Raw genomic sequence first — 56,687 nt, 5'->3', positions numbered from 1 at the left:
GGTGGCGACGAGAGTGTCGATCTGGTCGAGATTCTGGAAACCCTGCGCCGCAGCGGCACCGCTGGCGAGGATCAGGCCATGACCGACAAGGGCGAGCGCCCAAGTGACGAAAAATCTGTGCATGATGGTTTTCCTGCTCATGATCCTCCTAATAAAGCAAAGATCATGCCAGCGGTGGAACGGTGCCATCGGCATGGCTGGAAAAGCCGAAATGCCGGCTGGGTCGGCCGTACGCCGGATGCATTGCTGTTTTTCCGGTGTCTAGGGCGGCAAAAATCCAATGGCGGGCCGGAACACCCGCGATCGGCAAGGCAACGGCAAACCAGGCCGGCAAGATAAAATCACCTGATTCCAGATATTTGATCGCCCTCTCGGCAACGTGTTGCCGCAGACCGGCAAAAAATTGCCGCCCTTGTTGCCGCCTCCCGGTGTTGAAGGGGTGAGCCATGCCAAAACACCCGGATTTCGGGCTTCGAACGAAATTGGCACGCCTTTTGCTGTTCATGTCCCGTGCCCCGTCGGGCCGATCCGCTCACCGGGTTAGAACGGCAGGGCGAGCAAGAACTTTAACGGGGTTTGGACAATGTCGATCGAGAACGAACTGTTCGGCATCCATGGCAAGGCGCTGGCTCTGCGTTCGCAGAGGATGTCGCTGCTTGCCTCCAACATCGCGAATGCCTCCACGCCCGGCTACAAGGCGCAGGATATCGACTTCGACAAGGCGTTGAAGGACGCGACCAGGGATCAGGGCAGCGTCGCGGGCGCGCTCGAAAAGGCCATGGGCTATCGTGTTCCGGTGCAGCCGTCGGAGAATGGCAACACGGTCGAGATGTCGACCGAGCAGACGCTCTTCTCCGAAAATGCGGTGAAATATCGCACGACGCTCTCTTTCCTTGAAGGGCGCCTCAACACCATCACCCGTGCGCTGAAGGGAGAATGAGCATGGCCGACAAGCCCATGAACATCTTCGACATCTCCGGTCGCGCCATGACGGCGCAGCTCGTTCGCTTGAACGCCACCGCCTCCAATATGGCCAATGCGGGAACCGTCTCCGGCACCAAGGAAGGCGCCTATCGCGCTATCCGTCCGGTGTTCCAGCCGGTGACGGAAAAGCCCGGTGTCTCCACGGTCAATGTGCAGAGCATCGTGCAGTCCGACACGCCCGCCGTGAAGCGCCACGACCCCGGCCATCCCCTTGCCGACGCCAATGGCGACGTGTGGGAAGCGGGCGTCGATAGCAGCGCCGAACTGGTCGACATGGTCGAGGCCAGCCGCATGTACCAGAATAATGTGCAGGTGTTGAACACCGCCAAATCCCTGCTCCTCGAAACCATAAGGATGGGCAAATGACGACGGCCTTGCAGAATCTGTCGAGCAGCTGGAAGGTCGATAGCGCGACCTCTCTCAGCAACAGTCTCGCCTCCAACACCGTCGGCAAGTCCGGCACGGGCGACAAATCGCTCGGCCAGAGCGACTATCTCAAGCTGATGACCGCGCAGCTCCAGTTCCAGGATCCGTTCGCGCCGATGGACAACAGCCAGATGGTCGCCCAGATGGCGCAATTCTCACAGATCGCGGCATCGACCGAGTCCAACACCACGCTCAAGACCATCGCGGATTCGCTGAGCGGATCGCGCCTGTCGGACGCGGCGAGCTGGATCGGCAAGTCGATGCTGGTCAAGAGCGAGAAGGTCGCTCCCGACACGCTGGGTCAATATGCGGGCCAGATCACGCTGTCGGGTGACAGCGACGCCCTGAAGGTCGAGCTGGTCGACAGCGCCGGATCGGTCGTCAAGTCGATTGACATGGGCAAGCAGAAGGCGGGCGACGTCAACTTCTACTGGAATGGCGAGGACGATGCCGGCGAGCGTGCCGCATCCGGCCCCCTGACCATCCGCGTCACCGGCGGCACCACCAGCAAGATTGCATCCTGGGCGACCGTTGCGGCCGTCCAGTCCCCGGCCAGCGGCGGCGATGCCAAGCTCATCACCCCCCTCGGAAACTTCACACCCGCCGATGCCCTGAGCCTCGGCTGACCCTCACTTCCTCTCTTCCAATCTTCTTCTTCCAAGGAGCCAGTTGCATGTCCTTCTATATCTCCCTCTCCGGTCTCAAGGGCGCTCAGGCGGATCTCACCACGATTTCCAACAACGTCGCCAACGTTGGTGCGACCGCGTTCAAGAAAAGCCGGGCCGAATTCGGCGATATCTATATCGGTCAGTCGAACGGTCTGGGCCAGGGTACGCGCTATCTGGGTGCGGAGCAGCAGTTCACGCAGGGCACGCTGGAGACGACCGACAAGACGCTGGACCTCGCGGTGACGGGTGAAGGCTTCTTCACGGTGAAAAGCCCGAACAGCAACGGCCAGATCAGCTATACCCGCAACGGCGCCTTCGGTGCGGACAAGGACAATTTCATCGTCGATACACTGGGCAACCGCGTGCAGGTTCTGCCCGTCAACAACGATGGCAAGGTGACGTCGACCGCCGCCACCGCGCTGACCGACCTGAAACTGCCCGCCGATGACGGTGGTGCGATCGCCCCGTCTCCCTACAAGGCAGGCAGCGCCGCGATCAACGCGACCACGGGCGTGGTCACGGTCACGTTCGACAATGGCACGACGAAGAAGGTAGAACCTGCGATCACCATTCCCAAGACCAACACCGACATTCCCGCGACCGACGTTGTAACCAGCAACAAGGCGACCATCGACATGAACACGGGCGTCGTGACGGTCAGCTACCAGAATGGCCAGACCGTGGACCTGCCGTCCGTCTCGCTGGTGAAATATGCGGCCTACACCGATGGTAACGGCGTGACGACCCAGTGCCCGCTGCAAAGCGCGGTGGTCAAGGACAACGGCGACATCGAACTGACCTATGCCTCGCCCTACGCCAATGGCGTGCAGACGATGGCGGGCGCCGTCACCATCCCGGCAACGCACAAGTTCGAACCCACCTTCACCAGCGCGCAGGTGCGTGACGACGGCGTGGTCATCGCGAAGTTCGCCGACAACAGCGAGAAGATCATCGGCACGGCGACCATCCCGGCGGATGACGGCGGTTCGACCCCTTCGCCGCTCAGCAGCATCGGCATCGACCAGGCCGGTCTGGTCGTCGCCACCTTCGCCAACGGCACGACCCGCAAGCTGGGTTCCATCGCCATGGCCGACTTCACCAACCAGCAGGGCCTGCTCCAGAGCGGCGACGCGCACTGGACGGTCAGCAACGAGAGCGGCGAGCCTGCCTATGGCGGGGCGGCGGACGGTCCGTTCGGTCAGGTCCGTTCGGGCATGCTGGAACGCTCCAACGTGGACATCACGGAGGAACTGGTCGCCCTGATCGCGGCGCAGCGGAACTTCCAGGCCAATTCCAAGGCGCTGGAAGCCTCGAACACGCTGAGCACCACCATCAATAACATCCGCGCCTGATAGCGGCGGACGGACTCAGGGATAACTGATCCATGGACAAGATGATCGACATTGCGCGCACGGGTCTCCGCGGTGCGATGGCGCGTCAGACGGCGATTGCGAACAATCTCGCAAACGCCAACACGACGGGCTTTCGCGCGGAAATCATGAACGCCTCCGCCCGCTGGACGGACGGGGCGGCGCTCAAGAGCCGTGCCGCGCAGGTCGATCAGGTCATCGCCGCCGACATGAAGACCGGATCGGTCACGCAGACCGGCAATCCGCTGGACATTTCCATCGGCGGCGACGGCATGCTGGCGGTGCAGGCCAATGACGGCAGCGAGGGCTATACCCGCCGTGGCGATCTGGTCCTGTCCGACAGCGGCCTGCTGACCACCAGCGACGGGCATCCGGTGCTGGGCGAGGGCGGCCCGATCACGCTGCCGCCCGCCGATAGCGTGAACATCGCCAAGGACGGTTCCATCTGGATCGTGCCGCAGGGTGGACTGGCCAGCCAGCCGCAGCAGATCGATGTGCTCAAGATCGTCAGCCCCAAGGGGTCGGCCATCGCCAAGGGCACCGACGGTCTGTTCCGGGAGGCCAATGGCGGCGCATTGCCGCAGGATCCCATCGCGCAGGTCACGTCGGGATCGCTCGAAGGATCGAACGTCAACGCCACAGCGGCGCTGGTCGACATGATTGAGGCAAGCCGTGCCTGGCAGGGTCAGGTCAAGCTGATCGAGACTGCCAAGGACATCGACAACAGCGGTGCCAGCCTGATGCGGCTGGACGGCTAACCGAATTTGCAAGGGAAGGATTAGACCATGAGCACCAGTGCCCTACAGGTCGCCCGCACCGGGCTGGACGCGCAGGATATGAAGATGCGCGTCATCGCCAACAATCTGGCGAACGTGAACACCACCGGTTTCAAGCGGGACCGGGCGAATTTCGAGACACTGGCCTATCAGCAGATGGTCGCCGCAGGCGCATCGTCGGGCGGCGACAACAAGTTCGCGACCGGGCTGAACCTCGGCTCCGGCGTTCGCGTCGCCGGCACGACCCGCGTGGACGTGCAGGGCACGCTGAACACCACCGACAACTCGCTGGACATCGGCATTGAGGGCAAGGGCTATCTTCAGGTGCAACAGCCTGACGGTTCCACCGCCTATACCCGTGCGGGCAACCTCAGCATGTCGGCGGAAGGCACGCTGGTGACGCAGGAGGGCATGCCCCTGATCCCGCAGATCACCGTGCCACAAGGTTCGACCAACATCACCATCGGCACCGACGGCACGGTCAGCGCCACGGTGGCGGGGCAGAGTGGCGCGGTCCAGCTCGGCCAGATCGAAACGGCCAGCTTCGTCAATCCGGCGGGTCTGAACGCCATCGGCGGCAACCTGTTGACCGAAACCGCCGCATCGGGCGCGCCGCAGGTCGGCGCACCGGGCGCGGAAGGCCGGGGCGCCCTGCGCCAGGGTATGCTCGAAGGGTCGAACGTCAACACGGTCGAGGAACTGGTCGAGATGATCGAGACGCAACGCGGTTACGAGATCGCCAGCAAGATGATCAAGGCGACCGACGAGATGATGCAATACGCTAACCAGAACATGTGATCGGATACGTCGTGATGCAATCGTCCCAGTCCCTTCTGACCGCCAGCCTAGCCGCTGCCTTCGTCCTGCTGGCCTCCAATCCGGCCGACGCGGCGAAGAAAGAAAAGGTGGTCTATCGCCCGACCTATGCCGAGCCGGTCGTCGCGCCAGTGCAGGCCAATGGCTCCATCTTTCAGGCTGCCGGTGGCTATGCGCCGCTGACCAGCGGATCGCTCGCGTCGCGGGTCGGGGACATATTGACCATCGCGCTGGTCGAGCGGACGCAGGCGACCAAGAGCAACAGCGCCAAGACGGGTCGCGATGGCAGCATCGGCCTGACCCCGCCGACCACCGGACCGCTCAGCGGTATCATCAGCCCCACCGACATCGGGGCCAGCGGCACGCAGAATTTCAAGGGTGCGGGCGACGCGGCGCAGTCCAACGCGCTGTCGGGCGAAGTCACCGTCACCATCGAGAAGGTGCTGCCCAACGGCGCCATGCTTGTGCGCGGCGAAAAGCAGCTGACGCTCAATCGTGGCGACGAATATGTCCAGATTTCCGGCATCGTCCGCCCGGCTGACATCGGCCCGGACAATCGTGTGTCCTCCACCCGCGTCGCGGATGCGCGCATCACCTACACCGGCAAGGGCGAAATTGCGCGGGCGAGCCGTCAGGGCTGGCTGCAACGCTTCTTCTCCATGGTCAGCCCGTTCTGAGGATATTTTCCATGACCGACCGTCTCTTCTCCTCCATGATCCGCATGTCTGGCTGGACCATCGCCTTCCTGATCGTCGCCGCGCTTCAGATCGTCGCGCCCAGCACGGTTCATGCCGAGCGTATCAAGGATCTGGGCGCGTTTCAGGGCCTGCGCGTCAACCAGCTCACCGGCTATGGTGTGGTGGTCGGCCTGGCGGGCACGGGCGACGACAGCCTCGACTATGCGACGCAGGGTGTGAAGGGCGTCGTCTCGCGCTTCGGCCTGACCCTGCCGCCCGGCGTGAACCCAAGCCTCAAGAATGCGGCGGCGGTGCTGGTCACGGCCGACCTGCCAGCCTTCGCCAAGCCCGGCCAGCGCCTCGACATCACCGTGTCGGCACTGGGGAAGGCCAAGTCGCTGCGCGGCGGTACGCTGGTCATGATGCCGCTGCGTGGTGCGGACGGACAGATTTACGCGATGGCGCAGGGCAATCTTGCGGTCGGCGGTCTGGGCGTTTCCGGCGCTGACGGGTCGCAGGTTTCGGTCAACATCCCGTCGGCCGGTCGTATTCCCGGCGGCGCGACGGTGGAGCAGACGGTTGCTACCGGTTTCGACACCTCGCCCACCATCACCTTCAATCTTGCGGAAGCGGACATCACCACCGCGCTGCGCATCGCGGATGCCGTGAACATGGCGTTCAACGACAAGCGCGCGCGGGCCATGGACGCCGTATCGATCACCATCGAAGCACCCCAGGGCGCCGAAAGCCGCACCATGATGATGGGCCTGATCGAGAATATCCAGGTCAAGCCCGCTGAGGCCCCCGCCCGCGTCATCGTCAATGCGCGCACCGGCACCGTCGTCATCAACGGCGCGGTACGCATCGCCCCCGCTGCCGTCTCGCATGGCAAGCTGACCGTCGCGGTGCAGGAAAGCCCGCGCATTTCGCAGCCCGCGCCCTTCTCCAATGGCCAGACCGCCGTCGAGCAGTCGAGCAAGATCAACGTCACCGAAGAGAAGAAGCCGATGTTCGAATTTAAAACCGGCGCCTCGCTGGCCGATATAGTCAAAGCGGTGAACGCGATCGGTGCCGGGCCGTCCGATCTTGTCGAAATTCTTCAGGCGCTCAAGCAGGCGGGCGCGATGAAGGCTGAGCTGGAGGTGTTGTGATGATGACGTCCGCAATCTCCAACCCCCTGTCGATGGCGACCAAAATCGGCACGGCGGCCATCGGCGCCGTGACCGGGGCGGTCAGCGACGCCGCCGCCGAGGAAAAGGCCAAGCTGGAAAAGACGGCCAAGGCGTTCGAGGCGGTCTTCGTCCGGCAGTTGATCGGGTCGATGCGTTCGGCCGGCTTTGGCGACGACCTCACCGGGTCCAGCGCCGTCGATCAGTTTCAGGAAATGTCCGACGCGCGCACCGCCGACAATATGGCGGAGCAGGGCGGGCTGGGCATTGCCGAGATGCTGCTGAGCCGTCTGGCGCCCAAGGCGAAGTCTGCCGCGGCGTCCGTCACGGCGCTGGCGAACAAGGGACAGGGTGAATGAGCAGCGATCTCCTGAGCATCGGTGCATCCGGCACGCGCGCCTATCGGGCTGCCATGGGCGCGGTGTCGGAGAATATCACCAACGCGACGACCGAAGGTTATAACCGCCGCACCGTACAGTTGGGGGAGTCCCCGGCTTCCGCCACCACGTCTCGTTTCTACAAACCCGGCGTTGCCTTTGGCGGTGTCGATGTGGTCAGCGTCGTCCGCAAGACAGACGATTATCTCGACCTCGCCGCGCGCCTCGCCAGCAGCAATTATGAAAAGGCGGACGCCCGCGCGACCTGGCTGGGCAATATCCAGACGGCGCTGGACGACGGTTCGCTGGGCGTGGGGCAGCGGATGACCAGCATGTTCTCCGCCGTCGAGATGCTGGCCGCCAACCCGACCGACGTGACGCGGCGGACCAATGTGCTGTTCGCCGTCGAACAGGTGAACACGGCGTTCAAGCAGACCATCGAAGACCTTCACAACGTCAAGTCGGGCATCATTACCGAGGCCGGGAACGAGGTGCATGCGCTCAACAGCGCGGCGGAACGTCTGGCGTCCACCAACGAGGCGCTGCGCCGCGCCATCCCCGGATCGTCCAACCAGGCCCAGCTTTTCGATCAGCGCGACGAAGCCCTGGTGGATATCGCCAAGCGGCTGAACGTCACCGTGAGCTATGGCGAGAATGGAGCCGCCAGCGTGTCCTTCGAGGGCAAGAAGCTGGTCGATAATATCGACGTGACGGCGATGGAGGTGAATGCGGCCAGTGACGGCACCTTGTCGTTCGCGGTCGGGGGAGCCGCCGTGGGGCAGCCGGGCACTGGCAGTCTTGCAGGCCTCGTCGGCAGCGCGGAGGTCAACGCTGATCGGGTCACTGCGGTCAACGACCTTGCCACGAAATATAAGGACGACATGAACGGCTGGCACAAGGCAGGCCTGATCGGCGCGCCGCCCAGTCAGAATGGCGACAACATATTGTCCATGTCGGGCGATGCCAGCACATTGACGCTGCTCATCACCGACACCGCAAAACTGGCGACCTATTCGGCGGATGGCCGTACCAACGGCAATCTGGTCAATATCACCAGCATTCGCGACGAGGATGGCGTGGAGAATGGCTGGACGGCGATCATCTCCACCCACGCCAACATGCTGGCCGCGACCAATGCGGAACTCAGCGCGGCCAGTTCGCGCGACCAGCAGGCGCAGGCGGCGCGGGCCGACGTCAGCGGCGTCGACCTCGACCGCGAAGCCGCTGACCTGATGCGCCTCCAGCAGGCCTATCAGGGCAGCGCCCGCATCATTCAGGTGGCGCGCGAAACGCTCGACGCCATCTTCGCGATCTTCTGATCCAACGGGACATAGCTCATGGTTTTCATCACCAACCAGTCCGTCAATGCCGAGATCAAGCGGCAGCAGAAGCTCGCGAACGATATCGCCAACTATCAGCAGCAGATTTCGACCGGCGTGAAGTTCGACAAGCCATCGGATAATCCGCAGGACTGGATCCAGATTTCCTATGTCGGGCGGCAGCAGTCGTTGAACGGTGCGTGGCAGAGCAATGTGACCTTTGCGCAGTCGCGCTCGGCGCAGGCCACCTCCAGCCTCGACGATGTCAGCAACCTGATGACGAAGGTGAAGGAGGCGCTGATCTCCTCCACGTCGCAGGCGCCGGGTTCGCCGGGCGTCGAGTCCACCGCGCTGGTGTTGCAGGGCATCCGGGAAAATATCACCAACATCCTCAACCAGAAGGATTATCAGGGTACGCCGGTGTTCGATGACGGCAACACCTCCGTCACCATCCCGGTCGGCAAAGGGCTGGCCTATGAAGCGGTCGGCACGCGCAAGAGCATCGAGGAAGGCATCGTCACGGATTCGGGGACGAAGACCATCTACGACATATTGGATGCGGCGATCGCGGCGGTCCGGGCCAGCGACAGCGCCGGGATCAGCAAGTCTCTGGGCGAGGCCAATGCCGCGCTGGACCATGTCATCGTGCAGGGCACCCGTCAGGGCGTGCGGGAGACTAGGCTGGGCAATGAGGTGGAGCGTTTGCAGACCGCCAATCTCCAGTTGGCGGAGCGGCGATCCAATCTGGAGGATACCGACCTGACCGAGGTGATTACCAGGGTGCAGGCCAAGCTGACGTCGCTCCAGGCGGCGCAGGCTGCCTTCGCCAAAATTAACCAGCAATCGCTGTTCGACCTGCTGCGCTGATCGCGCGGATATTTTTTCGGGCCGGTAAAACGAAAGCCCTTGTCGGGGAAGGCCGAAAAAGCCGGATCCGACGGGGCTTTTTTCCGTTCAGCGCCGGTGCGGAACGGGTGTGGGAGGGGGCAGCGGAGGCCGCGGTAAACACGGCGCTAACCTTACCCCTAAACCCTGTTTTGGCCGTGCCGTTCTATAGCAGTGAAGCCCGTCATCAGACAGGCGGACCAGATTTTTGTGAATACGGGGATTGAGATGTTTGCAGGTATTGGCATCGTTGTCCTTCTCGTCATGGTCTTTGGCGGCTTCGCCTTCACCGGAGGCGACCTCGGGCCAGTGCTGCACGCATTGCCGCACGAAATGCTCATCATCGGCGGTGCGGCGGTGGGTGCGCTCATCATCGGCAACAGCGGCGCGGACCTCAAGGCGCTGGGCGGCGGTCTGGGCAAGGTGTTCAAGGGCGCGCAGTACAAGAAACAGGATTTCCTCGACTGCATCTTCCTTGTCAGCAAGCTGATGAAGATGCTGCGCGTCGAAGGCCCCGTGGCGCTGGAGCCGCATATCGAGGATCCGAAAAGCTCCGCGGTGTTTGCCGAATATCCCAAGCTGATGAAGGACAGCGCGCTGATCCACCTGATCTGCGACACACTGCGCCTCGTCGTCGTGTCGTCCGGCACGCTCGACCCGCATGCGGTCGAGGATGTGATGGATAATGCCCTCAAGACCCACCACCATGAGGCGATCAAGCCTGCGGACGGCCTTCAGAGCCTTGCCGACGCCTTTCCGGCGCTGGGCATCGTCGCGGCCGTTCTGGGCGTGGTCAAGACCATGGGTTCCATCGACAAGCCGCCGGAAATCCTGGGTGCGATGATCGGTTCGGCGCTTGTCGGTACCTTCCTCGGTATTTTGCTGGCCTATGGCCTTGTCGCTCCCTTCGCCACCCGCTGCCGCGGCGTGATCGAGGCGGATGGCGCCATGTATCATGTCGTCAAGCAGATCATCGTCGCATCGCTGCATGGCCACCCGCAGCCGCTGGTGATCGAGGCGGCGCGCTCCAACCTTACCCATGCGAACCAGCCCGGCTTTGCCGAAGTGTTCGACGGCATGCGCGGCCGCTGAGCGATTTAGGGGACAGTAGCAATGGCCGGACCAGCCAAGAAAAAAGCGAACGAGCCTGAGCCAAGACCGATCATCGTCAAGAAGATCATCGTCGAGGGTCATGGCGGGCATCATGGCGGTGCATGGAAGGTGGCCTATGCCGACTTCGTGACCGCGATGATGGCGTTCTTCCTGCTGATGTGGTTGCTGGGCGCGACCACGGAAAAGCAGCGCAAGGGCCTTGCCGACTATTTCACGCCCACGCTGATCCAGACCAAGGAGGGCAGCGCCGGTTCCAACGGCATGTTCGGCGGCGACAGCATGATGGGCAAGGAAAATTATCCGACCACGGGTGGGCAGGGCAACCTGGCTATCACCATCCCGCGCGACGCCACCGGCACCCGCGATTCAGGCGGCAAGGCCCTGAAGGATCGCGACCGGCAGAAATTCGAATCGCTCAAGAAGGCCGTGCTCGACAAGCTGGCCAAGGAGGAGACGTTGCGTCGCCTTGCCAAGAACATCAAGTTTACGGAGACGAAGGAAGGTCTGCGGATCGACCTGATCGACGAGGCGGATTTCGCGATGTTCGGCAGCGGCAACGACAAGCTGGCCCCCGAAGCGCGCAAGCTGATCGCGCAGGTCGGCAAGGCGATCAGCGGCCTGCCGAACGAGGTGATCGTGCGCGGCCATACCGATGGCATGGGCTATGCCAGCGGCGGCATGAACAACTGGCTGTTGTCCTCCGCCCGTGCCGAAGCGACCCGTGTCGAACTGGCGCGTAGCGGCATCAGCAACCGTCGCTTCTCGCGCATCGAGGGCGTGGCCGACCGGGAGCCGTTCACTCACGACCCCTACGACCCGCGCAATCGCCGCATGTCGGTGGTGCTGGCGTGGTCCACGGTTGCGGAATCGCAACTGGGTTTGCAGGCCAGCCGCGATCGGCCGGAGGAAGCCGCTGCCGATCCCGACGTCCGCGCCGCGATCGAGGCGCGCGACAATCCGCGCAACGTGATGCGGGAGAATGCGCGCCGTGCCGATCTGGGCAAGACCGGATTGCCGACGGGTGCGGTCATCCTGAACGCGAACGACATTCCCAAGCGCACGGGCGCGACACCGCCCGGCAAAACGGACGCCATGTCGCACTAGAGCGCCCTATTCGGGCACCGTGTTTCGCGATGGCCACCCGGCCACCGCACCGATCTTTGGAGAGGGAGACGGCCCGCCGCGACGCCCCATGTGGCAGCGCGGCGGGTCGGCTTATTTCCGATCTGCCTTGGCGAAATGCGCCATCTGGTCTGCATGGGCCTTAGCGAAGGATGGGCGAGCCGTGGCGCGGGCGACATAGGTGCGGCACGCCGGATAGGGCGCCAGTCCATCGAACCGATCGACCAGACGCAGCACATCCGCCATGAGAATGTCCGCGATGGAGAATTGCCCGGCCGCCAGCCATGGCCGCGCAGCCAGCACCGGCTCCAGATGCCGGAGCCGGATCGTGAGGAAGTCGTCCAGCTGCTTCGAGCCGGGCGCGCCCTCATTATCCCCGGCGAACTTCAACAGCGACCAGGGCAGGCTCGCCATCTCGACCGAGTTCAACGCGGCGAACAGCCATTCCAGCACTGCACTGCGCCCGCGCGGATCGACCGGCATCAGCGCGCCGCTCCGCTCGCCCAGATGCAGCAGGATCGCGCCGCTTTCGAAGATGGAGAGGTCGCCGTCGGTCAGCCAGGGTACCTGACCAAAAGGCTGATGCAGGAAATGCGTGGCGTCCCGGTCGCCAAAGGGCACGCTCTCGACCCGATAGGGCAGGCCGGCCTCCTCCAGCGCCCATCGGACCCGCAAATCCCGCACATAGCCGCGCGGCAGAGCGGGCACCCAGTCGAAGGTCGTCAGGATCAGATCGGCCATGGGCATGTCCTTCCAGTCTCGTCCTACAGAAACTCCCGCACCGCTGCGACGAAATCGTCCAGCCGATCGTGGTGGACCCAGTGGCCGGCCCCCTCCATGCTGATGACGCGAGCGTCGCGGAACATCGCGGCGCGGCCATCCTCGGCGGGATTATGCGCCCAGCTTTCCTTGCCATGGAACAACAGCACCGGGCAGGTGATCGCCCCCCAGATGGCGCGTCGCTCCGGGTCGGAGGGGTCCATCGGCTGCTGCGCCTGAATATAGGGATCGAACTTCCAGCCATATTGACCGGACTCGAAACGCCGCATCGCCCAGATGGCGAGGTGCCGCGCCTGCTCGTCGGAGAGCTTCGAATTGCCCTTCTTCATCCGCTCGACGCCTTCCTCGATGGTGGCGAAGGTGCGCGGGGTCTGGGCGGCCATGGCCTGACGCTTCTCGATCCAGCCGCGCCACTGGTCGACCAGGCTGAGCGGCGGCTGGTCGTGGATGACGCGGAAATCCTCCATCGCGGCCAGACCCTCGATCACGGCAAGACGGCGGACTTTTTCGGGGAAGAGGCCGGTGTAGCGCAACGAAATCGCGCCGCCATAGCTGTGCGATACGATGTTAACGTGCTCTGCGCCGAGGTGCGAAACGAGGTTGGCGAGGTCGCAGGCCATATATTCCATCGTATAGGCGCCATCGGGCGACCAGTCGCTGTCGCCATGGCCGCGCAGGTCGGGGCAGACGACATGCCAGTCGTGACGCAGCCGCTCCGCAACCCAGTCCCAGTTGCGGGCATGGTCCTTGCCGCCATGGACGAGCAGCAGCAACGGCTTGTCCGGGTTGCCCCAGTCGACATAGCTGAGCCGGAGCCGCTGCGAGTCGAAACGGTGGGTGACGGGGCCAAGGCCCTCGTGCAGTCCTCCACCATTTTGCGGGTTGCCATCCACCATGCCGGTCACTCGCCTGTGAAAACAGGTTTGCGCTTTTCCAGGAACGCCTGCACCGCATTGGCGCCGTCGGGGCGGCCCAGTGCGGCGGCGATGGCGTTCGCCTCCGCTTCCAGTTGCGTGCCATAGTCATTGGCAAAGCTGCTGGCGAACAACTGCTTCACCGCGCCGAAGGATTCGGTCGGTCCCTGTGCGATAGCCCGTGCGACCTTCAGCGCCTCTTCCTGCAATGCCTCGTCCTCGACGACGCGGGTGACGAGGCCGATGTCGGCGGCTTCTTCCGCGGTGAGGCGACGGCCGGTGAAGGCCAGTTCCTGCGCGCGACGCAGGCCGATGACGCGGGGCAGGTTCCAGGTCGAGCCGCCGTCACAGGTCAGCCCCAGCGCGGCATAGGCCCACAGATAGGTGGAAGACCGGCCCGCGATCGCGATGTCCGCGCCCGATACCAGGCTGAAGCCTGCGCCCGCCGCCGCGCCCTGCACCGCCATCACCACCGGCGCGCGATGGGCGTTCAGGATGCGCAGGCTGTCGTGCAGCCGCCGGGCCATCGCGCCGATCAGGCCCTGTGGATCATCGGTATTGCCGAACGCGCCGACATCGCCGCCCGCGCAGAAATTCTTGCCCGTGCTGTTGATGAGCCAGGCCCGCACGGAGCGATCACGCGCATAAGGTTCCACCAGCGCATAGAGGGCATCGGCAAGGTCCATGCTCATGGCATTGCTCGCCTCCGGCCGATTGAACGTCAGCGTCGCGACGCCATCCTCGATCGTGCCCAGCACCAGTTCGGTCATCTCAATCTCCTGCAGTTGATCCGGGCATAGACGGGGAGGGGGGCGGGGGCAATCGTGGGAGGGCGGGGTCGGCAAGAGGCGAAGGCGATCCCGACGTAAGTGAAATCCATCGGGTTGTGGATATATGATTCATATATTAATCGCATATGGATCATATGAGGAATTTCGCATGGGCATCGTGAACATAGAGGATGATCTGCACGAACAGCTACGCCGGGTGAGCAAGCTGTCCTGCCGGTCCATCAACGCGCAGGCGGCCTACTGGATCAAGATCGGGATGCTGTGCGAGACGAATCCGGCGCTCAGTTTTACCGAGATCATCCAGCGGGAGATGCGCTCCGCAGGCGTTGCGGCGCAACCGCTGTTGGTGGAAGACGCATGACGAAAAGCCCGCAAGAGGTGGCGTTGCTGGCCGAATCCGGCCGGCTGCTGGCGTCGGTGTTCGAAATGCTGGATCGCACCGCCTTCACAGGGCTGTCGACCTTGCGGATCGACGCCATGGTCGAGCATTTCATCGTCCACGACCTTCAGGCCCGGCCCGCGAGCAAGGGGCAATATGGCTATGGCTTTGTGTTGAACAGTTCGGTGAATGACGTGGTGTGCCACGGCGTCCCGTCGCCCTCTGTGGTGCTGCGCGACGGCGACATCGTCAATCTCGACATCACGCTGGAGAAGAATGGTTATATCGCGGACTCCAGCAAGACTTATCTGGTCGGCACGGTCGCGCCCGCCGCAAAGCGTCTGGTTCAGGCGACCTATGACGCTCTGTGGCTGGGTATAGGTGCGGTTCGTCCGGGCGCGCGGTTGGGGGACATTGGCTGGGCGATCGAACGCCATGCCAAACGGCATGGCTATTCCGTCGTGCGCGAATATTGCGGCCATGGCATCGGCCGGGAAATGCATGAGGAGCCGCAGGTTCTGCATTTCGGCAAGCCGGGAACCGGCCTCGTTCTGCGAGAAGGCATGGTTTTTACGATTGAGCCGATGCTCAACCGGGGTCGCCGGAGCGTGCGAACGGAGGATGACGGCTGGACCGTCGTGACGCAGGACGGGTCGCTCTCCGCGCAGTTTGAGCATACCGTCGCCGTCACGGCATCGGGCGTGGCGGTGCTGACCCTGCGGTCCGACGAGCAGGACAGGGTGGGCAGGCGGAAACTGGTGGCCTGAACGAAACGGGGGCTTCCCGAAAAGCCCGACCTTCCCAGCCTATTTCTGAAGTCGTCGCTCAATGGCGGTCCACAGGCTGGCGTAGCTGGCGGCGGCGGGGCTGCTCGCGGCGAATTCTCCCAGGGGCGCGCGCTTGACCGTCATTTGCTCGATCGCGCTCGCCATGCTGATGACCGGCCAGTCGGGCTGGTCCGCCATCGCGCGGCTGTGCAGGCTGCGGCGGCGGTCGACCATGGAGTAGACGGGCAGGATCGGCGGATGGCGGCCGCCTTTTTGCATCAGGAAACGCGCGACTTCGCCCAGCGCACGCTGCGACAGGGGGGATGGGATAACCGGTACGATGACCAGGTCCGCCGCCTGCAACACCTGTTCCGCCGTTTCGGTCAGGCCGGGTGGGCAGTCGAGGATGATGCGATCATAATCGCTCGACAGGCCATCGAGCAGCCGGGCGAGCCGTTTTTTCTTGCCGAGGTCGAACAACATGCGGTCGAGTCCGCGCAGCGAGGTGTCGGCCCCCAGCACGTCGATCCCGTCGAACCGGGATGGCTGGCACAGGCTGCGGGCATCGACTGAGCGGGAGAATACCGCCTGCGCCTCGGAACCCAGCCCGTTGCCCTCCGTCAGCAGCCATGTCGATGCGGCCTGCGGGTCGAGATCCCACAGCAGGGTGCGGCGGCGCGACAGCCGAGCCGATGCCCAGGCCAGATTGACCGCAAAGGTCGTCTTGCCCACGCCGCCTTTCAGCGAATAGACGGCCACCGTCGCGCTTTGCAGGCCGGCGCCCGCCTCTTTTTGCCCTTTGCTCATGGTCGTACAGGCTATCCTATCGGGCGCGCTTGTCCAACGCCCTGCGATCAGTCGGCGGTCGATAGTGTGGTGAGCAGCGCGGAGAGATCGTGCGAATCATAGGGTTTTTGGGCCACCGGCACATGAACAAAGTGGTTGGGCAGGTCCAGTTGCTCGCCATAGCCGGTCGCGAACAGGAAGGGCACGCCGCGTTGCGCCAGCGCTTCCGCGATGGGCAGGCTGGTTTCCTCGCCCAGATTGACGTCGAGGATGGCAAGCGTCGGCTGTTCTCGCTCGATTTCCGCCAATGCCTGCGCGGTGTTGGAGGCGACGGCGATGCGCGTCGCGCCCAGTTCGCGAATCATGTCCTCCGCATCCATCGCGATGATGAGGCTGTCCTCGACCAGCAGGACGAGGCCCGCCAGCATCTCCGACCGGGCCGCCAGATTGGTATGGACCGCGATGACCGGTTGTTCCGGTATGTGCGATGGATCGGCGAGGCGCACATGGCGCGCGGGGATGCGGAACTGCGCCTCCAGTCCGGCCAGCTTGTAGCGCACATCGGCATCTCCGCCGAGATCGTGCGGGATGGACTTGGTGATGATGGTGGTGCCGAATCCCTCCCGTTTCGGGGCCTGCACCGCCGGACCGCCCTGTTCGCGCCAGTCGATCAGCAGGTCGCCCGCCTCATTCACCGCCCAGCGTATGATTAGCCGTCCGCTGTCGACCAGCGCGCCATATTTCGCACTGTTGGTCATCATCTCGTGGATAACGAGCGCCAGGGTGGAGAAGGCATTGGGTTCCAGCAGCACCGCCGGACCGGACAGGTCCAGCCGCGCGGTCTGCTTGCCGATATAGGCGTCGGCTTCCGTCTCGATCAACGGGCGCAGCAGGGCGGGCGCCCAATTGTCGCGGGTGATCTGGTCATGCGCGCGCGCCAGTGCATGCACTCGCCCCTCGAACATGGCGAGGAATTTGGTGGAGGCCTCCGTGCCATCCTTCGACTGCCGCGCCACGCCGCGGATCAGGGCCAGAATATTGCGGACCCGGTGGTTGAGCTCCGCGATCAGCAGTTCCTGCCGCTCCGACGCGCGGCGCTTGTCTTCCTGCGCATCCTCCGACAGGCGCAGCACCACCTGCACCAGCGAGGACCGCAGCGTCTCCGCGACGCGCACCTCCGCTTGTGTGAAGGGCGCGCTATGGCCGCTCACTTCCTGGCTCCATGCGTCGAAACTGGCGCGGGGGGTCAGGCGGATGCCGTTGGGTCCATAGGAGGCGGGCTTGTGCGGATCGCCCGCCCAGGTGACGGAGCGCAACCGTTGCCGCCGGAACAACAGCACATAGTCACGCGGTTTGCGGGAGATAGGGATAGCGAGCAGCCCCGCCGCATCGTCGGCATAGGCGTCCGCGCCGGGGATGATGGCGGAAAGATGGTCGGTGGCGCTCACCGCATTGCCCTCCATCGCGGAGAGGCGGCGGACGATGGGATGGATGGCGAGCGATGGCGGGGTATAGCCGCTGGTCGCGACCGCACCGTTCATCATCACCGCGACGCCGTCGCAGGGTACGATTTCACCCAATGTTTCCGCGACCCAGTCCACATCGTTGAGGATCGCCATGTCCCCGGCCAGCGCGGCGAGCAGCCGGTCGCCCGCCGCACGGGCGCGCACGTCATAATCGGCCAGGTCGCGATGCTCCCGGCTCTCCAGCTTCAGCGCGAACATCTGGCCGGACAGTTCGGCCAGCGTGCGTTGCTCGAAGGAGGGGAGGCACGGTTTGTAATGATGGCAGGCGAACAGGCCCCACAGCTTGCCGTTGACGAGGATGGAGACGGACAGCGACGCGCCGACGCCCATATTCTTGAGATATTCGATGTGGATCGGCGACACCGACCGCAGGATGGACAGGGAGAGGTCGAGCGGTTCGTCCTTCTCGTTGCGGGCGGGGATGACGGGGACCGGTTCCGCGCCGATGTCCGCGATGATACGGAAGGGCGTGCGGACATAGAGGGCGCGGGCCTGCACCGGAATGTCGGACGCGGGATAGTTGAGGCCGAGGAAGCGGCCGAGGCCGGGTCGCACCGTCTCTCCCACCACTTCGCCCGCGCCGTCCCGGCCGAAGCGATAGACCATGACCCGGTCGAAGCCGGTCAGGGCGCGAATCTGCCGTGCGCCCTCGTCGAAGAATTTCGCCATCGTCTCGGTCGCGTCGAGGCGCGAGAGAAAGGCGCGGACGAGGTTGCCGGGGTCCATGGAACGATTGGGAACCTGCGGCTCCGCTTCCAGCACAAGCACACCGCCGGAAAAATGGATGGCGCAGTCGAACAGATTGTCGGGCTGGGAGAGGGAGAGGGGCACGGAGAACATCCGCTCCACCGCGTCCGGCCCGCGCAGCATCATCATGCGGTTGCGCAGGAGGTGGATCGCGTCCTCCGTCAGCAATTTGTCGGAGGTCAGGCCGATCGCGTCATCCGCATCCATGCCCAGAAACTGGCCGATGTTGGCGGAGGCGCGCGCGACCGTCCAGTCGGAGGTGAGCGCGAGGAGAAATCCGAAGGGCTGGATCGCGCCCAGTTGGTGGATCGGCTCCCGGTCGCAGTTGGTCAGGTCGACTGCCGGTCCCTGCGCGTCGCTCATGCGTTCGTCGCCGGGACACCGGCGGCGTGGAAGGCGTCGAAGGTGCGCAGGGCCGCGTCGCAGGCCCGGTCGATAGCCTCTTGCGTGGGCAGATGCTCGTCGAGGCTGGCGAAGAAGCCGCGCCACAGCGCAACCTGCGACGGCGCACCGAGGTAGGCGGCGGGCAGGCCGGAGGCGACCCGGCGGGACAGCAGCGCGCCGCCCATCCGCGACCCCTCCAGCACATAGGTCACGCCGCAGACGGACGCGATGTCTCCCGACAGGGCAAAGGGCACGGGCGTCGGCGGCTCGATGCCCAGTTCAGCCAGGTCGGCGCTCAAGGCGGGCCAGCGGCGCACCAATGTCCAGGGCTGCATATCCACCGGCTGATGCGCGTCCAGCCATGCTTCGACCGAGGGGACGATGCGGGCATGGGCCGTCAGGAAGGCGCGATAGGAGGCATCCTCCGCCAGATCGAAGCGGCCGAAGGCCTCGTCCACCATGGCATGGGCATCGCGCGTTGCAGAGCGCAGCGCGTCACGGGGTGGTTCGATCATGCAGTTGCTCAGGGACAGGAGGAATTCCTTGCGGGAGCTTAGGGGGTAGCGGGGTGAGTACAAACTGAAAAGGCGGCGGCGGCCATAATCTCGATCAAGATCCGGCCGTTCGGACGATATTTTCGGCCATTCGGTCGGACGCGGTATGCGCGGGCGGGGGCGGGCATCATTTTCCGCTCTCGCTCTTGGCGGTGGTGCCCCGTCCGACGTCATCGCGCGGCTTGCCCTTGCTGGTGCGCTGGGCAGTAGCGGTGGTGCCCTTCAGCACGGGACCGCAGGCAGCGGACTTGGCGTCCCCCACATCGACGAACGCCAATATGGCGGCAAGTGGTGACGCTGCCAGTCCCAGCCCGACCCCGGCGCCCGCGCGGGTCAGCAGTTCGGGGCTGATGACCGCCAGTCCGGGCGCGGCGAAATGGCCGTTCAGCCCCACGGGCGACTGGCCGGAGAAAAGGCTGAACTTCTTGCCGTCGGCGCGCAGGGCCAGGTCGATGCTTTCGTCCCGGAAACTGAAGCCGCCGCGACCGAGGATCACATTCTTGGTCGTGTCGATCAATATCGGGTCCGCCGCCGCAATGCCATTCTTCACCGTGAAGGCGATCAGGCCGCAATTGATCTGCACCGGCTCCTTCAACCGATCCTCGAACATCTTCTGGATGAACACGCCGATGTCGATCTCCGCCAACTGGATATTGCGCGCCCACATCGTCCCCTTGGGCATGATGACGGCGATGCGACCGTTGGAGGTGGCCAGCGAATCATGCACCGTATCGCCGCTGCCGGTCATCTTGATCCGCGCTGTCAGCGTGCCGCTGGTGCCGCTTTCCTCCACGCCCCAGCGGTTGAGCAGCTTGCCCATGGGCGTGGGCGACAGGCGAATATCATAGTCGGTGAAGACCGGGCGCTTGCGGGCGTTGATGACGATGTCCGACGACAGGTGGCCACCCGCCATGTCGAAGGTGAGGGGCGAGAGTTTCAGCAGGCTCTTGTCGAGGTCGAGGGTCAGACCGATGTTGGAGATGGGGACGTTGGGCGCCTTGATCGTCCGCGCGGTCCATTTCACATCGGCGTCGAAGCGGCTGATCGCGTCCACGCGCAACGGCGCATCGGGCAGGATGCGCGGTGTTCCGCCGACCTGCGTGATCGCCCCCTGCATCCCCTGCGCCGCCAGCCGGTCGGGGTTGTACCCGATGAAGGGGCCGGCATCGACGATGGCCAGGCTCCGCGTCGCCAGATCGGCGCCGAGGTGCAGCCGCCCGCCAGGCTGGGTCACGGTCAGCGTCCCCGCCACGTCGCTTTCCCCGATCAGGCCGCGCAGCCGGGTAAAGCGCCATGCCTGGTCGCCATAAGTCAGGGCGGAGCTGATCCGGTAACGGCGGGTGTCGGGGATGGCCACGCCGATGATGTCGAATAAACGCGCCAGATTGGCGCCCCGCACGGTGAGGGAAAGGTCCGCGCCCTCGATCTGCGTCGCTGCGGGCAGTGTGCCGGACAGGGTGGCGGAGGCGTCCAGCGATCGTGCACTCACCGCCAGCCGGTTGCGTCCGCCCGCGACCGTCTCATTGGGCGATAACAGCCTGCCGGTGAAACTGACGGGGCGACCGCGCATCCGCCCCGTGCCGGTGAAGCCGATGTCCTGGGCAAAGCGCGTGTCGCGGGCGCGGACGGTATCGACCTTGATGTCGGTTTCGATCTGGCGGCGGGGGTCGCGATAGCGGACGGTGGTACCCGTCACGATGCCCTGCCGTATGTCGGGCATGTCGAACGGCTCGCCCTTCCTGTTCGGGTCGCCCAGCGTCCATGTGTTCGTCCTGCCGTCCCGCGACCATTCCAGGTCGGCGTCACCGTTGCGTAACGCCAGCCATGTAATGCGGCGTTGACCCAGAATCAGGCGAAAGGTGGAGAGGCGGGCGTGGACAAGGTCGGCGGCGAACAGATGATCTTTGCTGGCCCAGCCCGTGTTGGCGACCTTGAACTTCTCCGCCACGAACTTGATGCCAATAGGCGCGAAATAAAGCTGGAAGTCGCCGTCGACGGTTACTTCGCGTTTTATCATGCGGCTGGCGATGCCTTCGAAGGGCTTTTTTAGGAATCGTCCTTTAGTAAGGAACAGGATTAACCAGAGCGCGAACAGGGCGCCGAGAACAGTGAGCAGGATGCGAACCAGGAGCGGCAGGCGATGCCAGCGGTCCCGCAGGCGAGGCGCGACGGGGGCAGGCGGCGATGCCGTCCCATCCTCTCCAGCCGACTGCGCAATTTTCGGGTCCAGATCCGCCATCGTCGGGGAACGTATCGGGATGAACGTTGTTCCGGCGCGCGAGGGCGAGGGTTTCGGGCGCTGGACTTTGAAGATTCGAGGATTGGAGGGCGCCCCGCCATCGGCGGTTGTCCCGTGGAGGAAAGGTCAGGCCATGGATAGACGTTCGGAGGGTGCGCCGCGGTCGCTGCGCGATTACCCCCTCTCCCTGCGGCAAAGTGCGCGGGCGGTGTTCGGCGATGCGTGCGATAATGATGGTCGGCCTGCCGATCCCCTGCGCGGGATCGCGAACGCTGGCGAAGGCGTCAAGGCGTCCATTCCGCCGTCCCGGTCCTGAAAGGCGCGATGACAAAGGGCCTGTCCTGACGGAAGGTCCGTCCATCCCCTGTGGGCCGCCATCCCGGCACATCGTCGATCCAGCCAGCCCACAAAACAGAAAAGCCCCGCAGGCCGATGGCCAACGGGGCTTTCCATGGTGGGCGTAGCAAGGATTGAACTTGCGACCCCTGCGATGTCAACACAGTGCTCTACCACTGAGCTATACGCCCACGGGGAAGCGCGCCAATAGCGGGGGGCGGCGCAGGGTGCAAGAGCTAATCTTGCGCTATCCGCACCTTTATCGGCTCCCCGCCTTACAGGCCGCTGGCGCTGTTGCGTTCGAACACCCGATCGACCTCCAGGACCAGGTCCTTGAGGTGGAACGGTTTGGACAGAACCTTGGCTTCCGGCGCCATCTTGCCCGCGCGCAGCGTTACGGCGGCGAATCCGGTGATGAACATCACGCGGGTCGCGGGCGATACCGTCCCGGCGTGCTGCGCCAGTTCGATGCCGTCCATCTCCGGCATGACGATATCGGTTAGCAACAGGTCGAAATGCTCTGATTCGAGGAGCGGGACAGCCTCCGTTCCGCGATCCACCGCGGTCACGTCATAACCCGATCGCTCCAGCGCGCGGGTCAGGTACAGCCGCATCGAATCATCATCTTCGGCCAGCAGAATACGTGCCATCTCAACAAACCCCCAACGGACAAGGGTGCGCGCGCCGACTCCGGGCGCGCACTTCCTCATGGATTCCGTCCTTTTCTTATGCGACAACGGCTTAACAAATTCCATCGGGGTTAAGATTGCGAACAGCAAAACTGCCCAGCGGACGCATGATCGGCGGCAGGGAGCCGCTGCTCGTCCATCCGGCCTTCTGCCAATATGGCGTGCCCGGCGCGGTCGGGCCGGTGGTGATCGCCGTGTCCCACGCGGGTCGTGAGTATCCCGCCGACCTCGTCGTTCGCGCGCGCGTGGGCCTGTCGGGCCTGCAATCGCTGGAGGACCGGCATGTCGACGCTCTGGCCACGGAGGCGATCGGGGTGGGCCATTGCGCGGTGATCGCCCGCAAGGGGCGGGCTATCCTCGACCTCAACCGGCATGAGGGGGAGATTGACGCGACCAGCGTGTCCGACATTCCCCATGGCGTGGCGATACGCGCCAGCGCAAAGCTGCGCGGCGGGCTGGGGCTGGTGCCGCACCGCTACCACAGCATCGGCGACCTGTGGTTGCGCCGCCCGCCCTATGCGGAGGTGGCGGAGCGGATTCGCGACATTCATCAGCCCTATCACGCCCATGTCGGGCAGATGCTGGACGTGGCGGCATCGGCCTGTGGTGTGGCGGTGCTGGTCGATCTGCACAGCATGCCCCCGCTGCGAGGGGCGGCGGGACCGGACCGGGTCGATGTGGTGCTGGGCGACCGATTCGGCCAGAGCGCGTCCCCGGCCATCACCCGCTGCGCGGCGGAGGTGATCGGTGGCCACGGCCTGCGCGTCGCGATCAACGCGCCCTATGCTGGCGGTTACACGCTGGAACGGCATGGGCGTCCGTCCCGCGCCATCCACGCCCTTCAGGTGGAGATCGACCGGTCGCTCTATCTGGATGCGGCGCTGGATCAGCCGGGCGAGGGGGTGGGGCGCCAGGGCCGGATGATCGCGGACCTTGCGCAGGCGCTTGGGGCCGCGCTGGGCGATGTCCTCCCGCTGGCCGCCGAATAGGCGCGGTGCGCTACGGCACATAAAAAACCACCCCATGCGATGCACGGGGTGGCCAAGGTTCAGGGAGGAGACGTCCCCGCAGGGACGCTCATGCAAGACCTGAAAGGGGGGGCAGGCCCTGCATGATCTCTATTTAGAACAGAGCGCAGCGATCTTCAAGGAAGGTGATGCAAAAAAATCGCAGTCCATCGAAAATCGTGCACGCACCGTCCCTCGAAAGTCGAAATTGGTGCAGTGTGTCCTGGTTGCACTATCCACCAAAGCTCCGCAATTCCGCCGGATTTGGCGGCTCGCGTCTCCCTGGCCGACGATAATTCTCGTTGAGGCGGTCTGACGACGTTGCATTGGCCGGGGGGGCTGTTCCAGCGTTCATCATCCGGCTGTGCGTCGCCGCCCGATCCGCCACATCCGAATCACCCAAACAATAATGCCCGCTGCAATCATCATGCAGCGGGCATTGCCTGTCATGCGCGGCCCGCCTCCTGAGAGGCGGATCGACATATGTCTTAGAGCGCGGGCGCCAGAACCGGGGGCAGCTTGCCCTGCTCGACCTGCTGCTGGAAGATCTCGCGGATCAGCTGGAGCGAGAAGAGGTGCGCGTGGATCAGGGGCAGCATACCGCTCTGGTTGATCTTGCGCAGCGTGTCGCCGCGCAGGTCGCGCAGCTTCTGCTCGTTCACCATCTGGAAGCCGCGATAGACATAGGGCTTGTCCGCGCCTTCCGGCTGGATGGCGACTTCGCCTTCCATCAGGAGGTCATAGGACTTGAGTTCCTTCATGAACTCCGCCGTGCGGGCGGCGGCCTGCTCGAACTGCTCGCAAAAGGCCAGGATGCCCTTGGTCAGTTCGGTCGGCTCTGCGCCGTCGAACAGCGCCTCGCCGTCCTCGAACGCGCCGATGGTGCCGACCTTGGGGTCGAAGCACAGCGACAGTTCCTCGCTGTCGGGGCGCAGGCGAGCCAGCATCCAGGGATAGCGGCGGACATAGGCCGGGATATAGCTGAGGCCGCGAATCTTGCCTTCGTCATCGACGATGGTGTTGACGCCCTCGTTCAGGCCCATCAGCGCCAGCGGCACCGGGTCTTCGCCCGACGAGAAGACGATGGGCAGGAACCGCTGGGCGGAGACGAATTCGTCCACGGTCAGCGGCACGGCATGCTGGTCGGCCAGGAACGGGGCCGCATCGACGGCGCGCAGCGTGAAATCGGCGTGCTGCTGGCTGTTGAGCGGCACGAGATCCGAATAGAGGATCGGCAGACTGTTCGATTGCGGCGCGCTCGCCATGACTAGCTCCTATGGATTTTTCGGCGCTCGCAATAGGGGGATCGGCATCGTCAGGCAAGCGGAGTCGAACGCCGGGCCTTATGGGGCGGGCGGCACCAGCTTGCCGGGGTTCATGATGCCGCCGGGATCGAACGCCCCCTTGATCGCGCGCAGTCCGACCAGATGGGCGGGGGAGGCGAGGCGGGCGAGTTCCGCCACCTTCATCTGGCCGATGCCATGTTCGGCGGAGATGGAGCCGCCTGCTGCTGCCACCAGGTCGTTGACGAAGCGGCTGACCGCCTCGCCCTGCTCCGCGATCCAGTGCGCGCCCCGGTCGGCGGGGTCGCGCGGGGGGCGGACGTGGAAATGGATGTTGCCGTCGCCCAGATGGCCATAGCTTTGCGCCGTGCTGCCGGGGAAATGCCCTTCGCACGCGCGGGCGGCGTCGATCATGAAGGCCGGCATCGCGCCGACCGGCACGCTGATGTCATATTGCATCGCCGGGCCTTTCGCCTTCTCCGACGAGGAGACGGATTCGCGGATCCGCCAGAAGGCGTCGGCCTGCCCCTCGCTGCTGGCGATGGTGGCGTCGGTCAGCCGGTCCTTTTCCAAAGCGTCGGCCAGCGCCGCCTCGACGCGCGCGCGCAGGGCGTCGGCGTCGCCAGGGTCGGCCGTCACCGCCTCGACCAGCACATGCCAGGGCGCGGGGGAGGCGATGGGTTTGCGGGTACCCGGCACCTCGCTCAACACCACGTCGACAATCTCGTCGGACAGGATTTCGAACCCTTCCACGGCCTCGCCCAGCGCCTCCTCCAGATGGCGCAGCAGGGCGAGGGCCTGTGCGGTGGAGGCAACGCCTGCCCAGAAGACGGTGCGCGATGCGATGGTCGGGACCAGCCGCAGGCTGGCGGCGGTGATGACGCCGATGGTCCCCTCCGCACCGATCAGCACCTGTTTCAGGTCATAGCCGCGATTATCCTTCTTGAGCGCGGCGAGGCCGTTCAGGATGGAGCCGTTGGGCCATACCGCCTCCAGCCCCTCCACCTGCGCGCGCATCGGGCCATGGCGCAGCACCTGTGTCCCGCCCGCATTGGTGGAGATCAGGCCGCCGACGGTCGCCACGCCCTTTGCGCCCAGCGTCAGGGGAAAGCGCCGTCCCGCCGCCTCGACCGCCTCATGTAATGTCTGGAGGATCACGCCCGCCTCGCACACCGCCAGATTGGCGTCCGCGTCGATGGACCGGATGGCGTTCATCGCGCGCAGCGACAGGATCAGGGCCTTGCCATCGGCGGGTGGGGTCGCCCCGCCGACCATCGAGCTGTTCCCTCCCTGCGGGACCAGCGCGATGCCATGCGCGGCCGCGATCCGCAGGATGGCGGACACTTCTTCGACGTTGCGGGGGGACAGGATCGCGGCGGCCGCGCCATGATATTTGCCGCGCCAGTCGCTGGTCCAGGGTGCGATCAGGTCCGGGTCGTCGATCACCCGGCCTGCGGGCAGCGCGTCGCGGAAGAGCGGTAGGGGGTTGGCTATTGTCATCGTGCACGCCAATATGGCCTTTCGCGCCCGGTCTTGCCAGATTAATCCCTTGTTCAACCGCATGGCCGTAGGCGAAGGGTGCGGGGCTTATGGACTGGGGCAAGGCGTGACAGCGGTTATCGCTCTACTGATCGGCATATGGGCGGCGGACGATGGCATCGTGCGGCTGTCCCCTGACGATTCGCTGGTCCCTGTCTTCGACGGCGCGTCGCGCGACCGCAGGACGGGCGCCAGCCTGTCCGTGGATGACGAGACGGTGGGGGCCATGGCGCCGGACACCGGCGTCGTCACCATCGAACGGCGCATCATCATCCGCATCCCGACCCTGCCACGCCCCGCTGTGCCGGAGGCGCGCAGCTTCTCGCCAAAGGCCGCGGTGGCGAATCCTATTGCCCGGCAAAAGGCGACATGCCTGACCCTGCGTTCCCTGAAAGGGGCCGCGCTGGACGAGCGGGCGGGCATTATATTTGTCACCGCGACGGACAACCGCTATCAGGCGGTCCTCGAACGGGGATGCCGCCCGGTGGATTTCCAGTCCGGCTTCTACCTCAGCCCTTCGGCGGACGGGGCGATCTGCGCCGGTCGGGACATGTTGCACGCGCGCAGCGGCCTGCGTTGCACCATCGCCGGCCTGACCCGTCTTTCCGCCGGCATGTAGTGCCCCGCCGGAGCATTTTTCTTGACACAAGGCGTATAGTCTCGCATGGCGCGCGCGGTACGCCGCCACTTATTGGCGCATGCGGCCACCTTATCCCGGAACACGCATGAACTTTGCCGATCTCGGCCTATCCGAAGAATTGCTGAAAGCCGTCGAGGAGGCGGGGTACAGCACGCCTACGCCGATCCAGGCTCAGGCTATCCCCTCCGTCCTGATGATGCGCGACATCCTCGGCATTGCGCAGACGGGGACGGGCAAGACGGCCAGTTTCGTTCTGCCCATGATCGACATCCTCGCCCATGGCCGCAGCCGGGCGCGTATGCCACGCTCTCTTATTCTGGAACCGACGCGCGAACTCGCTGCGCAGGTGGCCGAGAATTTCGAGAAATATGGCAAGAACCATAAACTCTCCATGGCTCTCCTCATCGGCGGTGTGTCGATGGGCGATCAGCTTGCGGCGCTGGAAAAGGGCGTTGACGTCCTGATCGCGACGCCGGGGCGCCTGATGGACCTGTTCGAGCGGGGCAAGATCATGCTCAACGGCTGCTCGATGCTGGTGATCGACGAGGCGGACCGGATGCTCGACATGGGCTTCATCCCCGATATCGAGAATATCTGCACCAAGCTGCCCGCGCAGCGCCAGACGCTCCTCTTCTCCGCGACCATGCCCGCGCCGATCAAGAAGCTGGCTGATCGCTTCCTCTCCAATCCCAAGTCGATCGAGGTCGCCCGTCCCGCGACCGCCTCCTCCAACATCACCCAATGGCTGGTGAATGTGGACGAGCGGGCAAAGCGGGAAACGATCCGCCAGTTGCTGAAGACGGAAGAGGTCACGACCGCAATTATCTTCTGCAATCGCAAGACGATGGTGCGCGACCTGAACACCAGCCTGAAGCGGCACGGTTTCTCGTCGGGCGAAATTCATGGTGACATGGATCAGAGTTCGCGCATCGCGGAACTGGACCGGTTCAAGAATGGCGGGATCAACATCCTCGTCGCGTCCGACGTCGCCGCGCGCGGTCTGGACGTCAAGGGCGTCAGCCATGTGTTTAACTTCGACGCGCCCTGGCACCCGGACGACTATGTCCACCGCATTGGCCGCACCGGCCGCGCCGGGGCGACGGGCACCGCCTACACCTTCGTGACGAAGGCGGATGCGGAGGCCCTCGACAATATCCAGAAGCTGATCGGCACCAAGATCCCGCCGTTCGAGGTCAAGGCCGAGGCAGCCCGGTCGGGCCGTGACGACAGTCGTGGCGAACCGAGGCGTGACCGTTCGCGCAACCGTCGCGATGAGCGCCCCCGGGATGCACAGCCCGTCGAGGAGGCCGTGCAGGCAGAACCCGTCCGTGAGGAAGCGCCCCGTCAGGAAGCGCCCCGTGAGGAGGTCCCGCGCGAGGCCCGGCCTCCACGCGATCAGGCCCGCAACGGCCGCGCCCGTGAAGAGCGCGCCCGTGAGGACCGTCCCCGCGACGAGGAACAGCGCGACGCCCGTCCGCGCCGCGAAGGCCGTGGCGAGCGGGATCGGAACGATCGCAACGACCGGGACCGCAACCGTCCGTCCAACACGGTCCGCAATGACGCCAACCATGTCGAGGGACCGGACGAGGGCTGGAACGGTCCGGTGCCGGAATTCCTGAACTTTGGTTTTGGCGGTTCGCTCAGCCCGGAGTCCTTCCTCGAAAGCGACGAGTCCGCCGCAGAGGCATGACGGGACGGCGGCCTTGCGCCGCCGCGACCGCCCTTTCGACCCGACTTTGACGGCCGCCGCTCATCCCGGCGGCCGTTCGCACGTCATGCGACCGCTCGACAGCGCGCCGCTTTCCGTGCATCTGCCGACCATCCTTTTCCCGCTTAAAGAGACCTGTCCGTCATCATGGCCATCAAGCATGCCCTTCCCGTCACCCGCGCTGCGGACTTTGCCGCCTGGTATCAGGCCGTCATCAGCGAGGCGGACCTTGCCGAGGAATCCGGCGTGCGCGGTTGCATGGTCATCCGTCCCTGGGGCTATGGCATCTGGGAACGCATCCAGAAGCTGATGGACGCCCGCATCAAGGCGGCAGGCGTCGAAAACTGCTATTTCCCGCTCTTCATCCCGCTCTCCTTCTTTGAGAAGGAGGCCGACCATGTCGATGGTTTCGCAAAGGAAATGGCGGTCGTCACCCATCATCGGCTCAAGGGCGTCGATGGCAAGCTGGTGCCCGACCCGGAGTCGAAGCTGGAGGAACCGCTGGTCGTGCGCCCCACGTCGGAAACGGTGATCGGGCAGGCGATGAGCCGCTGGGTGCAGAGCTGGCGCGACCTGCCTTTACTCACCAACCAATGGGCCAACGTCGTCCGCTGGGAAATGCGAACCCGCATGTTCCTGCGCACCAGCGAATTCCTCTGGCAGGAGGGGCACACCGCCCACGCCGACCGCGCCGACGCGCTGGAGGAGACGCTGCGCGCCCTCGAAATGTACCGCGATTTCTCGGAAACCGCGCTCGCCATGCCCGTGGTCGCGGGCGAAAAGCCGGAGAATGAACGCTTCCCCGGCGCCGTCGCGACCTACAGCATCGAGGCGATGATGCAGGATGGCAAGGCGTTGCAGGCGGGCACCTCCCACTATCTGGGCACGGGTTTTGCCGAGGCCGCGAACATCAAATATCAGGACAAGGAGGGCGGCCAGCAGCTCTGCCACACGACCAGCTGGGGTGTGTCCACGCGGCTGATCGGCGGTGTCATCATGGTCCATGGCGACGACGATGGCCTGCGCTGCCCGCCGCAGGTCGCGCCGCACCAGATCGTCATCGTTCCCATGCTGCGCGACCAGCCGGAGGATGAGGCGATCATCGCCTACTGCCGCGACCTGCACAAGGCGCTGCTGGGCCAGTCCGCCTTTGGCGAGCCGGTCCGCTCCCACCTCGACCTGAAGGCGGCCAAGGCGTCCAACAAGCGGTGGGGCTGGGTCAAGAAGGGCGCGCCCATCGTGATCGAGGTCGGCGGGCGGGACGTGGCCGGCGGCAATGTCTCCGTCCTGCGCCGCGACCGGCTCTATCGGGAGGACGGCAAGATCGACAGCGCCATCCTGCCGCGCGACGCTTTCGTTGCGGAGGCCGCGGCCACGCTGGAGGCCATAGAGAAGGCCTTGTACGTGGACGCGCGCGGTTTCCTCGACGCCCGGATCGAGCGGCGCATCGCCGATCAGGCCGCGCTGGAGCATCATTTCGATGCTGACAAGCCGGGCTGGGTGGAGGTCAACTGGGCCAAACCCACCGGTGCGGCGCTCGACAAGGTGGTGGAATGGCTCAAGGGCCGCAAGCTGACCCTCCGCAACGTGCCCCTCGACGCCAGCGCGGCCGAGGGCGCCTGCATCTTCACCGGCGAGGCTGCCGTGGAGCGGGTACTGGTCGGCCGCTCCTACTGAGGTTCGGGGGGCGCGCCGGGAAGCCCCTGAACATTGACTTCCTCGTCACTCCGGCCTTGATCCGGGGTGACGTCAGGGCAGTGTCCGTTGCAAGGCGGTTTCCGTTGCGCCCTGCGTCCCTCTGCACCATGTCCCGTTCATCGCTGCCTTTCAACCCCGCTCTCTCGCATAGCCCTTGCGGCCCTTCCTCCAACAGGATAGGTTCTCCATTCGTTCTCACTGTGGGGAAGCTGCATGGATCTCGCCGTCATCCTGATTTTCGCGTTGGCGCTTGTCGGCGGCTTTGGCGCGGCGTGGTTACTGCGGGGCAGGGATGTGGTGCGCCTGACGGGCGAACGCGCCGATCTCGCCGCGCGTCTGGAATCGGGTGATGCCATGCGCAATGCCGCCCTGCGCGACCTTGCCGTGGAGAAGGCGCGGGCGGAGGAAGCCACCAGCTGGCGGCCGCAGGCGGAACGGGCGGGGGCGGAGCGCGATCAGGCGCGGGCGGAAAAGCTCGCCCTGACGGCGGAGCATCAGGCGCGTCTGGAATCCTATGAGGCGCAGATCGCGGCCCTCCATCAGGCGCGGGAGCAGCTTTCGGCGCAGTTCAGCGAGATCGGCGGCAAATTGCTCCAGAACGCGCAGACCGCCTTTCTGGAGCGCGCGAACGAGCGGTTCGCTGTCGCGCAGGAGAAAAATGAGACGCAGATCAAGTCGTTGCTCGCGCCGGTTGAGACAACGCTGAAACGCTATGAGGAGGGACTGGGCCGGGTCGAGAAGGACCGGGTGGACAGCTATGCCGCGTTGCGCGAGGCGGTCGATCAGGTGCGGACCGGGCAGGGGCAGGTGCGCGACGAGACGGCGCGGCTGGTCAACGCCCTGCGCTCCAGTCCCAAGGCGCGCGGCCGCTGGGGCGAGCAGCAATTGCGCAATGTCCTCGAAATGGCGGGGCTGAGTTCCTATGCGGATTATCGCGAGGAAGTGTCCGTCAATACGGAGGACGGGCGGCTGCGGCCCGACGTCATCGTGCGGCTGCCCGGCGGGCGGCAACTCATCATCGACGCCAAATGCTCGCTCAACGCCTATCTGGAGGCGTCGGAGGCGGAGGATGAGACGGCGCGGGCCACCCATATGCGCGCCCATGCCGGGGCCATTCGCACGCATGCCCAGCAATTAGGGGCCAAGGATTACTGGACCCGCTTCGGCGACGCCGCCGATTATGTGGTGATGTTCATCCCTGGCGAGCATTTCCTGTCGGCGGCGCTGGAGCATGATTCGGATTTGTGGGAATGGGCGTTCCAGCGGCGCGTTCTGCTGGCCACGCCCACCAACCTTGTCGCCATCGCGCGCACCGTGGCCAGTGTTTGGCGCACGGAGAAGCTGGCCAAGGACGCGCAGCAGATCGCCATGCTGGGCAAGGAAATCTATGAGCGTATCGCCAAGGTGGCGGAGCATATGGGCAAGGTGGGCAAGGGGCTGAACAGCGCCGTCACCCATTATAACAGCCTTGTCGCCAGTGTGGACAATCGCCTGACTTCGACCGCGCGCAAGTTTCGCGACCTCAATGTCGATACCGGCGGCAAGGACATCGACGCGGCGGAGGGGATCGACGTGCTGGCGCGCCTGCCCCTCGCCGTGACGGCCTCCGCGCCCGTCGCTGCGTCGTCGCTGCCGGATGCCCATGATGGGGAGGAGGATGCGGAAACGGCCGCGGTCCAGCCGGAAGATATGACCGCCGGATAGGATCGGCTGCATCGGGGGGACTGCTGTTAGAGGGCAGGGCCGCCTGTGCCTAACCGCTGTTGGACGGTCATATGGGCGATTCGGGTGGCGCGCTGTGCGATCTCGGACGTCCTATGTCCGCTCCCGACAACATGCTCCCCCCAGACGGGGCGCCCCCTATCGGCTGACCTGATGAAGGGCTGGCGGTGGGGAGAGGGGCGTGTACGGCCCGACGACGTGGCGGGAACGGGTAAAGAAGAACTGCCTTCCCGCCCTGCCGGGCGACGGTTAGGGGTGCGGCCATGACCGATCCCTCCGCTCCTCCCGGCCGCCAGCGCAGAGTCTGGAGCCGCTATTACGCCACCTTCATCGATGTTCCCGCCGGGCCGGACTGGCGCGACCGGATACGCGCGGCGGCGGGAGCGGTGGGGGGCATCGCTTTCACCGGCCTGCTTTGCGCGATCATGCTGGGCAATGGCCTGTCGCACCCTCTGCTGGTCGCGCCGATGGGCGCTTCCGCCGTGCTGCTCTTCGCCGTTCCCGCCAGCCCGCTGGCCCAGCCCTGGTCGATTATCGGCGGCAATGTCTGTTCAGCGCTGGTAGGCGTTTTGGTTGTTAATCTTGTAACGCCGCCCATGCTCGCGGCGGCGCTGGCGGTGGGCGGGGCGATCATCGTCATGTCGCTCCTGCGCTGCCTGCATCCGCCCGGCGGTGCCGTCGCTCTGACCGGGGTGCTGGGCGGCGCTGGCGGCGCGAGTGCCCATTATAGCTTCGCCTTCGTGCCCATCGGTCTGAACAGTCTGTTGCTCGTCTTGGTCGGAATCCTGTTCCACCGCTTCTCAGGTCACAGCTATCCGCATCGCGTGCCTGTCGTCCAAAACAGCCACGCCACGCGCGATGCCCTCCCGCTTGATCGGGCGGGCCTGTCGCATGACGATGTGGAGGATGCGGTCGCAGCCTATGGAGAAACGCTCGACGTCGACCCGGACGATCTCCACATCGTGTTCAAGGATGCGGAGCTGCGCGCTTCCGTCCGGCGTCATGGCGCACTGACTGCTGGGGACATCATGTCGCGCGACATCATCACCATCGGCCGCGAGGTGGCCGTGAAGGATGCGGCGGCGCTTCTTTATAACAGCCGCCTGCTGTCGCTGCCCGTGATGGACAGAGCAGGGCGGGTTGAAGGCATCATCACTCCGCTGGACCTAGGGCGTGAGGGCGCGTCTGCGTATCAGATCGCATCCGATCCCTTGACCGTATCGCCGGATACGCCGCTCGTCGCATTGGTCAGACCTTTGTCGGAAGGGCGACGGCATGAGATATTGGTGTTGGATGGCGGCCAGCGGTTGTGCGGCATAGTGACGCAGACCGATCTGATCGCCGCGTTGGCTGTAACGTGATGATGGAGGGTTGGCAGTTTGGGAACTTGACTTTGGGGCTGGTGCGGGCTGGTGTACGACGATCGATGCATCTCGTGCCAAATTTCGGATTTACTTTCAATGTGTTATGGTTGCACCTACGGTTTCTCGCGGTGATAGAGGTCTTATCCCGTTCACATCGGACTTGGATGCCATGGGGGAGCATGGCGGCGGGGTAGCCATAATTAGAACAAAATCCTGCTGGAAGAAGTTATGGCTTACGCGGAAATATTGGTGGGACTTATGATGGTAAAAATACTTAATGATGATGTGGGAAATTAAGAGGAAATTATTTACTTTCCGATGAATTCAGTGGACGTCCTTGGCCGAGTCCGTGAAAATTTCACATATAGTTTTACTGGTTATCAGGAGTGCGTGATGAGTTGCTTCTGTTCTTCGAGATGAAGGAGAACGGATTGTCTAAAAATAGTAATGGAAAAAGGCGTTGCAAGCGGAAAATCCTTGCCCTATAGGCGGCGCTCACTTGGGGCCGTAGCTCAGTTGGGAGAGCGCGTCGTTCGCAATGACGAGGTCAGCGGTTCGATCCCGCTCGGCTCCACCAAGGTTTTTATTAGAGGGGTTTTGACCCCTCTTTTTTATGCCCTTTGTACAGCGCCGAATATTGCTTTGGTCCGCGTCGTGATTTTGCCGAAAAGCAGGCGCGAGTTCTATAGCAATGCGACGCGTCATCCGTTTTGCAACTGTGCTCACCCGCAAGATCCTGCCTCTCGCGAAACTTCATGCTGCCTTGTCTGGTATGCGCTTGCTCCCTAGGGAAGAGAATATGGGAGAGAATATTGCCGGTCCGCCGGAACCGTGGACATCGCAGGAGTCGCCTGAGGGTGCATCTGCCGCCGCGACGCTCATCATCCTACGCGATTCGATGGATGGTGGGCCGCCGGATGTGCTGATGGTGCAGCGTGCCGCAACAATGAGCTTTGCGGCGGGGGCCATCGTGTTTCCTGGCGGGCGGGTCGATCCGGCCGATGAACGACTTGCTGCCGAATTGCCCCATGGCTTCGCGTTACAGGATGCTGCTGCCCGCATCGCCGCTATCCGTGAAACGGTGGAGGAGGCGGGCATCGCGATAGGTCTGTCGCCACCACCATCGCCGGATATTGTGGGAGCCATGCGAATCGCCCTGCATGCAGGCGTCGGGATGGGCACACTTCTGGAACTTCATGGCCTGTCCATCGACTCTTCCGTAGTGGAGCCGTTCGCGCGCTGGTGCCCCGGCCGGGCGGAGCGGGCGGGTATTTCGCGCATTTTCGATACACGCTTCTATGTCGCACGCGCGCCAAACGATGCCTTTTGCGCCACCGCTGATACAACGGAAAATGTCCGGCTGCGTTGGGCGAGCGCTGCGACAATTATTGAGGATTGCGATGCGGGGCGGGAGGTCGCGATTTTCCCCACCCGTCGTAATCTGGAACGGCTCGCCCTAGGCAATAGTCATGAGGAGGTGGTGGCGCTGGCCCGCACTTATCCGCCGGAGATGGTGACGCCTTGGACGGAGGTGCGCGACGGTGAGGTCCATCTCTGTATTCCTGACTATCTGGGCTATCCCGTTACGTCAGAGGTGAAGGCGGATATTCGGCGAGGATGAGGGCCGTGCCGGAAGGGCCTGGCCAGTGCGGGTGGATGTCGGACAACTCGGTTTCCCATCTCTCCACTTTCCCCTGTCATGGAAAGCCGATATGGGGCCGCCATGACCGATAAGACCGCATCCGATCGCCACGCGCCCGATCCGGCGCTGCTCGCCAAGGCCGAAACATTGACCGAGGCGCTGCCCTACATGCAGCGTTATGCTGGGCAGACGTTCGTCGTGAAATATGGCGGGCATGCCATGGGCAATGCCGAACTGGCGCGCGATTTTGCCGAAGATGTGGTGTTGATGAAGATGGTCGGCATCAATGTCGTCGTCGTTCACGGTGGCGGGCCGCAGATCGGTTCCATGCTGAAAAGGCTGGGTGTCGAGAGCACTTTCATCGGTGGCTTGCGCGTCACCGATCAGGAAACGGCGAAGATTGCCGAAATGGTGCTGGCAGGTTCCATCAATAAAGAAATCGTCAGTTGGATCGGGCAGGCGGGCGGACGCGCGGTCGGCATTTCCGGCAAGGATGCCGGTCTGGTGACGGCGGAGAAGGTTGGCGGCAAACGGGAGGCCGACCCCCTTCAGGGAATAGAGCGACATGTCGATCTGGGTTTTGTCGGTGAGCCGGTGTCGGTCGATACGCGGCTGCTGAAATCTCTGTCGGCGGACGGCATCATTCCGGTGATCGCACCCATCGCGGGCGGGGCGGATGGCCACACCTATAACATCAACGCCGACACGATGGCGGGCGCCATCGCGGGTGCACTGGGCGCTACGCGCTTCTTCCTGCTGACGGACGTGCCGGGCGTTCTGGACCAGGGAGGCGACCTCCTGAGCGATCTTGACGAAGCGCGGATCAATGCGCTGAAGGCGGACGGCACCATTTCAGGCGGGATGATTCCTAAGGTGGAGACCTGCCTGCATGCCGTTGGTGCGGGCGTGGAAGCTGCGGTTATCCTCGACGGGCGGGTGCCGCATGTGATGTTGCTGGAAATCTTTACTAAGCGCGGTGCGGGAACACTCGTTCACGGGTGAGGCTTTTGCTGGCCTCCGCGACTAAGGGTGCTAAAGCTCCAAAGAGAACGCAACATGCCAACCCCCCATGGGTTCGTCTGGCGTGCCCCGATGTGCCTGCCCCCAACGCCACTGCCTCCATTCTGCTCGCCGTGCCATTATTGTTAGGGACTTGTCACGAGGGGAGTGCTTCCAATACGCAGGCTGTTCAGGCCAATATGGTTGAAACCCAAGATGTGCGCCGTTCTGTAACAGCGGGCGCGCCTGTCGCTGATTTTGCCGATTTTGGTGCTGCAAATGCAGCAGATAATCACGGTCGAATGAGTAGACGTGGTTCGTCACGATCCTAACGTCGCGATGAAGGGTGAGGAAGGCGAGCGGGCAGTCTTGTTCGACTGGGCGCAGTCGCTGGAACGGCGGGACTGGATAAAGCACAGGAGCAATGAGGCCATGGCAGCGCTGACAGCGGCCTGGATTCGGTCCAGTTCGCGCGGAGTTATGCCAAATATGCTACCCTCACCGTCAATTTCAGGGACGGCAATGTTGAGGGTGGGGCAGGATCGCTCTCTTATCAGGTGCCCGTGACCATCACTGGCAAATCGCGGGATGATCGACTCTATCGGCTGGAAGGTCCGGTCATGTTGTGCAGGGTCAATGACGTGGACGGTTCGATGTCGCAGGAATGGCGCTGGCATATAGGGTAAAGCGATTTGCAGCTCCGGCCCTGACACCCGCACAGGGATTGCTCGCATTTCATATTGCCTGTGCCCGCTTGTCGATCCACCGCCCTATCGGCTAAGGGAGCGCCACGCATCGCCCCTATGGGAGACTTCATGGCCTTCGCGATTTTTCAGACGTTGATGATCCTGCTCAATGTGGCGAAATGGATCATCATCATTCAGGCAATCATCAGTTGGCTGGTGGCTTTCAACATCATCAATACCAGCAGCGATTTCGTGCGGACAGTATTAACCGCGCTGGAGCGGATGACCGAGCCATTGTACCGGCCGATCCGACGAGTGATGCCCGATCTGGGCGCGCTGGATCTGTCGCCCATGGTGGTGCTGTTGGTCATTATCATCCTGCAACAGGCGATTCTGCCAGCGATTTTCGCGCCGTTGGTGTGACCGGCCTCGTCCGGCAGGCGGGCGAGGATTGCATTCTGCCCGTGCGGTTGACGCCCCGCGCGTCGGCAAACCGGATCGGCAAGCGATGGGTGGATGCTGACGGGCAGGACTGGCTTTCGGCCAGCGTGGCCGCGCCGCCAGACAAGGGCCGGGCCAATGCGGCACTGATCCTGTTACTGGCAAAATCGCTTGACCTGCCGCGCTCGTCGATTTCGCTGGAGGCGGGGGACATGAGCCGGTTAAAACGCATACGGATCGCGCGCGTGGATGCGGCGACCGTCGAGAATAAGGTCGCCCTTGCAGGCGGCGCTACCGAATGACCGCGCAGTCTGGCGCGGCGAAAACATAGAGGATCGGATCCCATGACCATCGGCAAGATCATCGACGGCAAGGCCTTTGCCGAAGGATTGCGTGCGGAAGTGGCGCAGGGCGTGGCGGGTTTCCTGGCCAGTCAGGGCCGTACGCCGGGTCTGGCGGTCGTGCTCGTCGGAGAAGATCCGGCCAGCGCCGTCTATGTTCGCAACAAGGGCAAGATGACCGTGGCGGTCGGCATGGAGAGTTTTGAATATAAACGTCCGGCGACGATCACGCAGGAAGAGTTGCTTGAGTTGGTCGACGAGTTGAACGGCGACCCGCGTGTGGACGGCATATTGGTGCAGTTGCCGCTGCCCGGTCATCTTGACGAGCAGGCGGTCGTCAACGCCATCAACCCGGACAAGGATGTCGATGGCCTGACGCCGGTCAGCACGGGGCGACTCGCGCTGGGCCTGCCCGGTTTGGTGCCCTGTACGCCGTTAGGCAGCCTGATGCTGCTGAAGGACGAACTGGGCGACCTGTCGGGGAAAAGCGCGGTGGTGATCGGGCGGTCGATCCTGGTCGGCAAGCCGATGGCGCAGTTGCTGCTGGGCGAGAATTGCACGGTGACCATCGCGCACAGCCGCACGCAGGATTTGGCCAGCGTGGTGCATCAGGCGGATATTGTCGTGGCGGCGGTCGGGCGGCCAGAAATGGTCAAGGGGGAATGGATCAAGCCCGGTGCGACGGTCATCGACGTAGGCATCAACCGCGTGGCCGCAGAAGAAGAGGGCAAAACCCGGCTGGTCGGCGATGTCGCGACTGCGGAGGCGGCGAGCCATGTGCGCGCTATCACGCCTGTCCCCGGCGGGGTGGGGCCGATGACGATTGCAGTGCTGCTGCGTAACACGCTGGTTGCTGCCTGCGCACGCGAGGGCGTGGAAGCGCCCAAGGGACTGTAGCCTGTCCGTCCGGGCGCTCAGGCGCGCGGCACCGGCCCTGCTGGCACTGGCTGCGGGGGGCGCGCTCGCCCAGCCGCCTGCGGGCAGCGGGCGTTATAAGGAGGATGTCCGGGATGCGCCGCGCGGCGGCTACGCCGATCCCAGCCTGATTATCGCGGCGGAACTGGCCTATGACCGGTTGGCGCTGGAAAAGGGGCAATGGACGGCGCTGTCGCGGATCGTGGCGAAGGATGCCGTGCTGTTTCAACCGGGGCCGGTTTTTGCGGAACGCTGGCTGAAGGGCCAGCGTGATCCGGCCACCGCCCTGCGCTGGCAGACGCGTGAGGTTTTCATGGCCTGCGACGGGAGTGTCGCAGTGAGCAGTGGGCAATGGGTGCGCGCTGGCGGCGGTTCGGAAGGTCGGGGCTGGTATTCGAATATCTGGCGGCGGGACAAGCAGGGTTATCGCCTGATCCTGTCCCATGATGGCCCGCTGGCCGCTTCGGAGGACGCACCCCGGATGGGTCGGGAGGATGAATTGGAATCCATCTCCGCACGCATTGCGGCCTGCCCCAAGCGAGGACGGCCCGGTGGTGCTGGGAAGGTATCGGACATGTCGTCGCCGATGGCGGTGTCGCTCGATCCCCGCCAGCCATTACCCCTGAGCCGAGAGGAACGGGCTACGGATGGATCGTTGCGCTGGCGTTGGGCGGTTGCCGCCAATGGTGCACGCGTGCTGGAGGCGTGGATGGCGACGGATGCGGGTGAAGTGGTGGTCGTGACGGATCGCACCGGCCCGGCGGCGGCACCCTCGGCCAAGTGATGATAGAACTCTTCCTTTCAGCCTTTATCACCCTGTTCGTGGTGATCGACCCGCCGGGCTGTGCACCCATCTATGCAGGGCTGACGACCGGTGCGACGGCGGGGCAGCGCCGTACCATGGCGGTGAAGGCGGTCGGGATTGCGGCGGTCATCCTTTTGTTGTTCGCGCTGGTCGGGCGGCCTCTGTTGCACTTGCTGGGCATCGGCCTCGACGCTTTTCGCATCGCGGGCGGGATTATGTTGTTCTTCATTGCGCTGGAAATGGTGTTCGAGCGGCGGACCCAGCGGCGGGAGGACCGGGCACGACATGTCGCTGAGACGCCGGAGGTCGAGGATGTGTCCGTTTTCCCCATGGCGATGCCGATGATCGCGGGACCGGGGTCCATCGCCACCATCATGCTGTTGATGGCGGAGGCGCATGGGGGTGTCGAGCGGACCATGGTGCTGGCCGCGCTGGCGGTGACGTTGCTGTTGATGCTGGGTGCGCTGCTGCTCGCGGGGCCGCTGATGCGGTTGGTCGGGCCGGAAGTGGAGGCGGTGGTTACCCGCGTGCTGGGAGTGTTGCTGGCCGCATTGGCGGTGCAATTCGTGCTGGACGGTGTGCGTGGGGCGCTGATGGCGGCTCGGTGAACGCTTGTCTCGGCTCAGCGCCGGGGGGCAAGCCTACACCAGATGCAGGAGCAGCCACCCCAGCCCGGTGAAGCTGAAGACCAGCGACATGGGGCCGAGCGCGCGGGACAGTTCGCTGAACGCCGGATCGAGCCGGTCGAGCGACCCGATTTCCTTGTGCGGAGGATCGAAATTTCCCATTGCCTTGCGCCTTCATCGCCCTGTGGTCGGACCTTCATGCCCATTTTGGCGGGCCGGGGAAATTGGACATTCGTCTAAACCCCTTGATTTTCCGTCATCTGTCGGACCAGAAAAAAGTGGTTGGCATGGCGACCATGCGGCTGCTGTATCGGCTTCACAGCGCGCCCAAAATCGTTACTCTCGCCCACGAGTTCAGGGCATGTTGCCCCCAAGATCAGGATGTCCATGACCAGCCAGAACCTTGCCGACGGGAATGAAGCGGGCACCATCCTTGGTCATCCAAAGGGACTGTTCGTCCTGTTTTTTGCCGAGATGTGGGAACGTTTTTCCTATTATGGGATGCGTGCGCTGCTGGTCTTCTACCTGACCAAGCATTTCCTGCTCAGCGACCAGCAATCCGGCTGGATCTATGGCGCCTATACGTCGCTGGTCTATATCACCCCGCTGCTGGGCGGCTATGTCGCGGATCGCTATCTGGGACAGCGCAAGGCGGTGCTGTTCGGTGGCATATTGATCGCGGTGGGACATATCGTGCTGGGGGTCGAGGGAGACGGGGGGCAGGATGCGTTTGCGCTCAACGCCTTCTGGACCGCGCTGGCCTTCATCATCGTCGGTACAGGCTTTTTGAAGGCGAATATCTCCGCCATCGTGGGCCAGCTTTATCCGCGCGACGACACGCGGCGTGATCCAGCCTACACCCTATTCTATATGGGCATCAATGTCGGCGGCCTGCTCGGTCCCCTGATCTGCGGCATATTGGGCGAGACGGTCGGGTGGTCCTATGGCTTTGGCGCGGCGGCGGTGGGCATGGTTGCGGGCGTGATCGTCTTCGCCTGGGGCAAACCGTTGCTGCTGGGCCGGGGCGAGCCGCCGGAGCCGGCCTATTTGGCGGGCAAGGTTGGCGGTTTTGTGCCGCGTGAATGGATCATCTATCTGGCCGCATTGGCGAGCGTACCGGTCGTCTGGTGGCTGGTGCAAAGCCATGATGCGGTGGGCACCCTGCTGTTGCTGTCCAGCGCGGTGGTGGTGGTCTATCTGGTGTGGGAGAGCTTCACGCGGATGGATCGGATCGAGCGGGACCGGATGTTCGCGGTGCTGTTCCTCGTCAGCCTAAATCCCCTGTTCTGGGGCCTGTTCGAACAGGCGGGCAGTTCATTGAGCCTCTACACTGACCGGCATGTCGATCGTTTTTTCTTCGGTGTTCTTGTTCCTGCATCGGTGTTCCAGTCGATCAATTCACTGTTCATCATCCTGATGGCGCCCTTGATTGCGGGCTTGTGGATCAAGCTGGGACGACGAGGGATCGAACCGTCGACGCCCGCAAAATTCGGGCTGGCGTTGATTCAACTGGGGCTGGGCTTCCTGTTGCTGGTCGCGGGTGCGCTGGCGGTGGGAACGGGCAATCCGACGCCGGTCATCTTCATCTTTGGCATTTATTTCCTGCACACCACGGCAGAACTGTGCCTCTCGCCGGTCGGGCTGTCGGCCATGTCGAAGCTGGCGCCCGCGCGCATGGCGGGACTGGTCATGGGTGTCTGGTTCCTGGCGACGGCGGCGGGTGACTTCATCGCGGGGCTGATCGCTGCGGGTATTGGCGTGGCGTCGGCCAATGCCCAGGACAAGGTGATGGCCACGCTCGCCGTCTATGAATGGGTGGGCGGTCTTTCCATCGGCGTGGGTGTCTTCGTCCTGATCGTCGCGCCCTTCATCCGGCGTTTGATGCATGTCGAGCATCGGGACGACACACCCGTGACGGTGGCGGCGGAACTCGTGCCGCAGCCTATCGACAGTCTGCCCGATCGGCGTGGATGACGGCAGGACGGCGGACCTTCCAACGCGCCCCCGCATGCGGCTATAGGCACGAACTTCTTCTCCAAGGATGATATATGGGCAGGCGCTTTTTCGGAACGGACGGTATCAGGGGGCGGACCAACAAGGCGCCGATGACGGCGGCGATGGCGATGCGGGTGGGCATGGCGGCGGGTCGCCATTTCCTGCGCGGCGACCATCGGCACCGGGTCGTGATTGGCAAGGATACTCGCCTGTCCGGCTATATGATCGAGAATGCTCTGGTCGCCGGGTTCACCAGCGTGGGCATGGATGTTGTCCAGTTCGGCCCGATACCGACGCCCGCCGTGGGCATGCTGGCACCCAGCATGCGGGCGGATCTGGGCGTGATGATCTCCGCCAGCCACAATCCCTATTATGATAATGGCATCAAGCTGTTCGGGCCGGATGGTTTCAAACTTTCCGATGAGGATGAACTGAAGATCGAGGCGTTGATCGACGCGGATGTCGATCTGGCGGAATCGGCAGGGATCGGGCGTGCCCGCCGGGTCGAGGATGCGAAGGGCCGCTATATCCATGCGGTCAAGTCCACCTTTCCCTCCCACCTGCGACTCGACGGGCTGCGGATCGTGATCGATTGCGCCAATGGCGCCGCCTATAACACCGCGCCGTCAGCGCTGTGGGAACTGGGCGCGGATGTGGTGGCCATCGGCGTGACTCCCAATGGCACGAACATCAACGACGGTTGCGGATCGACCGCGCCGGGCCTGTTGCAGGAGACGGTGGTGGCGTCGGGTGCGGACATCGGCATCGCGCTGGACGGCGATGCGGATCGGCTGATCGTGGTGGATGAAAAGGGCCAGATCGTTGATGGCGACCAAATCATGGCGCTGATTGCGACGGAATGGGCACGCATCGGCAAGTTGAAGGGGGGCGGGCTGGTCGCGACAGTCATGTCCAACCTGGGCCTCGAACGGCTGTTGATCGGACAGGGCATCGGGCTGGAGCGGACCAAGGTCGGCGACCGCTATGTTCTGGAGCGGATGCGCGGCGGCGGTTTCAATGTCGGCGGCGAGCAATCGGGGCATATGATCCTGTCCGACTATGCGACGACCGGCGATGGCACCATCGCGGCGTTGCAGGTGCTGGCCGCGCTGGTGGAGGCGGGGAAGCCCGCAAGCGAGGTGATGCATCGCTTCGACGCGGTGCCGCAATTGCTCAAGAATGTGCGCTTTGCAGGCGGCAAGCCGCTGGATGACAGCGAGGTGCAGCGCGTCATCGCGCAGGCGGAAAAGGAATTGAACGGCAGCGGGCGGCTGGTCATCCGACCTTCCGGTACGGAGCCTGTGATCCGCGTCATGGCCGAAGGCGATAACGCCGATCAGGTGCGCGACGTGGTGGATCGTATTTGCGACAGCGTGGCGAAGGCTGCGGGCTGATGCTGGAGATGCGGCCCGATTGCGAACGGTGCGGCAGCGACCTGCCGGCGCAGGCGGGCGGGGCGTTCATTTGTTCGTTCGAATGCACCTATTGCGCGGATTGTGCGGATCAACTGGATGATCATTGCCCCAATTGCGGGGGCGAACTGCTCGACAGGCCGACGCGGACGGGTGAGGCGTTGAAGCGCGCGCCCGCATCGACGGAGCGGCGGTTCGGGGGATGAGCACCGCGCGGATACTCATCATCGCCGGTTCGGATTCGGGCGGTGGCGCGGGGATTCAGGCGGACATCAAGGCCGTCACCATGCTGGGCGGTCATGCGATGACCGCCATCACCGCCATCACCGCGCAAAATACGCTGGGCGTGCAGGCGGTGCATGCCGTGCCGCCGGACATGGTACTGGCGCAGATCGACAGCGTGGTCGGTGACATTGGCGTGGATGCCGTGAAGATCGGCATGATCGGGTCGGCGGTGACGGCGACTGAGGTGGCGGAGCGGTTGGCGCGGCTGGACGGCGTGCCTATCGTCTTCGACCCGGTGATGGTCGCGACCAGCGGATCGGTTCTGGCGGACGAGGGGACGATCGCGGCCTTCCGGGCGCTGATGGGCCTTGCGACGCTGGTGACGCCGAACCTGCCGGAACTGGCGGCGCTGGGCGGCGTGGCGGTGGCGAGCGCCGAGGATATGGAAGTGGCCGCGCGCCACCTAATGAAAGAGCATGGGAGCGCCATTCTGGCCAAGGGCGGTCATCTGCCATCGGCAGGGGATGAGGGGGTCATTCGCGATCTGCTGGTGACACCGCAGGCCGTCATCACCTTCACCAACCCCCGGATCGAAACGCGGCATAGTCATGGTACGGGATGCACGCTGGCCAGCGCCATCGCGACCGGGCTGGGACAGGGCGCGACGCTGGACGCTGCGGTCGGTCGGGCCGAGGCCTTTGTCGCGGCGGCTCTCGCGGCGGCGCCGGGGCTGGGTGGGGGGCATGGGCCGATGGGGCATGCGCTGGGCACGGTGCCCTTTTATCACCTGCTCGCCGCGCGCGATGGCGACGGCTTCGACGCGGCGGCCCATGCGGCGCGCTATGCCGGGGACGCGGGGTTTCATGGCGGCCGTTGACACCAGCCTGCTGGCCGGTCCTGTCGCGGGCGTGGACGAGGCGGGGCGCGGACCGTTGGCGGGTCCGGTGGTCGCGGCGGCGGTGATCCTGTGCCCGGACGGGATCGCGGGGCTGGACGACAGCAAGAAACTGAGCGCGGCGCGGCGGGCGGTGCTGGAGGCGCAGATACTGGCGTCCTGTCGCTATGGCATCGGGATTGCCAGCGTCGAGGAGATCGACAGCTTTAACATATTGCAGGCGACGATGCTGGCGATGACCCGCGCGGTGGAGGCGCTGTGCGAAGGCCAGGGCTGTGTGCCGGGGCATGTGCTTGTGGATGGCAATCGCCTGCCGAAATGGCGCTGGCCCGCGACGGCGGTGGTGGGAGGCGATGCGCTGCATGGCTGTATCTCCGCCGCGTCCATCCTGGCCAAGGAGGCGCGGGACCGGATGATGCTGGCGGCGGCGGTGGAGTATCCCCAATATGGCTGGGCGTCGAACAAGGGCTATGGATCGGCGGTGCATATGGCGGCGCTGAAGGCGCATGGACCGACCCCTCTCCACCGGCGAAGCTTCGCGCCGGTGCGGGCCTTGCTGCCGCAGGAATAGAGTGATCGCGAGGATGGGCGGACACCGTCCGGCGGGTTGCCGGGCGGTGGTTTTGCGTGCGTCCGGGGAGACCTGCCTTTTCGACATGACCAACCAAACGGGTGTTTTGAAACGGAGGGGGCGGGGGGGAGGAGAGGGGACGGCCGATTTCCTCTTGCCCGACTCGCATTTTGGGAATAATGATACGTTGTAGTTTCGTTATTGGGATCCGGTGTGGCCCCGACGTGGCAGCGACAACGCAAACGTAACGACAAGACACGAGCAACGACAAAGCATAAGAGAGGTGTGGCATGAACTCGGTGATCGAACGCAACAAGGATGGCGCCAGCGCAGTCGAGGCGACCGTCTCCGCGCCCTTCTTCCTGCGCGGCAAGCTGGTCGAGGGCAGTGACCAGATCCACAAGTCGCGCGACCTGGGCGTCAGCTTCGCCACGCCGACGATCGACCTGAACGCCGCCGTCCACCCGCGCACGGAGGTGCCGCCGCTGCTGAACGTGCCCTTGTCAGAGGTCATCGACTTTCTGGTCGAGACGGGCGAGCGCATCCGTGACCCGAAAAACGCGATTTTCCAGGACTGCATCGACCGCATGTGCCGCACGCACATCCTGCCGCGCGACGTGGTCGCCAATCAGGCGATGTACGCCAGCCTGTACCTCGACAAGCGCAAGCTGATGGCGGAGGTGGAGCAGAATTTCCCCGATCCCGCCGCGCTGGACGGATGGGTGCCCAAGAGCGACTTCACCGGCCGCAAGAGCTTCGTGCGCGCCTTTGCCCCGCGCCTGATCCACGTCCTGCCGGGCAATTCGCCGGGCGTCGCGGTCAAGTCCATCGCGCAGGGCGCGCTGGTCAAGGGCATCAACCTGTTCAAAATGTCGTCAAGCGACCCGTTCACCACCGTCGCCATCCTGCGCACCATGGCGGAGATCGACCCGGAGCATCCCATCGTGAAGTCGATGTCCGCCGTATACTGGCGCGGTGGGGACACGACGGTCGAACCGATCCTGTTCCGCCCGCAATATTTCGACCGCATCGTCGGCTGGGGCGGCGGCGACGCGATCAACAACCTTGTCAAATATGTCGGCCCCGGCCTGCAACTCGTCTCCTTCGACCCCAAGACCAGCATTTCCATGGTCGGCAAGGAAGCCTTTGACAGTGAGGAGGCCCTCGATCTGGCGGCCGACCTTGCGTCCAACGACGTGATGACCCTGAATCAGGAGGCGTGCGTCGCCAGCCGCTTCCAGTTCGTGGAAGGGACGCAGGAGCAGGTCGACCGCTTTTCCGAGCGGCTGCACAAGCGGATCGCGGAGCGGGCGGCGGCGTCCGGCGACGTGCGCGCCTGCGACATGGAGCTGAAAGAGCAGATCGAAATGATGATGATGATGGATGACGACTATGGCGTCTGGGGCAAGCCCGACGGCAAGGGCGTCGTCATCCGCTCCGACGAGCCGGTCGATTTCCACCCGATCAACAAGACCGCCAATGTGGTGCGGGTCGACAGCCTCGACGATGCGGTGAAATATATCAACGTCGCGACGCAGACGGTGGGTTTCTATCCGTTCGACCGGATGCCCGACTATCGCGATCGTCTGGCCAGCGGCGGGGCGCAGCGGATCGTGCATCTGGGCGAGGCCGGGCCGAGCACCATCGGCAACCCGCATGACGCCATGTATGCGCTGCACCGCTTCGTCCACTGGATGGTGCATGAGGATGGTGTCGCCGGGGCGTGAGGGGCCGGGCGTGAGGGGCCGGGGCCGGATCGACCCTATCGTGCCGCGTCATCCCGGACTTGATCCGGGATGACGCTTGATCCTTTCCGTTCCGCCCTCGCCTCAACACGCGGAACCCCGGATCAGGTCGGCAATGATCCCGCTTGAGCGTGTAACTCCTTCCCGTTCGTCCTTCGACAAGCTCAGGGCGAACGGTATTTCTACTCTGCATGTCCGCAGGGGATAATTGCCGATCAGGTTCGGGTAACGAGGTGGGGATATTCGGGACGTCGCCAGATGCGCCAGAGTGTGATGACGTTAGATTGCCCCACCTCGCAATGACGGTTCAGGGAAAGTCGTCACGCTCCAGGCCGATGTGTTGACGCCGCCCTGGTATGGCAAGGCACAGTCGGCACGCGGCCGGTGGGAGGCGCGCACGCTCCTCGCCGCCATTTTGCCGGAGTTACGGCTTGCTAACCTTAATCCGCTAGGCAGGCGGGGTGACTCAGCAAGCGACCCCAAGGGATGACACCGCAACGAGCGCGCCTTCGCTGGCGGCGCTGATGGGGCTGACCCGCCTGCCCGCCGCGACGGCGGAACGCTATATTGGCGCGCAGTTCCGGGCGGTGGACCGGATGCTGGCGATGCGGGTGGTGCTGGGCATCATGAGCGTCGCCTTCGTGCTGCTGACCTCCTGGCATCTGGCCTCGCCGGGCCTGCTGGCGCTGTGGGCGCTGGCCGCGCTGACCAGCATTGCGCTGCCCTTTCAGGCGTATCGCCGGCGGTGCGCGCAGGATTATGAGGCGCTGTCGCGCAAGGATCTGTGGCGGCACGCGGGCGGGCTGGCGGCGCAGGGCCTGATCTGGGTCGGGCCGATGATGGTGCTGGTGTCGCCCGGCGGGCTGATCGAGGTCGCGTCGCTGTGGACCATGACCAGTTGCCTGATCGCGGCGGTCGCCATGGGCTTCTATCCCACGCCGCTGTCCGCGCTGTTCTTCCTGCTGGTGGTCAGCGGCGGCAGCATGCAGATGATGTATCGCGCGGGCAATGGCGGGCTGGCCCTGACCGTCGCCAGTTTCGGCCTGCTGATGCTGTTGGCCGCGTTGCGGCAGGGGCGCATGTTCGGGCGCGACATCGCGACGTCCGCGCAACTGGCGGAGAAGCAGGAAACCGTCCGCATGTTGCTGGGCGAGCATGACGAATCGCGCACCGACTGGCTGTGGCAGACCGACACCGCGCGCCGCCTGACCGGCGTGACGCCGCATTTCGCGCGGATGACCGGGATTGCGGTCGCCGACATAGAGGGCAAGTCGGTGCTGGAGATACTGGCCGGGTCCGCCTGGCAGGGGGGTGATTTTCACCCGGCGCTCCACACGCTGGCCGCCCGGCTGAAGGCGCGCGAGCCGTTCACCGACCTGGTGCTGCCGGTCGAGGTGGAGGGCGTGCGCCGCTGGTGGCGCTTGTCCGCATCGCCCCGGCAGGACGATCGGGGCGCGTTCACCGGCTTTCGCGGCGTCGGGTCGGACGTGACGGCGGAGCGGGAAACCGCCGAGCGCATCACGCAACTGGCCATGTACGACCCGCTGACCCAATTGCCCAACCGGCTGCACCTGACCGAGGAACTGGGCCGGGTGGTGGAGGCGATGGGGAAGTGGACCATCCGCAGCGCCTTCCTGATGATCGACCTCGACCGGTTCAAGGCGATCAACGACACGCTGGGCCATCATATCGGCGACCTGCTGCTGGCGCAGGTGGCGGAGCGGCTGCGCGGCGTGTGCGCCGAGGGGGCGATCGCCGGGCGGCTGGGCGGCGACGAATTCGCGGTCATCGTGCCGGAACTGCTCCCTGACCAGGGCGGGGCCAGCCATGTCGAACGGCTGTCCGACGCGATCATCGCCCGCCTGTCCCAACCCTATGAGGTGGAGCAGCATGTGCTGTTCGTGGGCGCCAGCATCGGGTCCGCCACCGGGCCGCGCGACGGGCGCACAGTCGACACGCTGGTGCGCAGCGCGGACCTGGCCATGTATCGCGCCAAGGAGGAGGGCGGCGGTCGCCATTTCGCCTATGTCGCCACCCTTCACGCCGATGTGGAGGTGCGCCGCAAGATGGAGATGGCGCTGCGCGGCGCGATAGAGAATGGCGAGCTGCGGCTGGAATATCAGCCGGTGGTCGATTGCCAGACGGGCGAACTGTACAGTTTCGAATCGCTGGTCCGCTGGCACCATCCCGAATTTGGCGAGGTGCCGCCCGCCAAGTTCATCCGGCTGGCGGAAGAGGCGCGGCTGATGGTGCCGCTCGGCGCGTGGATATTGGAGACGGCCTGCGCGGAGGCGACGCGCTGGCCAGCCATGGTCGGCCTGTCGGTCAACCTGTCGCCGGAGCAGCTCTCCGACCCCGGCATCATCGCCACGCTCAAGGCGGTGCTGGCGTCGACCGGGCTGGAGCCGGAGCGGCTGGAGCTGGAAGTCACCGAAAGCATCTTCCTGCGCGAGGGGAGCGACGCGGTGAAGCGGCTGGAGCAGATCGGCGCGCTGGGCATCGGCCTGGCGCTCGACGATTTCGGGACCGGCTATTCCTCCTTCGGTTACCTGTCCAGCACCCGGTTCCGCACGATCAAGATCGACCGCAGTTTCGTGGCGGGCGCATCGGCGGGCAGGGTGGAGTCCGTCGCGATCATCAACGCGGTGGTGGCGCTGGCCACCAGCCTGGGCATCGCGACGGTCGCGGAAGGGGTGGAGACGGAGCAGGAGCTGGAGATGGTCCGGCGCAGCGGCTGCCTGCGCATCCAGGGCTATTATATCGGACGGGCCATGCGGACCGAGGATGTGCGCCGCCTGTTCGTGCGGGCGGCCTGACGCCGGGATAGTGCAGGAGGGGCCGAGATATGAACGGGAAGGGCGGTTCACGGGTGTGAACATATTTCCGGCTGGCTGTATCGGGGCAATGGAACCGCACGGCGCCGACGACGCCATGAGCAGTCGGGGCGGGCATCGTGGAGGATAGCGGGCTGCGGACGACGCCAGGCAAGTCAAGACCGTGCCATGACAGCGTGCCGGATCGTCCTGAAAAAAGTTGCTGGGCCAGCGGTGCGACCCGATGAGGCTCTGACTTGAATCTCGTTTCCGACCCAGCACCGAATTAATAGCACCTCTCCAACAATAGGCACAATGACGCAGTTACGGGACAGGTTTAACATGGGATAAGTTGTTCCCATTATGTGACGTATTGAGTTTGCTTCGACTCAGGGTGTATTAAGACTCGGCGACCCGAAGGGCTGAGTCGAACACAGCCTTTCTCTGACCCGGCAGGCAACTGCCGGGCCTTTTTTGTCAAGCGGCGCAATGGGGCGATAGTCCGGGGCCGGTCGTGATCCGATCGCATCGGGGCGATTGCCGCGGTTTTTTTACTGGCCGCCTGTTTCCGGCTTTGCAGAGGCAGTCCTGTACTGTGTCGATGCTTTGGTCGTTTGCGCCATAGCCATGCTGTGTTCGACTCCTGTCGCTCGTCCCCCTGTCCCGGCCCACCGTCGCAGCGTCCCAGCGTCCCATCGTCCCAGCGTCGCCAGCGCCGCGCGCACCTCCACCCTCTATGCGCGAGCCGCCGCCGGGCGCAGGGGCGCGGCGAGCCTCCTGTCGCGCGGTCGCAATACTCCGATGGCGATCCGGGGCGGGGCGGCCTATGGGCAGGGGCCTCTCGACGAAACGGATGCCGTGACCGACCCTGTCCTCTATTATCTGTGCGCCATCGTCGCCGTCATCCTCTCCGGCCTCGCGAAGGGCGGTTTTTCGGGGATCGGCGCGCTGTCCATGCCGATCATGGCGATGGGGATCGACCCGCTGCACGCCGCCGCCATCCTGCTGCCCATCCTGATCGCGCAGGATGCGGTGGGCGTGTGGGCGTTCCGGCATAGCTGGGACCGGACGGTGATGGTGGTGATGATGCCGGGCATGATCCTGGGCGTGGCGCTGGGTTATCTCTACTCCACCGCCGTTTCGGAATCCGCGATTTTGGGCACGCTGGGCGCTATCTCCATACTGTTTGGCTTGCACAGATTGTGGGCGGAGCGGGACGGGGCGGTCGTGCTGCCGTCCAATTCGCCCAAGTGGATCGGCACGTTGCTGGGCACCGTGTCCGGTTTTGCCAGCCAGATCGCCCATGCGGGCGCACCGCCGTTTCAGATGTGGGTGCTGCCCCGCCGTCTGCCGCGCGATACGCTGGTGGGGACCAGCGCCATCGCCTTTGCGGTGATGAACTGGATCAAGGTGCCAACCTATTATGCGCTGGGCCAGTTCACGCCCGCGTCGCTGAAGGCGTCGCTGGTGCTGATGCCGGTCGCTTTCCTGTCGACGCTGGCGGGTGTGAAGTTGGTGCGGCGGGTCGACGGGGCAAATTTCTATCGGCTGATCTATGCGCTGATGGTGCTGCTGGGCGGCAAGCTGCTGGTGAGCGCGCTGGTTTGAGGGGCGGGTGCCGGAGATAAGCGGCGCGCCCTGGTGGATGGCTTCGCTCCGCTCGCCATGACGAAGGGTGGGGCGCGGAGGGTCTGCTATCGTTGAGCCGCCGCCGTAACGCCGTCGTAACCGCTATGCCCCGTCACGCGCCGGACCTCGCCGAGGCTGGACGAAGCGCCACATTGCAACCAAAGATCCTGAAGCGCGGCGCGCGCCGGATCGGCGCGGAACGCATCCAGAGATCCGAGGTCGGGAAAGTCCAGCCAATGCACTGCACGTCTTTCATCCGTCGAACGCAGCCGCTCCACGAGCGTGGCGCCGTGATTTCCGAGTAAGGCGAGCGCCGGGGCTTCATACGCCTCAAACGCCGGCCTCTTCGCCTGAGAAATGTCGATCGGAACCAGAATGAGCCTAAGCGGCAAGGTTCCCGGAATATATCCCAGACAATGACGGCTGACAGAGCGCCGTCAACCGGCATGGATCGACCGACCTGGTCCCGCATCCGCCGCCCAAATCCACCCGCGTCATCATATCCCCGTTGACGCTTGGCCCGCACAGGCATAGGCGCGCGGGGGATGAGCGGCCCCAAGGCATATTCGCGGGAAGCGGCGCGGTTTCGCCTCTATATCCTGTCGATCATGGTGGACATCGCCGTGCTGGCGGTGGCGTTCGCGCTCGCCAATTATCTGGTGCTGGGCAATTTTCAGGGACAGCCGGGCAAGCCGCACGGCCTCGTCATGTTCGCGATGATCGCGCCGGTCTATATCCTGCTGGCGGTGCATGGCGGCGTCTATGGCTTTCACGCCATCGGGCGGCGGCGGCAGACGGCGTGGAAGGCGCTGTTCGCGCTGGGGCAGGCGGCGATGCTGATGCTGCTGATCGTCTATTTCGGCAAGATTGCGGAGCGGCTGTCGCGCCTGACCTTTGCGGTCGGGCTGTTTCTGGGCGCTGGCGGTCTGGTCTGGGCGCGCGGGCTGGCGGACAGCATGGCGCGCGCGGTGGTGGGCGAGACGCCGCACCTGACCGTCCTGATCGAGGATGGCGAGCCGTTCGACGCGTCCAGCCTGGCCGAGGTGGTGGATGTGGTGGACGCACGGGCGGCGGGGCTGGACCCCACCTGCCATGACGCGGCGACGGCGGCGCGGCTGGCGGCGCTGGTCGGCACGGCGGAGCGGGTGGTGGTGTCCTGCGCGGCGGACCGGGTGGACGCCTGGGGCATCGCGCTGGCCTCCCTGTCGGCCAAGGCGGAGATATTGCTGCCCGAACTGCGCCGGCTGGCCCCGGCCAAGATCGGCGCGTTCGAGGATCATCCGACCATCGTGGTCGCGTCCGGCCCGCTGGCGTTCCGCGACCGGCTGCTCAAGCGGTTGCTGGACATCGTGCTGAGCGCCGCCGCGATCATCCTGTTGTCGCCGGTGCTGATCGTGGCGGCGATCGCGGTGCGCGTGTCGGGCGCGGGGCCGATCCTGTTCCGGCAGGCGCGGCTGGGCCGGGACGCCGCGCCCTTCATGATCCTGAAATTCCGCACCATGCACCATGGCATGGCGGACGCGGCGGCGAACCAGCTCACCCAGAAGAACGACCCGCGCGTGACCCGGATCGGCGACATATTGCGCCGCACCAGCATCGACGAACTGCCCCAGCTTTTCAACGTGTTGATCGGCGACATGAGCATCGTCGGCCCGCGTCCGCACGCGCCCGCCGCAAAGGCCGCCGACAGCCTGTACTGGGAAGTCGATCATCGCTATTGGGCGCGTCACTGCATCAAGCCGGGCATGACCGGCCTCGCGCAGGTGCGGGGGCACAGAGGCCCCACCGACAAGCATGAGGACCTGGTCAATCGCCTGCAATCCGATCTGGAATATGTCACCAACTGGTCGATCTGGCGCGATCTGGGCATCATCGCGGCGACGCTGCGCGTGCTGGCGCATGACAATGCGTTCTGAGATGCGGGTCGGGGCGTGGGCTGCGCGATGATCGCCGCCGCCATTGTCATGCTGTTGCTCAGCATCCTGCTGCTGCTGTGGCCGTTCGTCGTCTATCCCGCGATACTGGGTCGGTTGCAGGAGCGGCCGGTGATGCGCCCGATGCGGGGCGAGGCGCTGCCGTCCGCCACGCTGGTCTTCTGCGCCTATAATGAGGCGGCGTCGCTGCCGGACAAGATCGCCAATCTGCGCGCGCTCAAGGCCCGGCATCCGGCGCTGGAGATCCTCGCCTATAATGACGGGTCGGCGGACGGGACGGCGGCGCTGCTCGACGCGGCGGCGGATATTTTGACGCCGGTGCACGGGCCGGGGCGCGCGGGCAAGGCGCGCGGCATGAAGACGCTGGCGGCGCGGGCGCGGGGCGATGTCATCATCTTCACCGACGCCAATGTGACGCTGGCGGAGGATGCGGTGGCGCGGCTGCTCGCCTATTACGCCGACCCGCTGATCGGCGGCGTTCTGGGATCGCTGGTCTATGACGGCGAGGGGGCGAGTTCCTCCGCGCAGGTCGGCGGGCTGTACTGGCGGATCGAGGAAGGGTTGAAGGACCGGGAATCGCGCAGCGGCAATGTGATGGGCGCGGACGGCTCCATCTTCTCCATCCGGCGCGAACTCTACCCCGATTTCCCGGACAGCGTGCTGGACGATCTGGTCGTGTCGATGAGCGTGGTGTTCGCCGGGCGTCGCCTCATCAAGGCGAAGGATGTCGTCGCGCGCGAGATGATGGTCGGCAAGCGTGAGGACGAGATGCGGCGCAAGGTGCGGATCGCGGCGCGGGCCTGGCACACGCATCGCTATCTGCGGCCCCAGTTGCGGCGGATGGCGGGCATCGACCGCTTCAAATACGCGTCGCGCAAGATCGTGCGCTGGTTCGGGGCGCTGTGGATGGCGACGGGCGGCATCGCGGCGCTGGTCCTGCTGTGGCAATGGCATCCGCTGGGCGCTGTGGGCATATTCCTGTTCGGTTGCGGGCTGCTGTCGATGGGCTATGGCAAGCGGACGGGGATGCTGGCATCGCTGACCGACATCGTGCTGGCCTATGGCGCGACGATGCGGGGGATCATGCTGGCGGCGCGGGGGCGGGACTTCACGCTCTGGCAACCGGCGAAGTCGCGGATGGACGCGCCGCGGATGGAGAATCTGCCTGTGGGGAAGGGGCCGGAAGCATGATTACCGCGCAACGTGTGGCCAAGGCGGCGGGCAAGCATCTGACCCGTGCCGCGCTGCGCCTGCGGATGGCGGCGGGGGAGAAGGGCGCCTATGGCTGCCCGGCCTGCCATGCGACGGTGCCGGGCTTCTTCCGCTATGGCGAGGCGCGGGCGTGGGGGTGCCCCCGGTGCGGTTCCTCCCCGCGCGAACGGCTGATGCACTATCTCCTCGATCGCGGCACGATCGCGCTGCCGCCGGGTGGCGCGGTGCTGCATTGCGCGCCCAACGAGGGCAGTCTGGTCGAGCGGTTCCGCAGCGGCGCGGGCGACTATGTGCCCGCCGACATCGACCCGTCGCGCTATACGGTGCCGGGGATGCAGCGGGTGGACCTGATGGAACTGGAGCATGAGGCGCGCTTCGACCGCATCTACGCCAGCCATGTGATGGAGCATGTGCCGGACGATGCGCGGGTTCTGTCCAACATCGCCCGCTCTCTGAAGCCCGGTGGGGAGGCGTGGCTGATCGTGCCGCTGTGGGCCAAGCCCAGCGAGGATGGCGCGATGGACCTGTCGGGGAGGGAGCGGGAGCGCCGCTTCGGCCAGTGGGACCATGTGCGGCAATATGGGCTGGACTTTGCCGAGCGCATCGCCACCGCCGGCCTGAGCGTGGAGGTGATCGCGGCGCGCGACCTGCCGCCGGGCGACGTGGCGACCATGGCCATCGACGACGTGCTGTTCCGGGCGCGGCGGTGACGGACCGATACGCCGGAGTGCGCTCGCTATGGGCGCCCATCGGCAGGCTGGAACATGACCCGCGGGCGCTGGCCGCGCTGAAACTGGCCAATGTCGGGCTGGCGATGTCCTGGGGCTTTGCCGTCACCTTCGTCTTTGTGCGGTTGCTGCCCATCGCGGAATTTCGGGCGTTCCTGCTGCTGGTCGCCTTCGCCAATTTCACCGTTTCCGCCGATTTCGGCTTTTCCGGCATCATCTATGCGCGGTTGCGGCGGTTCCGGCTGGAGGGAGCGAGCGCGGCGACAGGGGACGGCGGCGATTTCCACCCGCGCGACATGGCGGTGCTGCTGGCCTTCATGATGGCGGTGGTGCTGACGGGGGCGCTGCTGATCGGCGGGGGGATCGTGACGGGGCATATCCCGACGGAACGGCCGGGGCTGTTCCTGGCCTTCTACCTGCTGACCGCCGCCAATATCTTTGGCATATTGGTCAAGCGGGCGATGGCGGCGCTGGACCATAATCTGTTGTGGGAGCTGGTCGATGCGGTGCGGCGGGGGCTGTCGCTGCTGGTCCTGCTGCTGGCGCTGGTCGGCCTGCCCATCCTGTGGTCGGTGTTCGTGCAGATCGGGCTGGCGGCGGCGGGGCTGGCCATCGGGCTGGCGGTGATCCATGCGTCGACGGGGATGCGCGGGGCCGACTGGTGGTTGCGCGGGGTGGAGATGGCCGTGGTGTGGCGCACCTATATGCGCGACATGGGCACGACGATGGCGCTGACCCTGTCCGATGTCGCGGCCTATACCGCGCCCTATTTCGGCATTGCGATGGTGACGAACGATCCGAGGCCGTTGCTGGTGTTCGATTTCATCTACAAGATCAGCCGCGCGCTGACGGCGGTGATCCGCGCCCTGACGGAGGCCGCGCTGCCCCGCCTGACGGCGGCATGGCATGAGGGGCGGACGGCGCGGGTGCGCGAGCTGATCGGGCGAATCCGCTGGCTGGCGCTGGGCGCGGCGGGGGCGCTGGGGCTGGTTCTGCTGATCCTCGGCGGGCGGCTGTCGGGCGTGCTGTTCGATGGCAAGGCGGTGCTGACGCTGGCGGAATTGGTGGCGCTGGCGGTGTTGCTGTGCGGGCTGGCGATGCTGTGCGTCTCCACCTTCGTGCACAATGGGGTGGGGCGGTTCGGGGCGCTGTTGCCGACATCGGTGGCGTTCCTGATCCTGTCGCTGGCGAGCGTTGCCGGGGCGGCATGGGCGGCGCGGGTGACGGGGGAGCCGTTCGCGCTGTGCTTCGCCATCCTCTATGCCGGGGTGCATGTCGCGCTGGGGCTGCGGCACGGGCAGTTGCTGAGAGGGATGGTGCGGGCATGAAGATCATCATGGCAGACCCGTCGCTGTTCACCGGTCGCTATGACGACGGGTTGTGCGGTGGCCTTGCACGGGCGGGCCATGCGGTGACGCTGGCGGGCAGGCCGCTGCGCGCGACCGATGCGATCGTGCCGCAGGGCTATGCCTATGCGCCGCGATTCTTCCGGTTCAGCGAGGCGCTGCCCGGTGGCGG

55 protein-coding genes and 2 tRNA genes (2 of these 57 running past the window's edge) are annotated in these 56,687 nt (G+C 64.8%); 43 read left to right on the top strand and 14 right to left on the bottom strand.

The annotated features are described in order from the left end of the window. Together LWE61_RS12365 and LWE61_RS12360 are read right to left on the bottom strand one after the other, a co-directional pair. Positions 1-123, bottom strand: the 5' end (the start) of a protein-coding gene (locus LWE61_RS12365) for a flagella basal body P-ring formation protein FlgA (RefSeq protein WP_234150376.1). 429 nt of this gene lie to the left of the window's left edge; 123 of the gene's 552 nt are visible here — the first part of the coding sequence; its start codon is at positions 121-123; the stop codon falls past the left edge of the window. A 40-nt stretch (positions 124-163) separates the two neighbouring features. Next, entirely contained in the window at positions 164-505 is a 342-nt protein-coding gene (locus LWE61_RS12360; RefSeq protein WP_234150375.1) for a hypothetical protein, read from the bottom strand. A gap of 78 nt (positions 506-583) precedes the next feature. Between LWE61_RS12360 and flgB the strand changes: the two genes are divergently transcribed. The 13 genes from flgB (at position 584) to LWE61_RS12295 (ending at position 11,684) form a co-directional block, all read left to right on the top strand. Next, positions 584-940: a flagellar basal body rod protein FlgB gene (flgB, locus tag LWE61_RS12355; RefSeq protein WP_234150373.1), complete on the top strand. Its 357-nt coding sequence runs from the start codon at positions 584-586 to the stop codon at positions 938-940. After that, on the top strand, positions 937-1,350 hold the full coding sequence (gene flgC, locus LWE61_RS12350; protein WP_234150371.1) for a flagellar basal body rod protein FlgC: 414 nt from the start codon (positions 937-939) through the stop codon (positions 1,348-1,350). The genes flgB and flgC overlap by 4 nt, the downstream gene beginning before the upstream one ends. Next, positions 1,347-2,036 (top strand): flagellar hook assembly protein FlgD, encoded by a 690-nt coding sequence (locus LWE61_RS12345; protein ID WP_234150369.1) that lies wholly within the window; start codon positions 1,347-1,349, stop codon positions 2,034-2,036. Before flgC ends, LWE61_RS12345 begins: the two co-directional genes overlap by 4 nt. Before the next feature lie 47 nt (positions 2,037-2,083). Continuing rightward, entirely contained in the window at positions 2,084-3,430 is a 1,347-nt protein-coding gene (locus LWE61_RS12340; RefSeq protein WP_234150368.1) for a flagellar hook protein FlgE, read from the top strand. Between the two features lie 32 nt (positions 3,431-3,462). Continuing rightward, positions 3,463-4,206, top strand: a complete 744-nt coding sequence (locus tag LWE61_RS12335) for a flagellar basal body rod protein FlgF (protein ID WP_234150366.1) — start codon at positions 3,463-3,465, stop codon at positions 4,204-4,206. A 27-nt stretch (positions 4,207-4,233) separates the two neighbouring features. Further along, complete coding sequence (flgG, locus tag LWE61_RS12330) at positions 4,234-5,022, top strand: flagellar basal-body rod protein FlgG (protein WP_234150365.1); 789 nt, start codon at positions 4,234-4,236, stop codon at positions 5,020-5,022. Between the two features lie 14 nt (positions 5,023-5,036). Continuing rightward, positions 5,037-5,717 carry a flagellar basal body L-ring protein FlgH gene (locus LWE61_RS12325; protein WP_234150364.1) on the top strand — a complete coding sequence of 227 codons (681 nt, stop codon included), beginning with the start codon at positions 5,037-5,039 and terminating at the stop codon, positions 5,715-5,717. A gap of 44 nt (positions 5,718-5,761) precedes the next feature. Further along, the gene (locus LWE61_RS12320) at positions 5,762-6,868 is read left to right on the top strand and encodes a flagellar basal body P-ring protein FlgI (protein ID WP_407696230.1); all 1,107 of its coding nucleotides are present in this window, start codon (positions 5,762-5,764) and stop codon (positions 6,866-6,868) included. Then, positions 6,868-7,245 carry a rod-binding protein gene (locus tag LWE61_RS12315; protein ID WP_326490639.1) on the top strand — a complete coding sequence of 126 codons (378 nt, stop codon included), beginning with the start codon at positions 6,868-6,870 and terminating at the stop codon, positions 7,243-7,245. Before LWE61_RS12320 ends, LWE61_RS12315 begins: the two co-directional genes overlap by 1 nt. Beyond that, positions 7,242-8,582: a flagellar hook-associated protein FlgK gene (flgK, locus tag LWE61_RS12310; protein ID WP_234150362.1), complete on the top strand. Its 1,341-nt coding sequence runs from the start codon at positions 7,242-7,244 to the stop codon at positions 8,580-8,582. The genes LWE61_RS12315 and flgK overlap by 4 nt, the downstream gene beginning before the upstream one ends. An 18-nt stretch (positions 8,583-8,600) precedes the next feature. Further along, positions 8,601-9,449 carry a flagellin gene (locus LWE61_RS12305; RefSeq protein WP_234150361.1) on the top strand — a complete coding sequence of 283 codons (849 nt, stop codon included), beginning with the start codon at positions 8,601-8,603 and terminating at the stop codon, positions 9,447-9,449. A gap of 246 nt (positions 9,450-9,695) precedes the next feature. Beyond that, a complete protein-coding gene (gene motA / locus LWE61_RS12300; protein ID WP_234150360.1) occupies positions 9,696-10,559 on the top strand; it encodes a flagellar motor stator protein MotA in 864 nt (287 codons plus the stop codon). A 21-nt stretch (positions 10,560-10,580) separates the two neighbouring features. Further along, on the top strand, positions 10,581-11,684 hold the full coding sequence (locus tag LWE61_RS12295) for a flagellar motor protein MotB (protein ID WP_234150359.1): 1,104 nt from the start codon (positions 10,581-10,583) through the stop codon (positions 11,682-11,684). Positions 11,685-11,795: 111 nt separating this feature from the next. On the opposite strand, the gene LWE61_RS12290 is transcribed toward LWE61_RS12295, so the two are convergent. Genes LWE61_RS12290 through LWE61_RS12280 form a run of 3 tightly spaced genes read right to left on the bottom strand, consistent with a single transcriptional unit; the run spans position 11,796 to position 14,166 of the window. After that, a complete protein-coding gene (locus tag LWE61_RS12290) occupies positions 11,796-12,443 on the bottom strand; it encodes a glutathione S-transferase family protein (RefSeq protein WP_234150358.1) in 648 nt (215 codons plus the stop codon). Positions 12,444-12,466: 23 nt separating this feature from the next. Further along, the gene (locus LWE61_RS12285; protein ID WP_234150357.1) at positions 12,467-13,378 is read right to left on the bottom strand and encodes an alpha/beta fold hydrolase; all 912 of its coding nucleotides are present in this window, start codon (positions 13,376-13,378) and stop codon (positions 12,467-12,469) included. 5 nt (positions 13,379-13,383) lie between these two features. Then, positions 13,384-14,166, bottom strand: coding sequence for an enoyl-CoA hydratase/isomerase family protein (locus tag LWE61_RS12280; protein WP_234150356.1), 783 nt, complete (start codon positions 14,164-14,166; stop codon positions 13,384-13,386). Between the two features lie 169 nt (positions 14,167-14,335). On the opposite strand from LWE61_RS12280, the gene LWE61_RS12275 reads away from it, so the two are divergent. Both LWE61_RS12275 and map read left to right on the top strand, forming a co-directional pair. Then, positions 14,336-14,548, top strand: coding sequence for a ParD-like family protein (locus LWE61_RS12275; RefSeq protein WP_234150355.1), 213 nt, complete (start codon positions 14,336-14,338; stop codon positions 14,546-14,548). After that, positions 14,545-15,333, top strand: coding sequence for a type I methionyl aminopeptidase (gene map, locus LWE61_RS12270; RefSeq protein ID WP_234150354.1), 789 nt, complete (start codon positions 14,545-14,547; stop codon positions 15,331-15,333). Before LWE61_RS12275 ends, map begins: the two co-directional genes overlap by 4 nt. Before the next feature lie 39 nt (positions 15,334-15,372). Here map and LWE61_RS12265 read toward each other — a convergent pair whose 3' ends face one another. The 4 genes from LWE61_RS12265 to LWE61_RS12250 all read right to left on the bottom strand — a co-directional run bounded on the left by LWE61_RS12265 (position 15,373) and on the right by LWE61_RS12250 (position 21,569). Further along, positions 15,373-16,140, bottom strand: coding sequence for a ParA family protein (locus LWE61_RS12265; protein WP_234150353.1), 768 nt, complete (start codon positions 16,138-16,140; stop codon positions 15,373-15,375). A gap of 47 nt (positions 16,141-16,187) precedes the next feature. Beyond that, entirely contained in the window at positions 16,188-18,755 is a 2,568-nt protein-coding gene (locus LWE61_RS12260; RefSeq protein WP_234150352.1) for an HWE histidine kinase domain-containing protein, read from the bottom strand. Beyond that, a complete protein-coding gene (locus tag LWE61_RS12255) occupies positions 18,752-19,291 on the bottom strand; it encodes a biliverdin-producing heme oxygenase (RefSeq protein ID WP_234150351.1) in 540 nt (179 codons plus the stop codon). The genes LWE61_RS12260 and LWE61_RS12255 overlap by 4 nt, the downstream gene beginning before the upstream one ends. Positions 19,292-19,457: 166 nt before the next feature. After that, positions 19,458-21,569 (bottom strand): AsmA family protein, encoded by a 2,112-nt coding sequence (locus LWE61_RS12250; RefSeq protein WP_234150350.1) that lies wholly within the window; start codon positions 21,567-21,569, stop codon positions 19,458-19,460. 133 nt (positions 21,570-21,702) lie between these two features. Between LWE61_RS12250 and LWE61_RS12245 the strand changes: the two genes are divergently transcribed. Further along, positions 21,703-21,885, top strand: a complete 183-nt coding sequence (locus tag LWE61_RS12245) for a hypothetical protein (protein ID WP_234150349.1) — start codon at positions 21,703-21,705, stop codon at positions 21,883-21,885. A gap of 136 nt (positions 21,886-22,021) precedes the next feature. On the opposite strand, the gene LWE61_RS12240 is transcribed toward LWE61_RS12245, so the two are convergent. Further along, positions 22,022-22,096: transfer RNA gene (locus LWE61_RS12240), tRNA-Val, on the bottom strand. Between the two features lie 84 nt (positions 22,097-22,180). Next, complete coding sequence (gene cpdR / locus LWE61_RS12235) at positions 22,181-22,555, bottom strand: cell cycle two-component system response regulator CpdR (RefSeq protein WP_234150348.1); 375 nt, start codon at positions 22,553-22,555, stop codon at positions 22,181-22,183. A 146-nt stretch (positions 22,556-22,701) separates the two neighbouring features. Here cpdR and LWE61_RS12230 point away from each other — a divergent pair, with 146 nt between their 5' ends. Continuing rightward, entirely contained in the window at positions 22,702-23,583 is an 882-nt protein-coding gene (locus LWE61_RS12230; RefSeq protein WP_234150347.1) for an N-formylglutamate amidohydrolase, read from the top strand. Positions 23,584-24,089: 506 nt separating this feature from the next. Here the strand turns inward: LWE61_RS12230 and LWE61_RS12225 are convergent. Together LWE61_RS12225 and LWE61_RS12220 are read right to left on the bottom strand one after the other, a co-directional pair. After that, complete coding sequence (locus tag LWE61_RS12225) at positions 24,090-24,866, bottom strand: SapC family protein (RefSeq protein ID WP_234150346.1); 777 nt, start codon at positions 24,864-24,866, stop codon at positions 24,090-24,092. A gap of 78 nt (positions 24,867-24,944) precedes the next feature. After that, positions 24,945-26,384, bottom strand: a complete 1,440-nt coding sequence (locus tag LWE61_RS12220; protein ID WP_234150345.1) for an FAD-binding oxidoreductase — start codon at positions 26,382-26,384, stop codon at positions 24,945-24,947. A gap of 106 nt (positions 26,385-26,490) precedes the next feature. Between LWE61_RS12220 and LWE61_RS12215 the strand changes: the two genes are divergently transcribed. The 13 genes from LWE61_RS12215 (at position 26,491) to LWE61_RS12155 (ending at position 39,992) form a co-directional block, all read left to right on the top strand. Continuing rightward, positions 26,491-27,042, top strand: coding sequence for a hypothetical protein (locus LWE61_RS12215; protein WP_234150344.1), 552 nt, complete (start codon positions 26,491-26,493; stop codon positions 27,040-27,042). Between the two features lie 106 nt (positions 27,043-27,148). Beyond that, positions 27,149-28,753, top strand: coding sequence for a DEAD/DEAH box helicase (locus tag LWE61_RS12210; RefSeq protein ID WP_234150343.1), 1,605 nt, complete (start codon positions 27,149-27,151; stop codon positions 28,751-28,753). A 165-nt stretch (positions 28,754-28,918) separates the two neighbouring features. Beyond that, the gene (locus LWE61_RS12205) at positions 28,919-30,448 is read left to right on the top strand and encodes an aminoacyl--tRNA ligase-related protein (protein WP_234150342.1); all 1,530 of its coding nucleotides are present in this window, start codon (positions 28,919-28,921) and stop codon (positions 30,446-30,448) included. A 234-nt stretch (positions 30,449-30,682) separates the two neighbouring features. Further along, complete coding sequence (rmuC, locus tag LWE61_RS12200; protein WP_234150341.1) at positions 30,683-32,173, top strand: DNA recombination protein RmuC; 1,491 nt, start codon at positions 30,683-30,685, stop codon at positions 32,171-32,173. Positions 32,174-32,454: 281 nt separating this feature from the next. Continuing rightward, a complete protein-coding gene (locus tag LWE61_RS12195; protein WP_234150340.1) occupies positions 32,455-33,552 on the top strand; it encodes an HPP family protein in 1,098 nt (365 codons plus the stop codon). Between the two features lie 504 nt (positions 33,553-34,056). Next, positions 34,057-34,132, top strand: a tRNA-Ala gene (locus tag LWE61_RS12190). Positions 34,133-34,354: 222 nt separating this feature from the next. Next, the gene (locus tag LWE61_RS12185; RefSeq protein WP_234150339.1) at positions 34,355-35,176 is read left to right on the top strand and encodes an NUDIX domain-containing protein; all 822 of its coding nucleotides are present in this window, start codon (positions 34,355-34,357) and stop codon (positions 35,174-35,176) included. A gap of 102 nt (positions 35,177-35,278) precedes the next feature. Beyond that, positions 35,279-36,199, top strand: a complete 921-nt coding sequence (gene argB / locus LWE61_RS12180) for an acetylglutamate kinase (protein WP_234150338.1) — start codon at positions 35,279-35,281, stop codon at positions 36,197-36,199. A gap of 812 nt (positions 36,200-37,011) precedes the next feature. Beyond that, positions 37,012-37,305, top strand: coding sequence for a YggT family protein (locus LWE61_RS12175; RefSeq protein WP_234150337.1), 294 nt, complete (start codon positions 37,012-37,014; stop codon positions 37,303-37,305). A gap of 41 nt (positions 37,306-37,346) precedes the next feature. Next, the gene (locus LWE61_RS12170) at positions 37,347-37,625 is read left to right on the top strand and encodes a DUF167 domain-containing protein (RefSeq protein WP_234150336.1); all 279 of its coding nucleotides are present in this window, start codon (positions 37,347-37,349) and stop codon (positions 37,623-37,625) included. A 42-nt stretch (positions 37,626-37,667) separates the two neighbouring features. Next, on the top strand, positions 37,668-38,561 hold the full coding sequence (folD, locus tag LWE61_RS12165; RefSeq protein WP_234150335.1) for a bifunctional methylenetetrahydrofolate dehydrogenase/methenyltetrahydrofolate cyclohydrolase FolD: 894 nt from the start codon (positions 37,668-37,670) through the stop codon (positions 38,559-38,561). Then, positions 38,515-39,363 (top strand): nuclear transport factor 2 family protein, encoded by an 849-nt coding sequence (locus tag LWE61_RS12160; RefSeq protein WP_234150334.1) that lies wholly within the window; start codon positions 38,515-38,517, stop codon positions 39,361-39,363. Before folD ends, LWE61_RS12160 begins: the two co-directional genes overlap by 47 nt. Next, the gene (locus LWE61_RS12155; RefSeq protein WP_234150333.1) at positions 39,363-39,992 is read left to right on the top strand and encodes a MarC family protein; all 630 of its coding nucleotides are present in this window, start codon (positions 39,363-39,365) and stop codon (positions 39,990-39,992) included. Before LWE61_RS12160 ends, LWE61_RS12155 begins: the two co-directional genes overlap by 1 nt. Before the next feature lie 33 nt (positions 39,993-40,025). Here the strand turns inward: LWE61_RS12155 and LWE61_RS12150 are convergent, their stop codons facing one another. Beyond that, on the bottom strand, positions 40,026-40,172 hold the full coding sequence (locus LWE61_RS12150) for a hypothetical protein (protein WP_234150332.1): 147 nt from the start codon (positions 40,170-40,172) through the stop codon (positions 40,026-40,028). A 225-nt stretch (positions 40,173-40,397) separates the two neighbouring features. On the opposite strand from LWE61_RS12150, the gene LWE61_RS12145 reads away from it, so the two are divergent. The 13 genes from LWE61_RS12145 to LWE61_RS12085 form a co-directional block, all read left to right on the top strand. After that, a complete protein-coding gene (locus LWE61_RS12145) occupies positions 40,398-41,984 on the top strand; it encodes a peptide MFS transporter (protein WP_234150331.1) in 1,587 nt (528 codons plus the stop codon). A gap of 74 nt (positions 41,985-42,058) precedes the next feature. Beyond that, a complete protein-coding gene (glmM, locus tag LWE61_RS12140) occupies positions 42,059-43,399 on the top strand; it encodes a phosphoglucosamine mutase (RefSeq protein ID WP_234150330.1) in 1,341 nt (446 codons plus the stop codon). Beyond that, positions 43,399-43,623, top strand: a complete 225-nt coding sequence (locus tag LWE61_RS12135; protein WP_234150329.1) for a DUF1272 domain-containing protein — start codon at positions 43,399-43,401, stop codon at positions 43,621-43,623. Before glmM ends, LWE61_RS12135 begins: the two co-directional genes overlap by 1 nt. Continuing rightward, the gene (gene thiD / locus LWE61_RS12130; RefSeq protein WP_234150328.1) at positions 43,620-44,519 is read left to right on the top strand and encodes a bifunctional hydroxymethylpyrimidine kinase/phosphomethylpyrimidine kinase; all 900 of its coding nucleotides are present in this window, start codon (positions 43,620-43,622) and stop codon (positions 44,517-44,519) included. The genes LWE61_RS12135 and thiD overlap by 4 nt, the downstream gene beginning before the upstream one ends. Beyond that, entirely contained in the window at positions 44,506-45,108 is a 603-nt protein-coding gene (locus LWE61_RS12125; protein ID WP_234150327.1) for a ribonuclease HII, read from the top strand. Before thiD ends, LWE61_RS12125 begins: the two co-directional genes overlap by 14 nt. Positions 45,109-45,398: 290 nt before the next feature. Then, positions 45,399-46,835 carry an acyl-CoA reductase gene (locus LWE61_RS12120; RefSeq protein ID WP_234150326.1) on the top strand — a complete coding sequence of 479 codons (1,437 nt, stop codon included), beginning with the start codon at positions 45,399-45,401 and terminating at the stop codon, positions 46,833-46,835. Between the two features lie 479 nt (positions 46,836-47,314). Continuing rightward, the gene (locus LWE61_RS12115) at positions 47,315-49,669 is read left to right on the top strand and encodes a putative bifunctional diguanylate cyclase/phosphodiesterase (protein WP_234150325.1); all 2,355 of its coding nucleotides are present in this window, start codon (positions 47,315-47,317) and stop codon (positions 49,667-49,669) included. An 855-nt stretch (positions 49,670-50,524) separates the two neighbouring features. After that, on the top strand, positions 50,525-51,274 hold the full coding sequence (locus LWE61_RS12110) for a sulfite exporter TauE/SafE family protein (RefSeq protein WP_234150397.1): 750 nt from the start codon (positions 50,525-50,527) through the stop codon (positions 51,272-51,274). A gap of 566 nt (positions 51,275-51,840) precedes the next feature. Then, positions 51,841-53,211 carry an exopolysaccharide biosynthesis polyprenyl glycosylphosphotransferase gene (locus LWE61_RS12105; RefSeq protein ID WP_234150324.1) on the top strand — a complete coding sequence of 457 codons (1,371 nt, stop codon included), beginning with the start codon at positions 51,841-51,843 and terminating at the stop codon, positions 53,209-53,211. A gap of 27 nt (positions 53,212-53,238) precedes the next feature. Next, positions 53,239-54,420 carry a glycosyltransferase gene (locus LWE61_RS12100; protein WP_234150323.1) on the top strand — a complete coding sequence of 394 codons (1,182 nt, stop codon included), beginning with the start codon at positions 53,239-53,241 and terminating at the stop codon, positions 54,418-54,420. Continuing rightward, positions 54,417-55,151: a class I SAM-dependent methyltransferase gene (locus LWE61_RS12095; RefSeq protein WP_234150322.1), complete on the top strand. Its 735-nt coding sequence runs from the start codon at positions 54,417-54,419 to the stop codon at positions 55,149-55,151. Before LWE61_RS12100 ends, LWE61_RS12095 begins: the two co-directional genes overlap by 4 nt. Further along, entirely contained in the window at positions 55,148-56,497 is a 1,350-nt protein-coding gene (locus LWE61_RS12090) for a hypothetical protein (protein ID WP_234150321.1), read from the top strand. Before LWE61_RS12095 ends, LWE61_RS12090 begins: the two co-directional genes overlap by 4 nt. Continuing rightward, on the top strand, positions 56,494-56,687 hold the 5' portion of the coding sequence (locus tag LWE61_RS12085; protein WP_234150320.1) for a glycosyltransferase family 4 protein. The gene runs 961 nt beyond the window's last position; the window shows 194 of its 1,155 coding nt (coding positions 1-194); the start codon lies at positions 56,494-56,496; its stop codon lies off the right edge, out of view. Before LWE61_RS12090 ends, LWE61_RS12085 begins: the two co-directional genes overlap by 4 nt.

It is taken from the genome of Sphingobium sufflavum (assembly GCF_021403115.1).
GTDB classification, from domain to species: Bacteria; Pseudomonadota; Alphaproteobacteria; order Sphingomonadales; family Sphingomonadaceae; genus Sphingobium; species Sphingobium sufflavum.
The sequence above is the reverse complement of the archived record's forward strand: the minus strand, read 5'-3'. Positions and strand labels throughout refer to the sequence as shown.

Coding starts and splice junctions, on each gene's coding strand:
- LWE61_RS12360 (WP_234150375.1), bottom strand. CDS start 505: ATGAACAGCAAAAGGCGTGCCAATTTCGTTCGAAGCCCGAAATCCGGG.
- flgB (WP_234150373.1), top strand. CDS start 584: ATGTCGATCGAGAACGAACTGTTCGGCATCCATGGCAAGGCGCTGGCT.
- flgC (WP_234150371.1), top strand. CDS start 937: ATGAGCATGGCCGACAAGCCCATGAACATCTTCGACATCTCCGGTCGC.
- LWE61_RS12345 (WP_234150369.1), top strand. CDS start 1,347: ATGACGACGGCCTTGCAGAATCTGTCGAGCAGCTGGAAGGTCGATAGC.
- LWE61_RS12340 (WP_234150368.1), top strand. CDS start 2,084: ATGTCCTTCTATATCTCCCTCTCCGGTCTCAAGGGCGCTCAGGCGGAT.
- LWE61_RS12335 (WP_234150366.1), top strand. CDS start 3,463: ATGGACAAGATGATCGACATTGCGCGCACGGGTCTCCGCGGTGCGATG.
- flgG (WP_234150365.1), top strand. CDS start 4,234: ATGAGCACCAGTGCCCTACAGGTCGCCCGCACCGGGCTGGACGCGCAG.
- LWE61_RS12325 (WP_234150364.1), top strand. CDS start 5,037: ATGCAATCGTCCCAGTCCCTTCTGACCGCCAGCCTAGCCGCTGCCTTC.
- LWE61_RS12320 (WP_407696230.1), top strand. CDS start 5,762: ATGTCTGGCTGGACCATCGCCTTCCTGATCGTCGCCGCGCTTCAGATC.
- LWE61_RS12315 (WP_326490639.1), top strand. CDS start 6,868: ATGATGACGTCCGCAATCTCCAACCCCCTGTCGATGGCGACCAAAATC.
- flgK (WP_234150362.1), top strand. CDS start 7,242: ATGAGCAGCGATCTCCTGAGCATCGGTGCATCCGGCACGCGCGCCTAT.
- LWE61_RS12305 (WP_234150361.1), top strand. CDS start 8,601: ATGGTTTTCATCACCAACCAGTCCGTCAATGCCGAGATCAAGCGGCAG.
- motA (WP_234150360.1), top strand. CDS start 9,696: ATGTTTGCAGGTATTGGCATCGTTGTCCTTCTCGTCATGGTCTTTGGC.
- LWE61_RS12295 (WP_234150359.1), top strand. CDS start 10,581: ATGGCCGGACCAGCCAAGAAAAAAGCGAACGAGCCTGAGCCAAGACCG.
- LWE61_RS12290 (WP_234150358.1), bottom strand. CDS start 12,443: ATGGCCGATCTGATCCTGACGACCTTCGACTGGGTGCCCGCTCTGCCG.
- LWE61_RS12285 (WP_234150357.1), bottom strand. CDS start 13,378: ATGGTGGATGGCAACCCGCAAAATGGTGGAGGACTGCACGAGGGCCTT.
- LWE61_RS12280 (WP_234150356.1), bottom strand. CDS start 14,166: ATGACCGAACTGGTGCTGGGCACGATCGAGGATGGCGTCGCGACGCTG.
- LWE61_RS12275 (WP_234150355.1), top strand. CDS start 14,336: ATGGGCATCGTGAACATAGAGGATGATCTGCACGAACAGCTACGCCGG.
- map (WP_234150354.1), top strand. CDS start 14,545: ATGACGAAAAGCCCGCAAGAGGTGGCGTTGCTGGCCGAATCCGGCCGG.
- LWE61_RS12265 (WP_234150353.1), bottom strand. CDS start 16,140: ATGAGCAAAGGGCAAAAAGAGGCGGGCGCCGGCCTGCAAAGCGCGACG.
- LWE61_RS12260 (WP_234150352.1), bottom strand. CDS start 18,755: ATGAGCGACGCGCAGGGACCGGCAGTCGACCTGACCAACTGCGACCGG.
- LWE61_RS12255 (WP_234150351.1), bottom strand. CDS start 19,291: ATGATCGAACCACCCCGTGACGCGCTGCGCTCTGCAACGCGCGATGCC.
- LWE61_RS12250 (WP_234150350.1), bottom strand. CDS start 21,569: ATGGCGGATCTGGACCCGAAAATTGCGCAGTCGGCTGGAGAGGATGGG.
- LWE61_RS12245 (WP_234150349.1), top strand. CDS start 21,703: ATGGATAGACGTTCGGAGGGTGCGCCGCGGTCGCTGCGCGATTACCCC.
- cpdR (WP_234150348.1), bottom strand. CDS start 22,555: ATGGCACGTATTCTGCTGGCCGAAGATGATGATTCGATGCGGCTGTAC.
- LWE61_RS12230 (WP_234150347.1), top strand. CDS start 22,702: ATGATCGGCGGCAGGGAGCCGCTGCTCGTCCATCCGGCCTTCTGCCAA.
- LWE61_RS12225 (WP_234150346.1), bottom strand. CDS start 24,866: ATGGCGAGCGCGCCGCAATCGAACAGTCTGCCGATCCTCTATTCGGAT.
- LWE61_RS12220 (WP_234150345.1), bottom strand. CDS start 26,384: ATGACAATAGCCAACCCCCTACCGCTCTTCCGCGACGCGCTGCCCGCA.
- LWE61_RS12210 (WP_234150343.1), top strand. CDS start 27,149: ATGAACTTTGCCGATCTCGGCCTATCCGAAGAATTGCTGAAAGCCGTC.
- LWE61_RS12205 (WP_234150342.1), top strand. CDS start 28,919: ATGGCCATCAAGCATGCCCTTCCCGTCACCCGCGCTGCGGACTTTGCC.
- rmuC (WP_234150341.1), top strand. CDS start 30,683: ATGGATCTCGCCGTCATCCTGATTTTCGCGTTGGCGCTTGTCGGCGGC.
- LWE61_RS12195 (WP_234150340.1), top strand. CDS start 32,455: ATGACCGATCCCTCCGCTCCTCCCGGCCGCCAGCGCAGAGTCTGGAGC.
- LWE61_RS12185 (WP_234150339.1), top strand. CDS start 34,355: ATGGGAGAGAATATTGCCGGTCCGCCGGAACCGTGGACATCGCAGGAG.
- argB (WP_234150338.1), top strand. CDS start 35,279: ATGACCGATAAGACCGCATCCGATCGCCACGCGCCCGATCCGGCGCTG.
- LWE61_RS12175 (WP_234150337.1), top strand. CDS start 37,012: ATGGCCTTCGCGATTTTTCAGACGTTGATGATCCTGCTCAATGTGGCG.
- folD (WP_234150335.1), top strand. CDS start 37,668: ATGACCATCGGCAAGATCATCGACGGCAAGGCCTTTGCCGAAGGATTG.
- LWE61_RS12155 (WP_234150333.1), top strand. CDS start 39,363: ATGATAGAACTCTTCCTTTCAGCCTTTATCACCCTGTTCGTGGTGATC.
- LWE61_RS12150 (WP_234150332.1), bottom strand. CDS start 40,172: ATGGGAAATTTCGATCCTCCGCACAAGGAAATCGGGTCGCTCGACCGG.
- LWE61_RS12145 (WP_234150331.1), top strand. CDS start 40,398: ATGACCAGCCAGAACCTTGCCGACGGGAATGAAGCGGGCACCATCCTT.
- glmM (WP_234150330.1), top strand. CDS start 42,059: ATGGGCAGGCGCTTTTTCGGAACGGACGGTATCAGGGGGCGGACCAAC.
- LWE61_RS12135 (WP_234150329.1), top strand. CDS start 43,399: ATGCTGGAGATGCGGCCCGATTGCGAACGGTGCGGCAGCGACCTGCCG.
- thiD (WP_234150328.1), top strand. CDS start 43,620: ATGAGCACCGCGCGGATACTCATCATCGCCGGTTCGGATTCGGGCGGT.
- LWE61_RS12125 (WP_234150327.1), top strand. CDS start 44,506: ATGGCGGCCGTTGACACCAGCCTGCTGGCCGGTCCTGTCGCGGGCGTG.
- LWE61_RS12120 (WP_234150326.1), top strand. CDS start 45,399: ATGAACTCGGTGATCGAACGCAACAAGGATGGCGCCAGCGCAGTCGAG.
- LWE61_RS12105 (WP_234150324.1), top strand. CDS start 51,841: ATGAGCGGCCCCAAGGCATATTCGCGGGAAGCGGCGCGGTTTCGCCTC.
- LWE61_RS12100 (WP_234150323.1), top strand. CDS start 53,239: ATGATCGCCGCCGCCATTGTCATGCTGTTGCTCAGCATCCTGCTGCTG.
- LWE61_RS12095 (WP_234150322.1), top strand. CDS start 54,417: ATGATTACCGCGCAACGTGTGGCCAAGGCGGCGGGCAAGCATCTGACC.